Raw genomic sequence first — 55,814 nt, 5'->3', positions numbered from 1 at the left:
GGGACGGGGAAGATGCTCCTGGCCGACCGGGCGTTCGACGTGAACTCCTTCGACCTGGACGACGGCAACCTCACGGTCCGCTCGGGCAACCTGCTCGCCTTCGAGCCGAGCCTCTCCCTCAAGCAGTCGATCGTTCCCGGCTTCCTCACCCTGGTCGGCACCGGGAAGTTCGTCGCGGCCTCGAACGGGCCCGTGGTCTTCATGGAGCCACCGCTGCGGGTGGACCCGCAGGCGCTGGTGGGCTGGGCGGACTGCCCGTCGCCGTACCACCACTACGATCACGGCTATCTGCGCGGGGTACTCGGCGGGGTGCGGTCGCTGACAGGGCTCGGCGGGGCCTGCGGAGAGGAGCACCAGTACGAGTTCAGCGGGGCGGGGACGGTGCTGCTCCAGTCGACCGAGAAGCTGGTCGGCGACCGGGCGACGGGGGCGGCGCCCGGGGAGTCCGAGGCGTCGGGAGGGCGGTGAGGCCGGTTCTGGCCGCGTCCGGTCTCCGGCGACCGGGGCGGGCTCCGTTCAGTGAACGGTACCCTGCGGAGTGTGACGTCGAACGTCCGCTCGCATCCCGAGCCGTCCACCCACCCGCCACTCCCCTCGCTTGTTAGCTTTTCAACTTTTTAGGTAGAATCCCCTTATGGAGACCGAAACGGCGACGCCCTGGCTGAGCGAGACGGAACAGTGCGTCTGGCGCACCCACCTGGACATCAGTCGCCTGCTGACGCACGAGCTGGAGAAGGACCTCCAGCCGTTCGGCCTGACCATCAACGACTACGAGATCCTCGTCAACCTCTCCGAGGCCGAGGGCCAGCGGCTGCGGATGAGTGACCTCGCCGAGGCCACGCGGCAGTCCAAGAGCCGCCTCTCGCACCAGATCACCCGGATGGAGAAGGCCGGCCACGTCCGCCGCGTGCACTGCGAGTCCGACCGGCGCGGGCTGTTCGCGGTCCTCACCGAGCAGGGCGCCCGCACGATGGAGGAGGTCGCCCCGCACCACGTGGCCTCCGTGCGCCGCCACTTCATGGACCACCTCTCCCCCGGGGCGCTGGCCGAACTGAGCCGTGCGCTGGGCCCCGTCGCCGAGCACCTGCGCGGCCGGCCCGCCCAGGGCTGACCGCGGCCGTGCCCCAGCCCCGGTCGCGGCCGGAGCACGCGCCGAGGCGCACGAGCGGGCGGTGCAGCGCCTGGTGCAGGCCGGCGCGCAGCCGCTGACCCGGCTGCAGTACCTGCTGGCACTCCAGCGGGACCGGGCCCGCTCGGCCACCTCCTCGCCCGTCGGCGACCTGACCCGAGCACGGCGAAAGCTACGGGCTCGGCACCGCGTACATCTACCCGGTGCCGGCCTGGGACCGGGCCGACCAGGCGGCGAAGCGGCCTCGCGGTCAGGGCCTGGCCGGCGCCACCCCGGGCAGCCGCAGTTCGAAGAGGGCGCCGCCCTCGGGGGCCTCGCGGACGCGCAGGGTGCCGCCGTGCCGGGCGGCCACGTCGCGGGCGATGGCGAGGCCGAGTCCGGCGCCGCCGTCGTCGCGGCTGCGGGCGTCGTCGAGGCGGACGAACCGCTCGAAGATCCGCTCGCGTTCGGGCGCGGGCACCCCCGCCCCGTCGTCCGCGACCGAGACGACCGCCTCGGGCCCCTCGGCGCGCACCCGCACCTCGACCCGGGAGGCGGCGTGGCGCTGGGCGTTGTCGACCAGGTTGCCGACGACCCGGGCCAGCTGGCCGCGCGATCCGGCCACCTCCACGCCCGCCCGGCCGTGCACGGTGACCGGCAGCCGGTCACCGACCCGCTGCGAGACCTCCTCGCGGACCAGCGCCCCGAGGTCGAGCCGCCCGCCGGTGGGCCGCTCCCCCGCGTCCAGCCTGGCGAGCAGCAGCAGGTCGGCGGCGAGCGCCTGGAGCCGTACGGTGTCCTCCACCGCGCCTGCCACGTCGAGCAGTTCGGGGTGGGCGAGACCGACTTCCAGCTGGGTGCGGAGGGAGGCGATGGGGCTGCGCAGCTCGTGCGAGGCGTCGGCGACGAAGCTGCGCTGCCGCTCGACGGACGCCTCCAGCGCGGTGAGGGTGGCGTTGGTGGTGCGGGCCAGGCGGGCGACCTCGTCGTGGGTGGAGGGTTCCGGGACCCGGCGGCCCAGATCCTCCGAGGCGGTGATCGCGGCCATCTCGCGGCGGATGCCCTCCACCGGCTTGAGCGCCCGCCCGGTCACACCCCAGGTGACCCCGGCCACCACCACGAGCAGCAGCGGCAGGCCGATCAGCATGACCGTCTGCGCGGTGCTCACCGCGCCCTGTTCGGCGGCGAGCGGGGCACCGGCCCAGACGGTGAGGCGGTCGTCGTCGTTCTCCACCTCCACCGCCGAGAAGCGGTAGTCGGCGGTGTGGCCGTCGACGGTGGCGGTGCCCTCGCCGCGCTGGATCTCGTCGGAGATCTCCCCGGCCTCCAGGCGTTCCCCGTCGTCGTCTCCGTCACCTCCGTCGCCCGGGTCGCGCGGCGCCCCGGGGTCGGGGCGGACCGCGTCGGTGCCGGTCCCGCTGATCCGCTCCAGGTCGTCGCTGACGGCCAGCAGGCGGCCCTTCGAGTCGACCACCTGGACGGGCCGGTCCTCGTCGTCGGGCAGGTCCAGGTCCTCGTACGCGGTGCGCGCCGCCACCTTCGAGGCGACCTGGCGGGCGGTGGCGTCGGCCTGGGCGGCGGCCTCCTGGATGAGGTTGGAGCGCAGCGACAGCAGCACCGCGGTGCCGGCCGCGATCAGCGCGACGGCCACCACCAGGGTCGCGCCGATGGTCGCCCGGGCCCGTACCGAGCCGAAGAGCCGCTTCACCGCCCCGCCTCCAGGCGGTACCCCATGCCGCGCACCGTACGGATGGCCTGGGCGCCGAGCTTGCGGCGCAGGGCGCTGACGTAGACCTCGACGATGTTGGGGTCGCCGTCGTAGGCGAAGTCCCAGACGTGCTCCAGGATGTCCGCCTTGGAGACCACCTGGCCCGCGCGCAGCACCAGTTGCTCCAGCACCGCGAACTCCTTGGCGGTCAGCGCGACCTCCTCGCCCTCGCGCTGCACCCGGCGGGCCGCGGTGTCGACGCGCAGGCCGCCGACGGTGTGCACCGGGGAGGCCCCGGCCCCGGCGCCACGGCGCAGCAGGGCCCGCACCCGGGCGACCAGCACCACGTAGCTGAAGGGCTTGGTCAGGTAGTCGTCGGCGCCCGTGTCGAGCCCCTCGGCCTCGTCGTACTCCCCGTCCTTGGCGGTCAGCATCAGGATGGGCACGTCGTTCCCGGCGGCGCGCAGGGCGGCGCAGACCCGGTAGCCGTTCATGCCGGGCAGCATGATGTCCAGGACCAGCAGGTCGTACGGGCTCTCGCTGGCCCGGTGCAGTCCCTCCAGCCCGTCGTGGACGACGTCCACGGCGTATCCCTCGGCGGTCAGTCCCCTCGCCAGGGACAGGGCCAGCCGCTTCTCGTCCTCCACGATCAACAGGCGCATGCGCCAAGACTCGCAGAGCCGACCTGAAGCGGGCTTCAGCCTGTTTCAGCGGGGCTTCAGCCTCCGGGGGCCACAGTGGTGTCCGTACCGCAGACCACCGCCTCTCGGGAGGAACCCGCCATGAAGCGCAATGCCGTCATCGCCGCCCTGACCGCCGTCGCCGTGATCGGCGGCGGCGCCGCGTTCGCCGTCAGCTCCGGCGACGGCGCCCCCGCCGACGCCGCCCCGGCCGACCGCGTCAGCCTCGTCTCGGAACAGGGCCCGAACACCACCGCCGACCGCGACGACGACCGGGACGAGCGGGTTGCCGACGACCGGGACGGCAAGGGCGACGACGACCGCGACGGCGAGGGGTCCGCGGCCGGCCCGGGGAACGTGACGGTCGCGCGGGCCGTCGCGGCGGCGCTCGGGCACACCTCGGGGACGGTGCTCTCGGCCGGCCTGGACGACGACGGGGACCGCCACTGGGAGGTCGAGATCGCCACCGGCGGGTCCACCGTCCACGAGATCGACGTGGACTCCACCAGCGGCGAGGTCGTCAGGGCGGAGACCGACCACGACGAGGACGACGCGGCAGCGGACCTCGCGGCGCTCAAGGGCGCCAAGGTCTCCGCGCGGGACGCGGCGGCCACCGTCGACTCCACGGTGACCTCGGTCGAGTTCGACGACGGGCGCTGGGAGGTCGAGGCCGGCGAGGCGGACTGGACCGTTCCGCTGGACACCCCGCGCGCCTCCCGCGAGGGCTGAGCGGCCACCCGGGCGGCCCACCGGGCGCGCGACTCGGCGCGCCCGGCGGCACAGTGAGGAGCGCGGTCGTCCCTGGCGCGCCGAAGCCACGGCCGGCGTCCGCCCCCGACGGGTCCCGCCAGACCGGCCCCCGGGGAGGCACCAGGGGGACACCGGGAGGACGTTGTGCACAAGACGCCATGGGGAAAGTTCACCGAGAACCTGCTGCACCGGAGATCGGGCCACTCGCCCGACGCCGAGCGGTCCGGCGAGCCGATCGCGTTCGGCATGGAGGGGCCCTTGGTCCTCCGGTTCGTGGAAGAGGGGCTGGACCCCGCCGACGAGGCCCGGCTGGCCGAGGAGGTCGCGAAGACCCTCCCGCTGCGCATGTCCCTCCCCAACCGCGCCCTGGAGCGGCTGAACCTCCTCTCCGACCATCTCGGCGGCGAACGCGGGCTCCTGGAGTGGCTGGACCGGCACACGGGTCTGCCCCGGCTGACGGCCCGGCTCCTGGTGCTGGCGGACAGCCTGGAGCGGTACACCGACGACCCGGCCGTCGTCACGGCGGTCCGCGCGTTCCGGGTCGGGCACGGGCTCCCCGACGCGTTGCGCGGCGTACTGCCGCCCGCCACCGGCGCCGAGACCCTCAGCGACATCTCCTCCCGGCTCGACCGGCAGCTCTTCGACCACGACGCCGAGGGGGCACGGAGCCTGGGGCTCGCGACGAGCCGGTGGCTGCGCGACGCGGTCTCGGCCACCGCCTCGCCCTCCCCCGAACTGGCCGAGATGGGCGAGGTGATGGCGCGGCTGCACGAGGACATCGCGGCGGCCACCCTCTGACGGGGCGCGCTTCCCCTGTCCGGCCGCGCCCTGCTGGTCGACGGGGCCGGACGGTGGTGGGATGAGGTGCGGAGGGGGGCGCCCGGGGCCACCAGGTCACCGGGTGGCGACCTGGCACCCCGGAAAGGCCCCCATGAAGACGCAACCCCCGCCCCTGCCGCCGTCCCCCAGCTCGCCTCCCCCCGGCCCGGTGGGGCCCCGAGGCGCACGCGCGGGGCGCACCGCACCCCGCCTCCTGGCCGCCGCCGTGGCCACCGGAACGCTCCTGGCCACCGCCGCCTGCTCCGGGGGCCAGGGCACCCCGGCCGCCCGGGAGAGCGCGGCCCCGGTGCGCCAGGCCGAGAACTCCCCCTCCCCCTCCCCTTCGGCGACGCTGACGGAGAAGGGCGCCCGCGAGGCGCTCATCACCGAGGCGGACATCGAGGAGCAGTGGAAGAAGGCGAAGGACCCTCAGTCCTGGCGGGACTCCCTGCTCCTCGGCAAGGTGGACGCCGCCGAGTTCCTCACCGGCAAGAGCGACGCCAAGGAGTGCCAGGGCCTGGTGGACGCCCTGTACGACGACACGCTCCTCGGCAAGCCCTCGGGACCGTCCGCGCTCGCCGGGTTCCAGCAGGGCGAGCAGCGGCTGCTCTACCAGGTCGGCGCCTACGACAGCGAGGATCTGGAGAAGTCGATGAAGTGGCTCGGCACGCTCCACGAGTCCTGCGACACGTTCACCCTCACCGGTGAGGGCGGTGGCAAGCGCAGCGTCGAGGTGGTCAAGGCGTCAGTGCCCAAGGTGGGCGAGGCCCGGCAGGGGCTGTCGGTGCGGGTGAAGGGGGACAGTGACGGCCAGCCGGTCACGCTCAGCCTGGACGTCGCCGCCGTGCGGATGGGCACGGACGCCTTCACCGTCATGAACGGCGGCGTGGACGGGGCGGACCCCTCCACCACCAAGAACGCGGTGCAGCAGGGCGCCCACCGGCTCGAAGAGGTCCAGGCGGGACGGACCCCCGCCCCCACGCCGAGCACCATCGAGTAGACGGCGCGCCCCCGGCCGCCACGGCGCCGGGGGGTGCCGAACGGCCCGTGCCGCCCGGTGGGAATCCGGGCGGCACGGGCCGTTCGGCGCTGCGGTTCAGCCCTCGCGGTTCTCGCGCAGGAGCCGGCGGATCTCGGTGAGGGTGCGCTCGTCGAGACCACCCCGTCCGCCGGAGCCGGCCAGGGCGTCCAGCTGCTGGGCGGTACGGATGTCGTAGGCCCGTTCCTCGTCAGCGCCCGGCACCGAGCGGTACGCCTCCCTGTCGGAGAAGCCGACGACCACGTCCACCACCTTGGCGATGAGCCAGGTGACGACGAAGGAGTAGGCGGCGACCGCGAGGATGGCCACGACCTGGCGCCACAGCAGCGAACCGCCGCCTCCGTAGAAGACGCCCTCCTTGCCGGCGACGCCCTCGGTGGCGAAGAAGCCGACCATGAGCAGGCCGACCAGGCCGCCGGCGCCGTGCACGCCGACGACGTCGAGGGTGTCGTCGACGTTGATGCGGTACTTCAGGGTGACGGCGAAGGCGCAGACCAGGCCGGCGACCAGGCCGGTGATCAGTGCGCCGACGGGGTCGACCTCGCCGCAGGCGGGGGTGATGGCGACCATCCCGGCCACCGCGGCGGAGCCGACCCCCATCATGGTGACCTTGCGGGTGCGCCAGTACTCCACCAGCGGCCAGGTGACCATCGCGCCGGCGGCGCCGAGCTGGGTGTTGATGAACGCGGTCGCGGCGGTACCGGTGTCGCGGACGGCGGAACCGGCGTTGAAGGCCAGCCAGCCGAACCACAGCAGCGCGACACCGATCATGACCAGCGGGATGTTGTTGGGACGCGGCTCGTGGCGCCGGAAGTCCCGGGGGCCCCGGACGACGAGGGCGGCGGCCAGTCCGGCGATCCCGGAGTTCATCTCCACCGGCAGACCGCCGGCGAAGTCGAGCGCGCCCAGGTGGTGCGTGATCCACCCGCTGTCGGTGTCGAAGACCCAGTGGGCGAGCGGCACGTACACGAGCAGCAGCCACAGCGCCGAGAAGACCAGCCACCCCCGCATCGTCGCCCGGCCGGCGATCGACCCGCTGATCAGCGCCACCGTGACGATGGCGAAGCCCATCTGGAAGGTGGCGTAGATGTACGTCGGGATCGAGCCGGTCAGGGTGTCCGGCTCGATGTCCCACATGAGGGCGTGGTCGAGGTTGCCGATCAGGCCCACGCCCCCGACGTCCGGGCCGAAGGCGAGCGAGTACCCGATGAGGAACCAGAGGATGGTCACGAAGCACAGCGAGGCGAAGCTCATCTTGAGCATCACCAGGACGTGCTTGGTCCTGACCATGCCCCCGTAGAAGAAGGCGAGAGCCGGTGTCATCAGCAACACCATCGCCGCGGCGGCCAACATCCAGGCGGTGTCACCCGAGTCGTAGGCCGGGGGCATGGACGCGGGGGCGGTGATCATGAACGGGGTCTCCTGATCGACGGGACCTACTGCTTGCGCAGGTCGGGGGCGGGATGGCCGAGGAGCAGGCGGCGCACCGCGTCCCAGGCCGTGTGGACCGCCGCCGTGACGCTGGGCTGCTCGCTGCCGAGAATCCGGGTCCAGGCCCCGCACTCGTCGGGCAGGACGCTGGTGCCGTGCAGCACGTCGGCGTCCTTGAGGGACCGGTGCAGGGCGTCGGCGATCTCCTGGGCGGGCCGCCGGGTGCTGACCACGTAGACCGAGGCGACGTGGTCGTGCCCGGCGAACACCCCGGGCCCGGTCACCCCGCCGGTGTCCTCGGGACGCAGCCTCATGGTGTCCACGGCCAGGAGCGTGCCGTCCGGGCGGCGGATCTCCAGGTCGCTGGTGAACACCGTGTACTCGTGCCGCTCGCCCCGCGCCAGGCGCCCGCCGGTGACCGTCTCGGCGTAGACGACCGTGGCCGTCTCGTCGGCGGTCACCACCGAGCTCTGGTGGAAGCGGGACCCGGCGAAGGGGATGACGGCGTCGGGAACGTACTCGACGTAGGCGCCCTCACCCGCGGTCAGGTGGACCCGCTGCGTCGCGTAGTCGTGCTCCATCCGGTAGACCTTGGTGGCCGCCTGGGTGGTGAACAGCGCCTGGGTGCCCGGGCCGCACACCAGGTCCTGGCGGTAGCGGTCGGCCTGGGCGACCCCGCCCCCGGTGGCCATCACGTAGGTGAAGGCCATGCCGGGGACCTCGGGGTCGACGTAGAGCGGCCGCATGATCTGCAACGGGGTCTTCTGGTAGCGGCCGACCAGCTCCGTCCGGTCGCCCCGCAGGGCGAACTCCAGGTCGAGGATGCCGACCTTGGCGGGGGAGCCCGGCCCGAGGGTGTCGGGCCGGGAGGAGAGGGCCGAGACCTCCGAGGGGAGGCCGGTGATTTCGTAGTGCTCGGGGTCGAGCCGGTCGCGGACGGCGAGCACGTCAGACCAGTACCGTGCGCCGGGACTCGAGGTACGCGACGACCTCGTCCACGCCCTTGCCGGACAGGCAGTCGGTCAACTGCACCGGCCCCTCGCCGCGCACCCGGTGGGCGTCCGACTCCATGACGTTGATGTCGGTGCGCACGTACTGGGCGATGTCGATCTTGTTGATGACCAGCAGGTCGGAGTCGGTGATGCCCGGTCCGCGCTTGCGGGGCATCTTCTCGCCCTCGGCGGTGTCCAGGACGAAGATGAAGAGGTCGACCAGGGCCGGGCTGAAGGTGAGGGTGAGGTTGTCGCCGCCGCTCTCGTACAGGAGGATGTCGATGTCGGGGTGGCGCTCCAGCATCTCGGCACCGGCCGCCAGGTTCATCGTCGGGTCGTCGCGTACGGCGGTGTGCGGGCAGGCGCCGGTCTCGACGCCCACGATCCGGTCGGCGTCCAGGACGCCGTCGAGGGTGCGCCGGATGTGCTGGGCGTCCTCCTGGGTGTAGATGTCGTTGGTGATGACCCCGGGCCGATGCCCCTGGTCGATCAGGAGGGGGACGATCGCCTCGATGAGGGCGGTCTTCCCGGACCCGACGGGTCCGCCGATCCCGACCCGCAGGACGTTGTCTCGCATGGTGTTTCCTCTCAGGTACCGGGCGGGCCGGTCAGCTCGCGAAGAGCCGGGCCTCGGCCCGCTCGTGGCGGGCGGACATGACGTCCGCCGCGAAGGTGGTGGCCCCCAGGTCGCCGAGACCGCGGGCGAGTGCCCGTTCGGTGGTCTCCTCGATGACCGGGGCGGTCCGCCGCAGCAGGACCTGGGCCAGACGGTGGTCGGTCAGCCGCAGCCGCAGCGCGGCGCCGGCGAAGCTCGCGCAGAACGCGAACAGGTCGGCGGCGACCGCCTGCCGCACGGGGACCCCCGTGGCCGCGTAGACGACGCCGGCGGCGACCGCCTGGGTGCCCGGGGCCCGACGCGCCTCCACCTCGCGGTGGTAGTGGTCGATCCCCGGCTTCTGGAAGACCTCGGCGGCCAGGTCGAGCAGTTGCCGCCCGGTGCGGGTCGCCGCGGTGCGCATCTCGCGGTTGAGCTTGGTGGCGTTCAGCCGCCGGTCCACGGTGGTCACCGTCTCCCAGTCCCCCGCCGCCGCGGCCCGGTGGGCCAGGGCCAGCGCCGTGGCGTCACAGGGGCCGACGCCGTGGCGCAGCAGGTCGTTCAGGAGAACCGGGAGGGATTCACGGTCGACCGCGCCGGCCTGCGCGAATCCCTCCAGGCTGTGGGACAGGGTGTAGAAGCCGCTGGGGAACGCCGAGTCGGTCAGCTGGAGGCTGGTCAGCAGGTGGCCCAGAGCCGTCACCGGCGCCAGGGGGCCTCGCGCGGAGCCCGCTCCCTCAGCACTCTCGTCGCGGTACACGTGCTCAGGCCAGGAAGAAGAGCTGGTTGAGCGGCAGCTTCTGGGCAGGGTCGATGGTCACGACCTCCCCGTCCACCGTGACCTTGTACGTCTCGGGGTCCACCTCGATCTTCGGCAGGGCGTCGTTGCGGACCATCGAGTGCTTGCCGATGGTCCGGGTCTTGCTGACCGGCAGCACCCTGCGTTCCAGACCGAGCTTCTCGGGCACCCCGGCCGCGATCCCGGCCTGCGACATGAAGGTGACGTGGGTGGCCTGCATCGCCTTGCCGTACTGGCCGAACGAGGGCCGGTAGTAGACCGGCTGCGGGGTGGGCAGGGAGGCGTTGGGGTCGCCCATCTGCGTCCAGGAGATGATGCCGCCCTTGATGACCATCTTCGGCTTGGCGCCGAAGGAGTGGATGGGCCACAGGACGATGTCGGCGAGCTTCCCGGTCTCCAGCGAGCCGACGTGGTCGGAGATGCCGCAGGCGATGGCCGGGTTGATGGTGACCTTGGCCAGGTAGCGCAGGACGCGCTCGTTGTCGTTGCGCGCGGAGTCCTCGGGCAGCGCCCCGAACGCCTCCTTGCAGACGTGCGCGATCTGGAAGGAGCGGGTGACGGACTCGCCGATGCGGCCCATCGCCTGGGAGTCGGAGGAGACGATGCTGATGATGCCCCGGTCGTGCAGGACGGTCTCGGCGGCGATCGTCTCGGCCCGCACCCGGCTGTCGGCGAAGGCGACGTCCTCGGGGATGTCGTGGCTGAGGTGGTGGCAGACCATCACCATGTCGAGCAGCTCGTCCACGGAGTTCTTCGTGTACGGCAGCGTCGGGTTGGTGGAGGAGGGGAGCATGTTCGGCTCGCCGGTGACCCTCAGGATGTCGGGCGCGTGGCCACCGCCGGCCCCTTCGCTGTGGAAGGTGTGGATGGTCCGGCCGTTGATCGCCGAGCGGGTTTCCTCGAAGAAGCCGCCCTCGTTGAGGGTGTCCGTGTGGATGGCCACCTGGACGTCGTGCCGGTCGGCCACGGAGAGCGCGTTGTCGATGACCGCGGGCGTCGAGCCCCAGTCCTCGTGGACCTTGAGCGCGGCGGCGCCGGCCTCGATCTGCTCGTCGAGGGCCTCCGGGCGGCTGCCGTTGCCCTTGGCCATGACACCGAGGTTGACCGGCAGGTCCTCGGCGGACTGCAGGATGCGGGCCAGGTTGTAGGGGCCCGGGGTGCAGGTCGTGCCGTTGGTCCCGTCGGTGGGGCCGGTGCCGCCGCCGAAGAGGGTGGTGATGCCGTTGCTGAGGGCCTGCTCGCACTGCTGCGGCGAGATGAGGTGGACGTGGGAGTCCATCGCGCCGGCGGTGGCGATCAGGTGCTCACCGGCGATGACCTCGGTGCCGGTGCCGACGACCAGGCGCGGGTGCACGCCGTCCTGGGTCTGCGGGTTGCCGGCCTTGCCGATGCCCGCGATGAACCCGTCCTTGACGCCGATGTCGCACTTGATCACACCGAGCACCGGGTCCATGACCACGGCGTTGGTGATGACCAGGTCCAGGGCGCCCTGGGCGGCGGTGGCCTGCGGGTCGGAGGACATGCCGTCACGCATCGTCTTGCCGCCGCCGTACACCACCTCGTCCCCGTACGAGCCCTCGCGGACGTCCTTCTCGACCTCGACGACGAGGTTGGTGTCGGCGAGCCGGAACCGGTCGCCGACCGTGGGGCCGAAGAGGTCGGCGTACTGCTTGCGGGAGAGGGTCGGCATGTCAGTGGGTTCCCTTCTTGTTCTTCTTGGCCCCGGCCTTGTCCGAGTCCGCGCCCTTGCGGCCGGTGGCCCCGGCGTCGATCTTCCGGCCGTCGGCGCGAGCGCCGAGGAAGCCCAGCCGCTCGGCGCGGCTCACCGCCTCCAGACAGGCGGCCTGCGAGCGGACGCTGCCGTTGAGCAGGCCGCCGAAGCCGTGCAGTCGGCCGGTGCCGGCGTAGGTGCACAGCTCGACCTCGTGGGTGCCACCGGGCTCGAAGCGCACGGCGGTGCCGGCGGCGATGTTGAGGTGCATGCCGATCGTGGCGTCGCGGTCGAAGTCGAGCGCGGAGTTGGCCTCGAAGAAGTGGTAGTCCGAGCCCACCTGGACCGCGCGGTCGCCGGTGTTGCGGACGGTGATCTTCAGGGTGGGACGGCCGGCGTTGATCTCGATCGGTTCGTCGGCGTACTGGTAGCGCGGGGGAAGCGTCATCGCGGACTCCTGTGTGAGGGGACGAGGTCGGGAGCGGCTCCCAGGTGCTCGACGGGGGGTGTCCCCGCCGTCCTCGGTGCGTGGGACAGTGCTCGGTGGTGGTCGTCACCGCCGTCCGTGCCGTGGCCGTGGCTGTCGCCAGGACCGTGGGAGTGGCTGTGGCTGCGGCCGTGGTCGTGCCCATGGCCGTGTCCGTGGTCGTGGTCGTCCGGGCCGTGGCTGTGGGCGTGACCGTGGTCGTGGTCCGCGGCCAGGGCGCGGTCCACTCCGTCGTCGCCGGACCGCTCGTACCGGTCCCGTGCCTGGCGGACCCGTGCGGCGAGCACCCCGGCGGCGGCGGACGCGGAGAGCAGCGGCCCGCCGTACTCGGCGTACGCCACGCCCGTCGGCTCCGGGACCGCCCAGGCGGCCGGCAGGACGACGGCGCTCGGCGCGCCGAGGGCACGGCAGCGCCGGACGCCCTCGGCCAGGTCGGGGTCGCCTCCGAGCAGGGCGACCTCCACGGTGCGGTGTCGGCCGTACTGCCTCACCAGGCGGGCGGTGCGGAACAGGTCCGCGTCGCTGAACGGGTCACCCGAGGGGGCGGTGACCAGCAGGGCCCGGTCCTCGGGGACCCGGGTGGCCAGGGTGCGCAGCCAGCCGACGAGGTGCGCGGTGGTGCCGAAGGGCTCCGCCAGCACGGTGCCGGCCCGCTCCGACGGGTCGAGGGCGAGCAGGGTGCGGGCGGCGTCGGCGACGAGGGAGGGGTCCCGGCCGAGCGTCATCGGCACCACGCAGACCCGCTCTCCGGCGGCCCGCGCGGAGCGGACCTCGCGGACCAGTTCCCGCCCACCGGCCACGCGGACGACATCGGGCGCCAGCACGTCGGTCAGGGCCGCCGCGCCGTCGCTCTCGTGACCGCCGACGGCGATCACCCGGTCGGTCATCTCAGCCACCGATGGGGTCGTGGCAGGAGACGAGCTTGTTCCCGTCGTCGAAGGTGGCCTCCACCTGGAGCAGCGGAAGCATCTCGCGCACTCCCGGCATGGTGCCGTCCTCGCCGACCACGTGCCGGCCCAGCTCCATGCAGTCGGCGACGCTCTTGCCGTCGCGGGCCCCCTCCAGGATGGCCTCGCTGATCAGCGCCACGGACTCGCTGTAGTTGAGCTTCAGCCCGCGCTCGCGGCGCTTGTGGGCCAGGTCGGCCACGACGTAGATGAGGAGCTTGTCGATTTCCCGGGGCGCAAGGTTCATGGCTGCCTTCCTCGATGGACGTGTCGCACGGTGTGCGGGGGGGCTCAGGACTTGTCGTCGTCGATCAGGGTGATCCGCGGCAGCAGCGGAACCGCCGCCAGCAGCGCCCAGGTCGTGATGTTGAACGGCCAGGTGAAGGTGTGGCTGCCGAAGACCTTGAAGAGCACCGACAAGGAGGCCGTCAGGCCGGTGCTGGCGGCGGCGGCCACCACGGTGTAGAGGTGGTTCCACGGGCTGGACCGCAGCAGGACCACGCCGAAGGCGAGGCTGGTCAGGACGGCGTTGTAGCCGTAGATCCCCTCGCCGATCAGGGCCGCGGGGGCGCCGAGGGCCCACGCGGTGAGCAGGCCGACGATGCTGCCGATCGCGGCGAAGAGCCCGACCTTCCAGCCCGCGAGGAAGAGGCCGACCAGCATGATCAGGCCCACGTACCAGGTGCCGGCGAAGAAGATCTGGGAGACGTTGGTGAAGAAGCCCTGCCACAGGTCGGTCCAGCTGACGTCGGGGCTCTTGGGGACGGCCGGGGTGATCGCCGTCGGCGGGTTGCCGTGCCAGACCCGCTCGAAGGAGGGCGCGCCCAGGACCATGACGAGCGCCACGAAGCAGAAGGGCCCGGTGAACGCCTTCAGCCCGAAGGGGGCCAGCAGACGTCCCAGGGTGGCGGTGACCAGCGTGCACATGATGGCGGCGACGACGGCCAGGATGTAGCTGGACAGGTGGTTCCCCAGGTAGACCACCATCGCGATGGCCCCCAGGACACCGCAGTAGGACATCAGGCCCTGGGTGACGCTGTCGTGGTGGACGTTCAGGAACTGGGCGGTGAGCGTCGAGACCACCGCACCGATCGTCGCGAACAGGCCCATCTCCCAGCTCTCCACCCACAGGGCGGCCAGGATCAGCAGCGAGGTCCACACGCTGGGCTGGAAGTCCACCTGCCCCACGCCGCGCAGGGAGCCGAGCCCGAACCGTTTCAGGCCGCTGTCGGCAGGGGCCGGGGCGGCGTCGGTCGTCGCGGACGATGAGGCCACTGGTTCTCCTTCGATGAGCTGCGGATGCGCCGAACGGGGTGCGGTCGCTGGGACCCCGGCAGGGCGACGTAGCCGGGCGAAACACACCGACTAGCGTGACGATATGCACCTTTTGGGACGTACGCACCTCCATCCACACCCTGATCACTCACCCGGCTCACAGATTCCGGTGGTCGCCGTGGTCGCGCTCGGGGGAGCCGCCGGGGCCGTCCTGCGCTACGGCGCGGGCCGCATCTGGCGTAACGGCTCCGACGCCTCCCTGCTGTGGCACCAGGGCATGGCCGCCTTCCCGTGGACGACGCTGCTGATCAACGTCGTCGGCTGCTTCGCCATGGGCGTGCTGACCGTCGCGCTCAAGGAGCGGTTCACCGGCGCCCCCCGGCTCCTCGACCCGATGCTGGGCACCGGGGTGCTCGGCGGGTTCACCACCTTCTCCTCGTACACCGACGACACCCGGCGGCTCATCGAGAACGACCAGCCGCTGATGGCCGTCGGCTACCTGTTCCTGACGGTCGCGGCCTGCCTGGTGGGCATCGTCCTCGGGGTGGCGCTGACCCGCCTGGTGCTCACCGGCGGGGTCGCGAAGAGCCGGCGCGAGGGTGGTGCCTGATGGGTGAGTGGTTCCTCGTCCTGGCCGGCGGCGCCGTCGGCGCGCCCGCCCGCTACCTGATCGGCGTGGCGGCCCGCACCCGGCTGCCCTCCTCCTTCCACTGGGGCACCTTCCTGGCCAACATGGCCGCCGCCCTGCTCCTGGGCTTCTTCGTCCAGGCCGGGACCCAGGGTGCACTGGGCACGCCGGGGCAGGCACTGCTGTCCACCGGCTTCTGCGGCGCGCTCTCCACCTGGTCCACCTTCTCCAAGGAGGTGCTGTCCCTGGCGGACGCCCGGCGCGTCGCCGGGGCCGGCGGCTACCTGCTGGCCACGGTCGCCCTCGGCCTCGGCCTGTCGTTCGCGGGCGGGGCGCTCGCCCAGGCCATCTGGTGATCCGCTCCCCGGACGGGGCGCACCGGCCACGCCGGCTCCCCCGGCTGCCCCCTGTCGACCGGGGACGCGCCGTCCGGGTCCTGCTCGCCTTCGCGCTCGCCTTCGGGAGCGTCACCGCGGTGGGGGGCTTGGAGTACGGCGCCTTCGCCGCGATGGGCTGCTACCTCGACGCCTACGGCAACCGCGACCCCTACCCGCGCAGGGCCCTGCTGACCGGACTGCTCGCTCTGGGGTTCGTGCTGGCCTTCTTCGCCGGTTCGCTCGCCGCCGGGCACACCTGGGCGATGGTGGGGGTGCTCTCCCTGGTGGCGATGGCGGCCACCCTCTACGTCGACACCCTGGACCTGAGCGGGCCCGGGGGCTACTTCGTCATCCTCGTGGCCGCCCTCGGCGTCTTCCTGCCCCCGGTCGGCCCCGCCGAGATCGCCGTCCGCTCAGGTCTGGTCGCCCTCGGCGCCGGCTGCGCCTGGCTGCTGGGCGCGGTGGACAGGTTCACGGCCCCGCACCGGCCGGAACAGCGGGCGGCCTCCACCGCGCTGGAGGCCGTCGCGGCCTTCGCCCGGGCGGCGGCCGAGGCCGGGCCGGGCCGACCTGAGGGCCCGCTCGCCGATGCCCGCCAGGCCGCCTGCTCCTCACTCCACCGGGCCTGGTCGGCGCTGGACGGGACCCGGACCGGCTGGCGGCCCCGGGCCCCCGACGCCCGGCAGAAGGCACTGCACGCGCTGCTGGTCCGCCTCGAAGGCGTACTCGACGTGGTGGAGGACAGCCTCACCGAGGGCGGCGCCCCCGTCCCCGGACCGTGGCCGCGCTGGCTCTCGGACACCGCCGAGCGCGTACGCGCGGGCCGCCTCCCCGACCCGTGGCCCGTGCCGGAGGCGGACCCCGGTGGAGCCGCGCCGTACGAGGCCGCCGCGGTGTGGCCGGAGCCGTTGCCGCCGCGCAGGAGGCTGGTCGCGGAGTTGCGGCGGCTGTACGCGCCCTCGTCGCCGTTCCCGGCCGTCGCGCTGCGGGTGGGCCTCGCGGTGGCGGGCGGCACCACCATCGCGGCCCTGGTGGCGGTCCTGCATCCGGCCTGGGTGGCGGTGGGGGCGGCGGCAGCGCTCCAGGGCGGTCCTTCGCGCCGGCCGACCTGGCGTACCCGGTGGCGGCTGGCCGGCACCGTCGTGGGCGTGGGGCTCACCGCCGCCGTCTTCCACGCCTACGAGCCCGGGGTCTGGATGACCGTCGTCCTGGCCTCGGCCGGCCACGCCCTGTACCGGGGGCTGCCCCTCTCCTCGCTCTTCGCCCGGACGATGCTGAGCACCCCCGTCGCCCTGCTGATCGCCAACGCCGCCACGCTGGGCAGGCCGGGCCTCGGCGACCTCGCCACGTTCCGTCTGCTCGACGTGGCCCTCGGCCTCGCCCTCGGAATGCTCACCACCCTCCTGGTGCGGGGCGTCCCCGTCCGCCGGGTGCGGGCGGCGGTCCAGGGGGCGGTCGCGGCGTCGGCGCCTGCGCTGCGGGACCGGCTGCTCACCGGTTCGGCCGATCCCCGGTCCCTGGGGCGGGCGTGGGAGGCGGTGAGCGCGCTGTGGACGATGCACGCCGCGGTGCCCGCCGAGGAGATCCGGAGCACCCGGACCGCCGCCCAGTTCTTCCCGACCCTGCTGGCCCTGCGCCGCCTGCTCGCCTGGAGCCTGCTGGCCCCGCCCGGCCTCCCCGGGCCCGGGGAGGCCGCCCGCACCGGCGCCTATCTGGACGCCCTGTCCACCGCGGCCGGCGCCGGGCTGCCCGGCTCCCCCGAGATCCGTGCCGCGCTCCCCTCTCCACCGCTCCCCGGCCATCCGGAGCTGTCCCGGCGGCTCGGGGCCCTCCACCGCGCCCTGGCCTCGGCCCCGCCCGCCTCCACCGGTCGGCCCCGGCACCGCGGACGCCTCCGGGGCCGGGTGCTCAGGCGCCGGTGACCGTGCCCGGCGCGACCTCCGCCAGCAGGGCGTCCGCCGCGGCGTACGGCGACAGTTCCCCGGCGGCCACCCGTCCGGCCAGCGCCCCGATGCGGGCGTCCCCGGCGAGATCGGCGATCCGCGACCGCAGCGCGGTGACGGCGATCGTCTCGATCTCCCGGGCGGCCCGGGCGGCCCGGCGCTCACCGACCACCCCTCGCTCCCGCATCCACCCCCGGTGCTTCTCCAGGGCCTCGACCAGTTCCTCGACGCCCACTCCCCTGGCCGCCACGGTCTTGACGATCGGCGGCCGCCAGTCCCCGGCGGAGCGCGCCTCGCCGAGTCCCAGCATGTGGTGGAGTTCGCGCGCCGTGGCGTCGGCCCCGTCCCGGTCGGCCTTGTTGACCACGTACAGGTCGCCGATCTCCAGGATTCCGGCCTTGGCCGCCTGGATGCCGTCGCCCATGCCGGGCGCGAGCAGCACCACGCTGGTGTCGGCCTGGGCGGCGATCTCCACCTCGGACTGCCCGACGCCGACGGTCTCCACCAGGACCACGTCGAACCCGGCGGCGTCCAGGACGCGGATGGCCTGCGGCGCGGCCCAGGCGAGGCCCCCGAGGTGGCCGCGGGTGGCCATGGAGCGGATGTAGACGCCGGGGTCGGAGGCGTGGTCCGACATCCGGATGCGGTCACCGAGCAGCGCGCCCCCGGAGAACGGCGAGGACGGGTCGACGGCGAGCACCGCGACCCGCTTCCCGGCCGCCCGGTAGGCACTGACCAGCGCCGAGGTGGTGGTCGACTTGCCGACGCCGGGCGAGCCGGTGAGGCCGACCACGTAGGCGTCGCCGGTGAGCGGGGCGAGCGCGGCCATGACCTCCCGCAGCTGCGGCGAGGCCCCCTCGACCAGCGAGATCAGCCGGGCCACGGCCCGCGGCCTGCCCTGCCTGGCCTGGGCGACGAGGGCGGGGACGTCCTGCATGGCTGCTCCGTTCACCTGACGACGTACGACAAGGGTCAGATCCCATCAAAGACGCGGCCCGGCCCCTCGTACAGGGAGCCGGGCCGCGCCGGGGTTCAGCTCTTGGGGACGCGGACGATCAGGGCGTCGCCCTGGCCGCCGCCGCCGCAGAGGGCGGCCGCGCCGATGCCGCCGCCGCGCCGCTTCAGCTCCAGAGCGAGGTGGAGGACCAGGCGGGCGCCGGACATGCCGATGGGGTGGCCGAGCGCGATGGCGCCGCCGTTGACGTTGACCTTCTCGGAGGTGACGCCGAGGTCCTTCATGGACTGGACGGCGACCGCGGCGAACGCCTCGTTGATCTCGATGACGTCGAGGTCCGCGACGGCCAGGCCGTCCTTCTCCAGCGCGTGGGCGATGGCGTTGGAGGGCTGCGACTGCAGGGAGTTGTCGGGGCCGGAGACATTGCCGTGGGCGCCGATCTCGGCGATCCACTCCAGACCCAGCTCCTGCGCCTTGGCCTTGCTCATGACCACGACGGCGGCGGCGCCGTCGGAGATCTGCGAGGAGGAGCCGGCGGTGATGGTGCCGTCCTTGGCGAAGGCGGGGCGCAGCCTGCCGAGCGATTCGGCGGTGGTGTCGGCGCGGATGCCCTCGTCCTTGGCGAAGAGGACCGGGTCGCCCTTGCGCTGCGGGATCTCCACGGGGGTGATCTCGGCCTCGAAGACGCCGTTCTTCTGGGCGGCGGCGGCGCGCTGGTGGGAGAGGGCGGCGATCTCGTCCTGCTCGGGGCGGGCGATGCCCAGGCGGGTGTTGTGCTTCTCGGTGGACTCGCCCATCGCGATGTTCTCGAAGGAGTCGGTGAGCCCGTCGTGGGCCATCGCGTCGAGCATCTCGACGGCGCCGTACTTGTAGCCCTCGCGGGACTTGGGCAGCAGGTGCGGGGCGTTGGTCATGGACTCCTGGCCGCCCGCGACCACCACGTCGAACTCCCCGGCGCGGATCAGCTGGTCGGCCAGGGCGATGGCGTCCAGGCCCGAGAGGCACACCTTGTTGATGGTGAGGGCGGGCACGTTCATGGGGATGCCGGCCTTGACGGCGGCCTGGCGGGCGGGGATCTGGCCGGCGCCGGCCGTCAGCACCTGGCCCATGATCACGTACTGGACCTGGTCGCCGCCGATCCCGGCCCGGTCCAGGGCCGCCTTGATGGCGAACGACCCGAGGTCGGCGCCGGAGAAGGACTTGAGCGAGCCGAGGAGCCGCCCCATGGGCGTACGCGCGCCGGCGACGATCACGGAGGTGGTGCTCTGGGTTCCAGTCATGGCCGTGGGCCCCTTTGCATCAATGGTGCGGAGTGAACGAGGGTTTACGTCAATGTACTGAGCGGTACGCCCCGGGGTCACCGGGCTTACGGTGTGATCGCGCGCACGTTGCGTAACCGGGCCGGGCGCGCTGCACTGGCTCCATGCTGACGCGTATCGACCACATCGGAATCGCCTGCCACGACCTCGACACCACCGTCGAGTTCTACCGCTCCACCTACGGCTTCGAGGTGTTCCACACCGAGGTCAACGAGGAACAGGGCGTACGGGAGGCCATGCTGAAGATCAACGAGACCTCCGACGGCGGCGCCTCCTACCTCCAGCTGCTGGAGCCCACCCGCGAGGACTCGGCGGTGGGCAAGTGGCTGGCCAAGAACGGCGAGGGTGTGCACCACATCGCCTTCGGCACCGCCGACGTCGACCAGGACGCCGCGGACATCCGCTCCAAGGGCGTCCGGGTGCTCTACGACGAGCCCCGGAGGGGCTCCATGGGGTCCCGGATCACCTTCCTGCACCCCAAGGACTGCCACGGTGTGCTGACCGAACTCGTCACCTCCGCACCCGAGGAGTCGGCGGAGCACTGATCGGACACCTGATTGGCCGGTAGGGTTGGGGGGCGGCCGTCGCTTCCACGCGGACGGCCGCCGGGCCGGGGTCCGGGTTTCAGAGCGGCAGCGCCGGGCGGCAGTCCGGGCCCGCGAGCGGTCTGACACCATTTCCCCCGGGAGCCTCGTCCGTCCGCGGACGGGGTTGTTCGGAGTTTTCGCGACCAGGGGACGGATGGGACCGCGCAGTGCGGGGCTACGAAGGCCAGGAGCGCCACCGAGCTGACGACCACCTCTCTCGGTTCGAAGCCGAGATGGACCGGCTGAAGACCGACCGGGAGAAGGCCGTTCAGCACGCCGAGGACCTCGGCTACCAGGTCGAGGTTCTGCGTGCCAAGCTGCACGAGGCCCGACGGACGCTGGCGACGCGTCCCCACTCCTACGACACCGCGGACCTCGGCTACCAGGCCGAGCAGATGCTGCGGAACGCCCAGCTCCAGGCCGACCAGATGCGCAGCGACGCCGAGCGCGAGCTGCGCGAGGTCCGGGCCCAGACCCAGCGCATCCTCCAGGAGCACGCCGAGCAGCAGGCCCGCCTCCAGACGGAGCTGCACACCGAGGCGGTCAACCGGCGCCAGCAGCTCGACCAGGAACTGGCCGAGCGCCGCGCCACCGTCGAGTCCCACGTCAACGAGAACGTCGCCTGGGCCGAACAGCTCCGGGCCCGCTCCGAGTCGCAGGCCCAGCGGTTGCTCGACGAGTCCCGCGCGCAGTCCGAGCAGTCCCTGGCGGCGGCCCGCGCCGAGGCGCAGCGGCTCACCGAGGAGGCCCGCCGGCGGCTCGGCGAGGAGACCGAGAACGCCCGCGCGGAGGCGGAGGCGCTGCTGCGCCGGGCCCGCGCCGACGCGGAGCGGATGCTGCACGCCGCCTCCCAGCAGGCCCAGGAGGCCACCGACCACGCCGAGCAGCTGCGGACGTCGACCGCCTCGGAGGCCGACCAGGCGCACCGCAGGTCGGCGGAGCTGACCCGGGCCGCCGAACAGCGGATGTCGGAGGCGGACGCGGCGCTGCGCGAGGCGACCTCGCGCAGCGAGAAGCTGGTGACCGAGGCGGAGGCCACCGCCGCCAAGCGGACGGCGGCCGCCGAGGCCGCCGGCGAGCAGCGGACCAAGACGGCGCGGGAGCAGGTGGCCCGGCTGGTCGAGGAGGCCACCAAGGAGGCCGAGGCGGTCCGCGCCGAGGCCACGGAACTGCGTGAGCGGGCCGCCGCGGAGGCGGAGAAGACACGCGCCGAGGCGGCCGAGAAGGCCCGCGCGGCGGCGGCCGAGGACTCGGCGGCGGCACTGGCGAAGGCGGCCAGGACCGCCGAGGAGGTGCTCCAGAAGGCGTCGAAGGACGCGGAGGAGGCCCGGCGGTCGGCGTCCGAGGAGGCCGAGCGGCTGCGTTCGGAGGCGGAGGCCGAGGCCGACCGGCTGCGGGCCGAGGCGCACGACCTCGCGGAGGAGCTGAAGGGCGCCGCGAAGGACGACACCAAGGAGTACCGCGCCAAGACCGTCGAGCTCCAGGAGGAGGCCCGGCGGCTGCGTGGCGAGGCCGAGCAGCTGCGCGCCGAGGCGGTCGCCGAGGGCGAGCGCATCCGGTCCGAGGCGCGCCGCGAGGCCCTCCAGCAGATCGAGGAGTCGGCCAGCACCGCCGAGGAGCTGCTGACCAAGGCCCGCGAGGACGCCGCCGAGGCCCGCCAGGCCGGCGAGGCGGACGGCGAGCGGACCCGGGCGGAGTCGGCCGAGCGCGCGGCGGCGCTGCGCACACAGGCCGACGAGGCGCTGGAGCGGGCCCGCGCGGAGGCGGCCAAGCTGGGCGAGGAGGCCGAGGAGTCCGCCGCCCGGTCCCGCGAGGAGGCCGAGCGGGCCGCGCGGGAGCTGCGCGAAGAGACCGAGGAGGCGGTGCGGGCCCGCCGCGAGGAGGCCGACGCCGAGCTGGTGCGGCTCCGCGAGGAGGCCGAGCAGCGGGTGACCGCCGCCGAGGAGGCGCTGACCGAGGCGCGCGCCGAGGCCGGCCGGCTCCGCAAGGAGGCCGCCGAGGAGGCGGAGCGCACCCGTACGGAAGCGGCCGAGCGCGCGCGGGCCCTGAGCGACCAGGCCGTCGAGGAGGCCGAGGCGCTCACCGCGACCGCGGCCCAGGAGGCGGCGGCGTCCCGGGCCGAGGGCGAGGCGGTCGCGGTGCGGCTGCGCGCCGACGCCGCTACCGAGGCCGAGCGGCTGAAGACCGAGGCCCAGGAGACGGCGGACCGGCTGCGCGCGGAGGCCGCGAGCGCCGCGGAGCGTACGGAGGCGGAGGCCACCGAAGCGCTGGAGCGGGCCCAGGAGGAGGCGGACCGCCGGCGGCGTTCGGCCGAGGAGGCGCTGGAGTCGGCGCGTAGCGAGGCCGGGCAGGAACGCGAGCGGGCCCGCGAGCAGTCCGAGGAGTTGCTGGCCGCGGCGCGTACCCGCGTCGAGGAGGCCGAGGCGGAGGCGGCGCGGCTGGTCGAGGAGGCGGACACGCGCGCCACCGAGCTGGTGTCGGCCGCCGAGACGACCGCGCAGCAGGTCCGGGACTCCGTCGCGGGACTCCAGGAGCAGGCGAAGGAGGAGATCGCGGGACTCAGGTCCGCGGCGGAGCACGCCGCGGAGCGCACCCGCGGCGAGGCGCAGGAGGAGGCGGACCGGGTCCGCTCCGACGCGCACGCGGAGCGGGACCGCGCCGCCGAGGACGCGGCGCGGCTGCGCGCGGAGGCGGCCGAGGAGCTGGAGACGGCGCGTGCGCTGGCCGAGTCGGCGGTCGCGGAGGCGACGGCGGAGTCGGAGCGGCTGCGCGCGGACGCCGGGAGCTACGCCCAGCGGCTGCGGTCGGAGGCGTCGGACGCGCTGGCGTCGGCCGAGGCGGACGCGGCGAAGGCGCGGGCGGAGGCCCGGCAGGACGCCAATCGGATGCGGACCGAGGCGGCCGGGCAGGCCGACCGGCTGGTCTCGCAGGCGGCCGAGGAGGCCGAGTCGCTGGGGGCGCGCTCCACCGAGGAGGCGGAGCGGGTCCGGGCCGAGGCGCGGGCCGAGGCCGAGCGGACGGTGTCCGAGGCGGCCGAGGAGGCGGAGCGGCTGCGGGGCGAGGCGGCACGCGCCGTCGCGGCGGCCGAGGAGCGGGCCGCGCAGGCCCGCGAGAAGGCGGAGCGGGTCGAGTCGCGGGCGCTGGCCACGGCCGAGGAGCTGACCTCGCAGGCGCGCGCCGAGGCGGACCGGACGCTGGACGAGGCGCGAGCCGACGCCAACAAGCGCCGCTCGGAGGCGGCCGAACAGGTCGACCGCCTGTTGAGCGAGACGTCCGCCGAGGCGGAGAAGCTGACCGCCGAGGCGCAGCAGGCGGCGCTGAAGGCGACGACGGAGGCCGAGTCGCGGGCCGACTCCATGGTGGGCGCGGCCCGCGCGGAGGCGGAGCGGCTGGTCGCCGAGGCCACCGTGGAGGGCAACAGCCTGGTGGAGCGGGCCCGCACCGACGCCGACGAACTGCTGGTGGGCGCCCGCCGGGACGCGGCGGAGATCCGCGGGCGCACCGAGGAACTGCGCGAGCGGGTCACCGCGGAGATCGAGGAACTGCACGACCGGGCGCGGCGCGAGTCGTCGGAGGCGATGCGCAACGCCGGCGAGCGGTGCGACGCGCTGGTCAAGGCGGCCGAGGAGCAGGAGGCGAAGGCCCGGGCCGACGCCAAGGAGCTGCTGGCGGACGCCGGTTCGGAGGCCGGCAAGGTGCGGATCGCCGCGGTGCGCAAGGCCGAGGGGCTGCTCAAGGAGGCCGAGCAGAAGAAGGCCACCCTGGTCCGCGAGGCCGAGCAGGTGAAGCGGGAGGCCGAACAGGAGGCCGAGCGGATCGTCACCGAGGGCCAGCGCGAGCTGGAGGTGCTGATGCGCCGCCAGGCCGACATCAACCAGGAGATCTCCCGGGTCCAGGACGTGCTGGAGGCGCTGGAGGGCTTCGAGTCCCAGCCGGCCGGCAAGGCCGCTCCGGGCGGTTCCGGCACGGGCGTCAAGGCGGGGGCCTCGGCGGGGAGTTCCCGTTCGGGTGGCAAGCAGAACGAGAACTGAGGGGCCGCCGGGGACGGGTGGCCCGGTCACAGCACACACCGGGGGGCCACCCCCGGCCACGGGGGTGGAACAGTCGTACACGGGGGTGCGGGAGGTGCGGTAATGGGCCTGTTATGGGCCGTTCTGGCAAGAGCTGCCGCCGTTGACCACCCAAAAGGGGTGTCATTCTCCAGATCAAACGGGCATCTGCTCGATGACACGCCGCTTTGGCCCCTAGGATTCCCTCTATCACCTCACCGGTCCCATTCGACAGGAACCCCATGAGCGACACTTCCCCCTATGGCTTCGAGCTTGTGCGGCGTGGGTACGACCGCGCTCAGGTGGACGAACGCATCTCCAAGCTCGTCTCCGACCGTGACAGCGCCCTCACCCGCATCACCGCCCTGGAAAAGCGCATCGAGGAGCTGCACCTCGAAACGCAGAACGCGCAGGCCCAGGTCACCGACGCCGAGCCGTCGTACGCCGGTCTGGGCGCCCGGGTAGAGAAGATCCTCCGCCTCGCCGAGGAGGAGGCGAAGGACCTGCGCGAGGAGGCCCGCCGCGCCGCCGAGCAGCACCGCGAGCTGGCGGAGTCCGCCGCTCAGCAGGTGCGCAACGACGCCGAGTCGTTCGCCACCGAGCGGAAGGCGAAGGCGGACGACGAGGGCGTCCGGATCGTCGAGAAGGCCAAGGGCGAGGCGAACGCGCTGCGTGCCGAGGCGCAGAAGGACGCCCAGTCGAAGCGCGAGGAGGCGGACGCCCTCTTCGAGGAGACCCGCGCCAAGGCCGCCCAGGCCGCCGCGGACTTCGAGACCAACCTGGCCAAGCGCCGCGAGCAGTCCGAGCGTGACCTGGCCTCGCGTCAGGCGAAGGCGGAGAAGCGCCTGGCGGAGATCGAGCACCGGGCGGAGCAGCTGCGCCTGGAGGCCGAGAAGCTGCGGACCGACGCCGAGCGCCGCGCCCGCCAGACGGTGGAGACGGCGCAGCGCCAGGCGGAGGACATCGTCGCCGACGCCAACGCCAAGGCCGACCGCATCCGCAGCGAGTCCGAGCGCGAGCTGGCGGCGCTCACCAACCGCCGCGACTCGATCAACGCCCAGCTCACCAACGTCCGCGAGATGCTGGCCACCCTCACGGGTGCCGCCGTCGCGGCCGCGGGCGCCCCGGCCGCCGAGGACGACTCGGCGACGCGCGGTGTCCCGGCCCAGCAGTCCCGCTGACCCGAGCGCGCCACGGGTTCTGGCCCCCGTCCCGGTCCGTCCGGGGCGGGGGCTTCGCGCTGCCTCCGGTTGCGGCAACCGGGCCAAGCCCGGGAGCGGGGGGTGGGCCCCGCCCGTAGCCTCGACGCATGATCGAGCTGTCGGGGCTGACGAAGCGGTACGGCGAGAGGGTGGCCGTCAACAATCTGACGTTCACGGTGCGCCCGGGCGTCGTGACGGGGTTCCTCGGGCCCAACGGCGCGGGGAAGTCCACCACGATGCGGATGATCCTCGGGCTGGACAGGCCCTCTGCGGGCGACGTACGCATCGACGGACAGCACTACGCCGAGCTGCGTGACCCGCTGCGGCAGATCGGGGCACTCCTCGACGCCAAGGCAGTGCACGGCGGCCGCACCGCCTACCACCACCTGCTCTGCCTGGCGCAGTCCAACGGCCTTCCCGCCGCCCGGGTCACCGAGGTGCTCGACACGGTGGGGCTGACCCCGGTGACCCACAAGCGCGCCAAGGGGTTCTCGCTCGGCATGGGGCAGCGGCTGGGCATCGCGGGGGCACTCCTCGGCGACCCGCGCATCCTGATGTTCGACGAACCGGTCAACGGCCTCGACCCCGAGGGCATCCACTGGATCAGGAACCTCATGCGGTCCCTCGCCCACCAGGGCCGCACGGTCTTCGTCTCCTCGCACCTGATGAGCGAGATGGCGCTGACCGCCGAGCACCTGGTGGTGATCGGCCAGGGCAGGCTGATGGCCGACACCTCGATGGCCGACTTCATCCGGGAGAACTCCCGCGGATACGTGCGGATGCGCTCCCCCGAACGGGAGCGGCTGCTGGACGCCCTGCACGCGGCGGGGTTCACCGCGGCGGCGGGCCCGGACGGCGCGGTGGAGGTCGACGGGGTGCCGGCCGCCGAACTCGGCGAGCTGGCGGCCCGGGAGCGGCTGGTGCTGCACGAACTGAGCCCGCAGCAGGCGTCGCTGGAGGAGGCGTTCATGCAGCTGACCGCGGGGTCGGTCGAGTACCACGCCCACGACGGCGACCCGGGCGCGGTACGCGGCGGGGCGACGGGGGCGGGCGAGGGGCGGTGGGGCGCCGGCTGGGGCGGTCCCGAGCAGCGGCGGAGGAGCTGACATGGCCGTGACGCAGGTGGTCCACTCCGAGTGGACCAAGATCCGCTCGGTCCAGTCCACGGTGTGGACGCTCGGCCTCGCCGCCGTGGTGACGATCGGCCTCGGCGCGCTGATCAGCGCCCTGTCCAGGAGCGAGTACGGCAATCTCTCCCCGCGCGCCCAGCTGACCTTCGACCCGACCTTCATCAGCTTCGCCGGGCTGAGCCTCGGGCAGCTGGCGATGGTCGTCTTCGGGGTGCTGGTGGTGTCGAACGAGTACAGCACCGGCATGATCCGGACGTCGCTGGCGGCGGTGCCGCAGCGGGGCACCTTCTTCTTCGGCAAGGTCGCGGTGGCGACGGCGCTGGCGCTGCTGGTGAGCCTGGTGACGACGTTCGCCACGTTCTTCCTCGGGCAGGCCCTGCTCGGCAGCGTCTCCGCCTCCCTCGGGGACCCCGGCGTCCTCCGGGCGGTCGTCGGCGCCGCCCTCTACATGACCCTCATGGCGGTCTTCTCCATGGGCGTCGCCGCGATGCTCCGCTCCCCCATGCTCTCCCTCGGCATCCTCGTCCCCTTCTTCTTCCTCGTCTCCTCCGTCCTCGGCTCCGTCTCCGCCACCGAGAAGATCGGCCGCTACCTCCCCGACCAGGCCGGCTCCAAGATCATGCAGGTCGTCCCGCCCCTGAACGACGACACCCCCTACGGCCCCTGGGGCGGCCTCGGCATCATGGCCCTCTGGGCGGTCGCCGCGCTGGCCACCGGGTACGCCTTGCTACGGCACCGGGATGCCTAGACCACTGATGACGCCGACCAGCCCGGCCGGCGCCTGAGGCCATCACCGACGCGCACCACAACCAGCCCGGCCGGAGCTTGAGGCCGTCCTTGACCGCCAGGTCGGAACGGACCAGCACCACCCTGATCAGCCCGGCCGGCGCTTGAGGCCACCCCCGGCCCGCCCCGGGAGGGCAAGTTCCACTTGGCCGGAACCGGACGCCGGTGACTATCCTCCTTACGTTGACGGGGACCGACCCCGGCAAGGAACTCTGTCGACGGGTGCGGGGAGCACATGATCGAGGCCACCGGCCTGACCAAGCGCTACGGCGCGAAGACCGCCGTGCACGACCTCTCCTTCCAGGTGAGGCCCGGCACGGTGACCGGCTTCCTGGGCCCGAACGGCTCGGGCAAGTCCACCACGATGCGCATGATCGTCGGCCTGGACGAACCCACCAGCGGCCACGTCACCATCGGCGGCCACCCCTACCGCCGCGTGCCGAACGCCCCGCGCCAGGTCGGCGCCCTGCTCGACGCCAAGGCGGTGCACGGCGGCCGCTCGGCCCGCGACCACCTGCTCTGCCTGGCGCAGCTCTCCGGCATCCCGGCCCGCCGGGTGGACGAGGTGCTGGGCGTGGTGGGGCTCCAGGACGTGGCGCGGCGCCGCTCGAAGGGGTTCTCCCTGGGCATGGGCCAGCGGCTGGGCATCGCGGCGGCGCTCCTCGGCGATCCGCAGGTGCTCCTCTTCGACGAGCCGGTCAACGGCCTGGACCCGGAGGGCATCCTCTGGGTCCGCACCCTGATGAAGTCGCTGGCGGCCGAGGGCCGGACGGTCTTCGTCTCCTCGCACCTGATGAGCGAGATGGCGCTGACCGCCGAGCACCTGATCGTGATCGGCCGGGGCCGGCTGATGGCCGACATGAGCGTGCGCGACTTCATCGCCGCCAACGCCGCCGGGTTCGCCCGGGTCCGCGTACCCGACACCGGGCCGGGCGACCGCGAGAAGCTGTCGACGGCGCTGGCCGAGGAGGGCGGCCAGGTGCTGCCGGAGCCGGACGGCGCGCTGCGGGTGGCGGGGCTGCCGCTGCCCCGGATCAGCGACGTGGCGCACGCCGCCGGGGTGCGGCTCTGGGAACTCTCGCCGCACCAGGCGTCGTTGGAGGAGGCGTACATGCGGCTGACGCAGAGCGCCGTGGACTACCGCTCGACCGACGACCTGCGGGCCGGGCTGCACGAAGCCCCCGGGCAGGGCGCCGCCCCCCTCCCGGTGCCGCAGCCGGGCGCGGACCAGCCCGGCTGGTACGCGCCCCCGCCGCCCCGCCAGGAGCAGCCCGCCTCCCCCGACCTGAGCAAGAGCGACACCGAGGACGACCCGCGATGACGACGCCGACCCAGCGGCCGGAGCACCCGCCGCAGCCGGGCGCGCTGCCCGGCGCGATGTACACCTCGCCGATCCCGGTGCGCCCCACCCACCTGGGCCACGCACTGGCCTCGGAGTGGACGAAGATCCGCTCGGTCCGCTCCACGGTGTGGACGCTCGGCGTCTTCGTGGCGCTGGTGGTCGGCATCGGCCTGCTGGTGGCGTGGAAGACCTCGGGCGCGGACTACACGGACGTGCCGTACACGATCCCGGCCTTCTTCGGGCTGATGCTGGGGCAGATCTGCCTGATCACGCTGGGCGTGCTGGTGGTCACCTCGGAGTACGGCACGGGGATGATCCGCACCACCTTCACGGCGGCGCCGCAGCGGCACCGGGTGCTGGCGGCGAAGTTCCTGGTCTTCTTCACCCTGGCCTACGCGGTCTCGGCGGCGTCGATCACCGTGGTGGGGCTGGCCACCGCCGCGATGAACGGCACTGCCGACGGCCCCGGCCAGGACTGGGGCGCCTCGGTGCTGCTCGGCTCGTTGTACGTGTCGCTGCTCGGTGTGCTGGGGCTGGCCGTCGGTTCGATGCTGCGCCACTCGGCGGGCGCGATCACCGCCATGCTCGGCGTGGTGCTGCTCCCGGCGATCATGCCGGCCTTCCTGATGATCTCGCCGTCCCTGCGGGGCATCGGCGAGAAGATGCTGGAGTACAACGCCCCGAACTCGCTCTCCGCGCTCTTCGGCACCCCGATGTACACCAGCACCTCCGACGGCGTGCCGCAGCTGCTGGTGCTGCTGGGCATCACGCTGGTGGCGGCGGCGGGCGCCTTCGCCCTGCTGGAGAAGCGCGACGTGTGAACCGCGCAGGCCGCGCCGGTCAGTAGCGCGGGGCGTTCCGGGACCGCTGCACCCTCGTGGTGCGGCGGTCCTTCGCGTTCCAGCACGCCTTGTGCCAGTGGCGGCGCTCGTCGACGCCGGAGTGCTCGGGCCAGGCGACGACGTGCGGCAGGCCGGCGGGGATCTCCTGGTCGCAGCCGGGGCAGCGATAGCGCTTGCCCGCCGAGGCGGGGCCCGAGCCGGAGATGTGCCGGACCGACCACCGCTCGCCGCGCCAGCTCTCGGCGGACTGGAAGCCGTACCGCTCCCCCGGATCGTCGTCGCCGCCGCCCGGCCGGCCGGAGGCGCGGGCGGGCTTGGGGCGGTTCTTGCGCGGGGACACGGGGGGCACCTCACGATCTGCTGTACGGCGGTCAGGGCGTCCCGGACAGCCTACGCGCCGTCCATCCGGCGACAGGCGCCCGCCGAAACGCCGCACGCCCCCTTCAGTCCCCTTCCCGCCCCTTTCGCGCGCCGTGCGTGCCCCCGGGAAATCCCCATAATCCGCCAATCCTCTTGCGAGGCCGTGCCTTTGGCACGTGTCAGGCGTTGTTGCCAGGCAGGGGGAGTGCCGTGTCGGGCACCAAGGAAGCAGGATTCGTCATGCACGTGGGAAGTTTTGTACTCGGCGGCCAATTCCCGGGCCAGGGCCAGGGCGAGGCGCTGCACCGCGCGGTGCGCTCGGCCGAGGTGGCGGAGGAGGCCGGCCTCGACACCGTCTGGCTGGGCGAGCACCACTTCGTGCCGTACGGCACCTGCCCCTCGGCCGCGACCCTGGCGGCACTGCTCCTGGGCAGGACCCGGCGGCTGCGGGTCGGCACCGCGGTCAGCGTGCTGCCCACCGCCCACCCCGTCGCCCTCGGCGAGCAGGCGGCCCTGCTCCACCTCGCCGCCGACGGCCGGTTCACCCTCGGCGTCGGCCGCGGTGGGCCCTGGGTCGACCTGGAGGTCTTCGGCGCGGGCCTGCCGGCCTTCGAGGAGGGGTTCCCGGAGGCTCTGGACCTGCTGCTGCGCTGGCTGCGCGAGCCCCGGGTCGGGGCGTCGGCCGCAGGCGGGCGGTACGCCTTCCGGGAGGTGGCGGTGGTGCCGCGCCCGGCGGAGTCGCTGGACGGGCTGCCGGGCCCGGAGGTGGTGGTGGCCTGCACCTCTCCGTCGAGCGTGCGGCTGGCCGCCGAGCGGGGGCTGCCGATGCTGCTGGGCATGCACACCGGGGACACCGAGAAGGCCGAGATGGTGGCGCTGTGGCGGCGCCATGCCCGCGAGGCGGGGCGCGACGGCGACGAGATCACCCGGGCCGCGCACGTCACGGCGGGCGTCGCGCAGGTCGAGGACGGGCCGGGCCGGGCCGCCGAGACGCTGGTGAAGGCGATGCCGGGCTGGTTCGAGCTGGGCCTGGGCGCCCATGTCACCGTCGACGGGCGGTCGCGGGCGATGCGCGACCCGGTGGCGTACACCGAGTTCCTCTGCTCGATCCATCCGGTGGGGCCGCCGCGGCTCTGCGCGGACCGGCTGGCCGCGACCGCCGAGGCGACCGGGATCACCCGGTTCGCGCTGATGGTGGAGGGGTCGGGCGACCTCGCCGGGACCGAGGAGAACGTCCGGCGCCTGGGCCAGGAGGTCCTGCCGCTGCTGGGCTGAACGCGCCGTGCGGCGGCCCCTGGTGGGGGTCGCCGCACGGCGGGTGCGCGTCGCGTCCGGACCCGCGCGAGGGCGGCTCCGGACGGGAGGGCTCAGCAGTCCCTGAGCTCCGGGGACTGGTTGAGCAGCTGTCCCCGGATCGAGGTGAAGCGGGCGAGCCGCTCGTCCGAGTCGGAGGAGAGGGGGAAGACCGCCACACGGTGGCAGTTCTGGAATGCCAGGCGGACCCCGAAGTGACGCTGGAGCGCCCCCCGGATGGCGTCGCTGGCCAGGGCGCGCAGGAGCTGGCCGCGGGCCTGCTCGTCGGGCGGCGGCGTCTGGTTGTCGGCGAACTCTCCGCCGTCGACCTTCAACTGGGCGACGAGCTTGCTGATCATGTCCCATGCGTAGGGCAGGGAGGTCCGGACGCAGTCGACGAAGGCGGCTTCGTCGACCTCGCCTCGCTCGGCCTGTTCCAAGAGGGCCGGTGAGACGTCGAGCGACATGGGTTCTCCTCTCACACCCCCGTCTGACGGGGGCTGACGGACGGGGCTGGAGTTCGCGCACACGCAGCGTGCGCGCATGGCAACCTCCCGCTGCCACGGTATGCAAGGAGACCGGCCCGCACCAGGAGAATGCGCACACAACCGGCCAGCGATGAACGGGGCTTCCCGGGCGAATCGCGTCGGACCCCGCCCGTCGAGTAGCGTTGCCGACCATGCGTCTCGTCATCGCCCGCTGCTCCGTGGACTACGCGGGCAGGCTCACGGCCCACCTTCCCTCCGCCCCTCGCCTGATCCTCGTGAAGGCCGACGGCAGTGTCTCGATCCATGCGGACGACCGGGCGTACAAACCGCTCAACTGGATGTCGCCTCCGTGCACCCTCAAGGAGGGCGAGGACGACATCTGGACCGTGGTGAACAAGGGCGGGGAGAAACTCGTCATCACCATGGAGGAGGTCCTGCACGACTCCTCGCACGAACTCGGCGTGGACCCAGGCCTCATCAAGGACGGCGTGGAGGCCCATCTCCAGGAGCTCCTCGCGGACCGGATCGAGACGCTCGGCGAGGGATACACCCTGATCCGGCGCGAGTACCCGACCGCGATCGGCCCGGTCGACATCCTCTGCCGGGACGCCTCCGGCGCGACGGTCGCCGTCGAGATCAAGCGGCGCGGCGAGATCGACGGCGTGGAGCAGCTGACCCGCTATCTGGATCTCCTCAACCGCGACCCGCACCTCGCCCCGGTCCGCGGCGTCTTCGCCGCCCAGGAGATCAAGCCGCAGGCACGCGTCCTCGCCACCGACCGCGGCATCGGCTGCACGGTCCTGGACTACGACGCGCTGCGCGGCATCGAGGACGACAAGTTGCGGCTCTTCTGATCCGGACGGCCTTCGCCGCCGGGGCGCGACGTGGCGTCGTCGAGCCGCCTGACGTGCTCACTCGCTTCGCTCCCCGCGCGCGGCGGGCGTCTCGTCGACGACGCGCCCCTTTGGCTCAAACCGCGGGCATGGCCGCGTGCGTGCACCCGTACGGGATGCGACCGGGGCGGCCGTCGGACACCCGGCCCGAACACGGAACGTAGTCGAAACGCCCCCCGGTTTCCCGGCCGGGGGGCGTTCGCGCGTGTGGGAGGGCGGGGTTACGACACGGTCCGGCTCGCGGACGGCTCGGAGGCCACGCCGCCGGCCGAGTCTTCGGTGCCGGGCTCGGGGTCCTTCGGGCCGGGGTCCTCGCTGGACGGGGGCGGGTCGCTGGGCTCCGGGTCGGGGCTGGAGGGCGGCGTGCTGCTCGGCGGCCTCGACGAGGAGGGCGGCGTGGTCGGCGGTTTGGTGGTGGGCCGGTCCGGCGGGGAGGTGGTCGGGCCGCTGGGCGAGCTGCTCGGCTCGTCGGACTCGGACGGGGAGGGCGAGGCACTGTCGCTGGGCGTCGGTTCGTCGGGGGTGCCGCTGGCCCCGTCGCCGCCCGGGCCGGTGCTGGTCGGCCCGGAGTCGACGGGCTGCTCGGCCTCGGGGGCGTCGTCGCCCTCGTCCTCGGGGACCGTCTGCTCGGTGGTGACCCGGTCGACGGAGGCGGGTTCCTCGTCGTCGCCGCTGAGGGCGCCGAGGGTGACGGCGGTCCCGAGGACGGCGACGAGCAGGGCGCCCGCGCCGGCGGCGACCAGGTTGCGCCGGGCGCCGGTGAGGGCGGCCCGGCCGGGCCTGCCGTCCTTGGCGGCCAGGGCCGACGGTCCGCCCACGACGGTCGTACCGGCCGTGGGGGCGGCCGGCTGGACACGGGTCACCCCGGCCGGGGGCGTCTTCCTCGGCAGCCCGGCGGGCGGGGTCGTCGCCCCGTCGCGGCGCGGCGGGACCGGGGGCCCGTCCGGCGGCGGGGTGGCACGGGTCACCGGGGTGGTCTCCCCCGCGCGGTCGGCGACCAGGGCGAGGGCGCGGCGGCCGGCGACGGTGCCGCGCTTGTCGGAGAGGGCGCCACGCAGCGCGACCGCGGCCTCCAGCTCGGCACGGGCCCGGTCGAGCCGGTCCTGGCAGAGCGCGAGGATGCCCAACTCGTGGTGGAAGTACGCCTCCTCGGCGACCTCGCCGGAGAGGCGGGCGGCCTCCTGGCCGGAGCGCAGCACCCGCTCCCAGGCGCCCCAGGCGAGGCCTGCGGCGAGGGCCGGGGCGACGGTGCGGGCGAGCAGGACGGCGGTGGCCTGCCGTACCGGGTCCTGGCCGCCGACGAGGGCGGTGAGCGCGGCGAGGACGGCGTCGGACTCGGCGGCGGTCCGCTCGGGGGTGACCGAGGGGTGGCCGGTCCACCAGGTGTAGTGCTGGGCGGCGGTGTGGGCGCGCTCACCGTCGTCGGCGTACCCCTCGGCGGTGAGCTGCTCGGTGACGCCGGCGGCGAGCCGGTAGCGGTTGCCGACCGGGGTGACCAGGCCGCAGTCGAGGAGTTCGGTGAGGGCGGCATCGGCGTGGGTGTCGCCGACCAGGGCCGGCAGATGGGCCTGGTGCGGGACCTCGCCGCCGAGCGCGTAGGCGAAGCCGAGGGTGGCGCGGGCCGCCCCGCTGAGCCGGGAGGCGAGCAGGGCGGCGGGGGCGGCGCCCTCGGCGACGGTGGGCAGCGGTGCCTCGGTGGCGCCCGACTCCTCGCGGAGCAGGTCGCGTTGGTGGAGCAGCGCGCCGGCCTGGACGAACCGCAGCGGCAGCCCCTCGGACTCGAACCAGAGGTCGCCGGCCCAGGACACCTCGTCCTCGCTGAGAGCGCGGCCGGCGCCCTGCGCGAGCAGGGTCAGCCCGCCGGAGCGGCCGATGCCGCCGAGGGCGATCTCCTCGACGCGGGCCGCGCCGCCTGGCGCGGGCACGTCGGGGGTGCAGGCGAGCAGGACGGCGCACTCGGGGGTCGCGGCGAGGAAGGCGTCGAGGGCCGCGCCGCCGAGGTCGGCGTCGTCGACGAGCACCACGGCACCGATCTCGCCGGCGAGTTCGGCGAGCAGGGCGGGGCCGGGGCGGTGCGCGGGCAGCAGGTGGACGGCGGCGCACAGGGCGTGCAGCAGGTCGTCGGCGGTGCGGTGGTGGCCGTCGAGGCGGACGACGCCGTCGGGGGCGAGCCCTTCGCAGCGTGCGGCGACGGCGTCCAGCAGCACGGTGCGGCCGGAGCCGCGGACGCCGGTGAGGCGGACGGAGCGGCCCCGGGAGAGGAGCGAGACGAGGGTGTCGCGTTCGCCGTCGCGTTCCAGCAGCCGGTGGTGGGTGCGGGGGACGCCGGGCGGGGCGGGCGGCTTGCCCGCGGCGGCGAGCGCGGCGCGGTCGTCGGGGGTGCGGCGCACCGGGGGGCTCGGGTGGCGGCCGGGCGGACAGACCTCGATCTCGCTGCCGTCGACCGGGTTGACGGTGACGAGGTGGCCGCCGGCGACGAGTTCGACGGTACGCACCCGTGGCGGCACGGGCTGGCCGAGGTCGGGGCCCTGCGGCGGGCGGGGCCGGCGCCCGGCGGGGCCCGGCTGCGGGCCGCCGGGTATGCGGTGCTGGTCGCCGCCGCCCCGCTGGTGCGGGTCCCGGTGGTTCGGGTCCATGGCTGAAGCCCCCATAGCGTCGTGCCGTACCGCGTGCCCGGCCGCCGCCCCCGTCCGGTCCGGGGAGCGCGGTGTCGCGGCCCGGTCCGGAATACGTCGGTACGGCGCGCCGGGTCTCCGCTGCCGCCGGTCACGTGGGGCGCCGGGCATGAGGACAGCGGACGGGACCGCACCATAAGCCTTCGGCCAGTATCCAGGAACACGCGGGGTGGGCCGGGGCCCGGGAGGTCACGTTCTCATGAGGATTGTGCGCTGATCCCTCGGGAACGCCCGGATTGGCCCCCTCCGGCTCGCCCGCCCGCGCTCAGGCGCGGGGCAGGGAGTCGAGGCCGATGCCGCCCTCGATGGCGAGGATGCGGTGGAGGCGGGTGGCGACCAGGAGCCGCCGCATCTGCGGGGGTACGGAACGCAGGACGAGGCGCCGCCCGCAGCGGCCGGCGCGGCGGTGGGCACCCATGATGACGCCGAGCCCGGTGGCGTCCCAGGAGTCGAGGGCGGCGAGGTCGAGGACCAGGTCCCCGGTGCCCTCGTCCACGGCGGAGTGCAGGACCGTCCGGGCGTCCGCCGCGCTGCGGACGTCGAGGCGGCCCCCGACGACCAGCTCGGCATGGTCGCCCCTGATGTACATATACGCTCCCCGGGTCTGCTGGCGTGGGCTGCGGAGGTTGCGTCCGCGGGCGGCACGGTCAGGGCCGCCGGTGGTGCCCGGGGTGGCGGAGGGTCTCCCGGAGTCCGGGGAGCCTGGTGGGCCGCCGGAGCCGGGTGCCGCCCCGGGTGGGTGGTGTGGTGTCACTTCGTATGTCACCGCAACTGACTGGCTCATGCACACAGAAGTCGCCTCCTGTGAGCGAACCGACACCGAAATCACCCGTGAGGGTGAGGGGTGGTGCGCTGACGGGGCCGCTCCTGCGGACCTCGGGTGCGAGGGCGCCCCGGCGGTGCGGACGACGGGTGCGGGCACCGGCGAGCGGAGCGAAGGAGGCGGGCGCGCTCCCGCGCGGGTGCCGCCGGGCCCGCACCCCGAGGGGGCGGGCCCGGCGCGGTCAGTACGAGTAGAAGCCCTCGCCGCTCTTGCGGCCGAGGTCTCCGGCGTCGACCATGCGGCGCATCAGCTCCGGCGGCGCGAACTTCTCGTCCTGCGACTCGGTGTAGATGTTCTGCGCGGCGTGCAGCAGGATGTCGACGCCGGTCATGTCGGCGGTGGTGAGCGGGCCCATGGCGTGGCCGAAGCCCAGCTTGCAGGCGACGTCGATGTCCTCGGCGGTGGCGACGCCCGACTCGTACAGCTTGGCGGCCTCGACGACCAGCGCCGAGATCAGCCGGGTGGTGACGAAGCCGGCCACGTCGCGGTTGACGACGATGCAGGTCTTGCCGGTGGACTCGGCGAACTCCCGGGCCTTGGCGAGGGTTTCGTCGCTGGTCTTGTAGCCCCGGACCAGTTCGCAGAGCCGCATCATCGGGACCGGCGAGAAGAAGTGCGTCCCCACGACCCGCTCCGGCCGCTCGGTGACGGCGGCGATCTTGGTGATCGGGATGGCGGAGGTGTTCGAGGCGAGCACCGCGTCCTCGCGGACCAGCTTGTCGAGGGCGCGGAAGATCTCGTGCTTGACGTCGAGCTGTTCGAAGACGGCCTCGACCACGATGTCGGCGTCGGCGGCGCCGTCGAGGTCGGTGGTCGTGGTGATCCGGCCGAGCGCCGCCTCGGCGTCCTCGGCGGAGAGCTTGCCCTTGGCGACGAACCGGTCGAAGGAGGACTTGATGCCGTCCGTCCCCCGGGTCAGGGCGGCGTCGGTGACGTCGCGCAGGACGACGTCCCAGCCCGCCTGGGCGGAGACCTGAGCGATTCCCGAACCCATGAGTCCGGCCCCGATGACGGCGAGCTTGCGTGCCACGACATCCCCTAACGCACTGTTTGCCTCTGTCTCTTCGGCGGAGAGTAGCGGTCCTGAGGCCCGCGTGGGGCGGTTGGTAACGCGCATCACGTCTCAAGGGGCGGACATCACACGGGCGGACGCACGGCTTTCGGGTACCGCGCGCCGCGCGGCGTCGAGGCACCGTCATTACGCTGGCCCCATGGTCAATCTGACACGCATCTACACGCGCACCGGGGACAAGGGCACCACCGCCCTCGGCGACATGAGCCGCACCGCCAAGACCGATCCGCGCATCGCCGCCTACGCCGACGCCAACGAGGCCAACGCGGCCATCGGCGCGGCACTGGCCCTCGGCGATCTGCCCGAGCCCGTCGCCAAGGTCCTCCTGCGGGTCCAGAACGACCTGTTCGACGTGGGGGCCGACCTCTCCACGCCGGTCGTCGAGAACCCGGAGTACCCGCCGCTGCGCGTGGAGCAGTCCTACATCGACAAGCTGGAGGCCGACTGCGACACCTACCTCGAACAGGTCGAGAAGCTGAGGTCGTTCATCCTCCCCGGGGGCACGCCGGGCGCCGCCCTGCTCCACCAGGCCTGCACCGTGGTGCGGCGTGCGGAGCGCTCCACGTGGGCGGCGGCGGAGGTCTTCGGCGACACGATGAACCCGCTGGCCGCGACCTACCTCAACCGCCTCTCCGACCTCCTGTTCATCCTGGCCCGGGTGGCCAACAAGGAGGTCGGCGACGTGCTGTGGGTGCCGGGCGGGGAGCGCTGAGAGCGGGGCGGACCCTTACCGGACGGCCCGTTCCGCGGCGGGCCGCTCCGGCGCCGCGCCCCCCTCGGCGGCCCCGCCGACCCCGTCCTTCGGCTTCTTCGGCCACAGCGCGTACGAGAGCGCGATGAGCCCGTGGATGAGGACGGCGCGGCCCGCGACGCCCTGCCAGGAGGCGAGGGAGGCGGTGCGCTCCGGGTCGCCGACGTACCAGACGCCGATCTGGAGGAGCGCGGCCGCGACGCCCGCGCCGAGCACGGTACGCAGCCAGAGCTTGACCTCGTGGCGGGTGCGGGCGGCCCCGAAGCGGGGCGGCTTGACGGGCGGCGGGCCGCCGGCGAGGCGGTGGCGGGCGTGGCCGTCGAGCCAGCGGACGGTGTAGTGGCCGAAGGCGACGGTGTACCCGATGTAGAGCGCGGCCAGGCCGTGCTTCCAGTCGGGGGCGGCGCCGGCGCGCAGATCGAGGACCGTGACGAGGAGGAGGACGACCTCCAGCAGCGGCTCGCAGAGCAGCACGGCGGCGCCGGTCCGGGGCATCCTCGCCAGGTAGCGCAGCCCGAGCCCGGCCGCGAGCAGGGCCCAGAAGCCCACCTCGCAGATGACGATGAGCGTGACGATCACGGCGTGCTCCTCCTCGGGCTCCGGCGGCGGGGCCGCACGGCAGGGCGGCCCGTTCCGTCTTCCATCGTCGCGCGGGGGGCGTGCGCGCGGCGTCGTCGCGGCAGACGATCCGGGCGTGCGCCTTTCGATGTAGCGGCGGGCCCGGTGAAGGGTCCCGCGGGTCCGCGCGGGCGGCCGGGGCGGCGTGTTGGATGGGGGCATGGTCCGACCGCCGCCCCGCCCGCACCGCCACGACGTGCTGATCGCGCTCTCCGGGCTGCTCGGCGGGCTGCTCCTGTGGGCGCTCGGACTGCACACCCGGATGGCGGCGCCCTCCGTCCCGGCGGACAACGACGCGGGCTGGGTCCTGCTGCCGCTGGCGGCGACGGCCGGCGCGGAGCTGCTGCGCCGGACCTGGACGGGGTGGGCGCTGACGGTCGGCACGGTCGCCCTGGTCGCCGACCAGTTCACGGCCGGATCGCTGGCCACCGTGATCATGTACACGGACCTGGTGTACGCGGCGGTGCTCTACGGCCCGCCCGTCCGGGCCCGGCGCCTTCCGGCCGCGACCGGCCTGGTCACGGTGGCCGTGACGCTGGCCCTGCTGGCCTGGTTCCGGCAGCCCCAGGCGCTCCTGGTCGGCCTGGTGGTCGGCGTGATCTCCTTCGGCCCGGCGACCACCGGGGCGATGCTGCGCAACCACCGGGAGGCGACCGCCGCCGCCCGGCTGCGGGCCGAGCAGACGGCGCTCCTCGCCGAGATGGACCGGGTGCAGGCGGTCAACGACGAACGGGCGCGGATGGCCAGGGAGTTGCACGACCTGGTGGCAGGCCACCTCTCCGCCATCGCGATCCACTCCACGGCGGCGCTCTCCCTGGACGACGAGGCCACCAGCCTGCGGGCGCTCGGGGTGATCCGGCAGAACAGCGTGGAGGGCCTGGCCGAGATGCGCCGGCTGATCGAGGTGCTGCGCGCCGAGGACGCGGGCACCCTGTCGGTGGCGCCGACCCCGGAGGGGCTGGGCGCCCTGGTGGAACAGGCCCGGGCCAACGGCCTGGACGTACGCCGTTTCGCCCCTCCCCCGGCAGAGCCGCCGCTGCCGGCGCCGGTCGGGCTCGCCGCGTACCGGATCGCGCAGGAGTCACTGACCAACGCGCTCAAGCACGGCGCCCCCGGCCCCGTCGACGTCGTGCTCTGCCGGACGGACGCGGCGCTGACGGTGCGGGTCCTCTCGCCGCTGGGGGCGAAGGCCGGGCCCCGGGTGCCCGGGTCGGGGGCCGGGCTGGTGGGGATGCGGGAGCGGGCGGAGCTGCTCGGCGGGAGCTTCTCGGCGGGGCCGGTGGGCGAGGCCCGGCCGGGCGGCGGCCGCCGGTGGGAGGTCCGGGCGGTGCTGCCGCTCGGCGAGGCGGGGAGCGGGTCCGAAGGGACGGGTCCCGTCCCGGGACACGGTGGCCAGAGCGGCACGAGGGAGAGGTGAGGCGCGGTGGTGATCCGCGTGGTGGTGGCGGAGGACCAGTCCTCGGTGCGGGCGGGGCTGGTGCTGATCCTGGGCAGCGCGCCGGACATCGAGGTGGTCGGGGAGGCAGCCGACGGCGAGGCGGCGGTGCGGCTCGCCGAGGAGCTGCGCCCGGACGTGGTCCTGATGGACGTGCAGATGCCCCTACTGGACGGGATGTCGGCGACGCGCCGGGTGGTGGCGGGCGGCTGGGCCGACGTGCTGGTGCTGACCACCTTCGACCTGGACGAGTACGTCTTCGGGGCGCTGCGGGCCGGCGCCTCCGGCTTCCTGCTGAAGAACACCGACGCCCCGGGGCTGCTGGCGGCGGTGCGGACGGTCGCCGGGGGTGAGGGGATGATCGCCCCGGCGGTGACGCGACGGCTGATCGCGGCCTTCGCCACCGGCCGCGCCCCGCGCCCGGCCGGGGCCGAGCCGCCGGAGCTGGCCGCGCTGACGCGGCGCGAGCGGGAGGTGCTCGGCTGTCTGGGCGAGGGGCTGTCCAACGCGCAGATCGCGGCCCGGCTGGAGATGGCGGAGGCGACGGCGAAGACCCATGTGAGCCGGGTCCTGGGCAAGCTGGAACTGCGCAGCCGCGCCCAGGCGGCCCTGCTGGTACGGGAGTTGGGGCTGTAGCCCGTGGGCGAGTCCGGCACACACCCGACACCGCGCCCACGCGAAGGGGCCACAACTCCCGCGTGATCCACACCCCTTGACCTCTGGTCCAGACCTTTCTACTCTCGCCCCACTGCGATGGGCACAGGTCGTCGGTGCTCACGGGCGTCGCAGGGTTCCGCCCCCATACGTCCGGACCTCTTGAGGAGTACGCCTTGAGTACGGTTTCCCCCAGCACCGACGGCGTCCGCAGCCGTCCCAGACCCCTGGACCGCCTCCGCCGGCGCGCGCTCGCCGCGCTCGTCGGCCTCGCGGTCCCCTTCGCCGGAATGGTCGGCCTCGCCGCCCCCACCCAGGCCGCCGAGTCCGCGGCCGACCCCAGCGCCTCGTACACCAGGACGCAGGACTGGGGCAGCGGCTTCGAGGGGAAGTGGACGGTGAAGAACACCGGCACCGCCCCGCTCAGCGGCTGGACCCTGGAGTGGGACTTCCCCGCCGGCACCAAGGTGACCTCGGCCTGGGACGCCGACGTCGCCAACAGCGGCGACCACTGGACGGCCGAGAACAAGAGCTGGGCCGGCAGCCTCGCCCCCGGCGCCTCGGTCACCTTCGGCTTCAACGGCACCGGCCCCGGCGCCCCCTCGGCCTGCAAGCTCAACGGCGCCTCCTGCGACGGCGGCGGCGTCCCCGGCGACACCCCGCCCACGGCCCCCGGCACCCCCACCGTCGGCGACCTCACCGAGAACTCGGTGAAGCTCTCCTGGACGGCCGCCACCGACGACCAGGGCGTGAAGGACTACGACGTCCTGCGCGACGGCGCCAAGGTCGCCACCGTCACCACCACCGCCTACACCGACCAGGGCCTCGCCGCCGGCACCGACTACTCCTACGCCGTCCAGGCCCGCGACACCGCCGGCCAGACCGGCCCGGTCAGCGCCTCCGCCAAGGTCACCACCCCCGGCGACGGCCCGGGCCCCGGCCCCGGGGAGAAGGTCAACCTCGGCTACTTCACCGAGTGGGGCGTCTACGGCCGCAACTACCACGTCAAGAACCTGGTGACCTCCGGCTCCGCCGAGAAGATCACCCACATCAACTACTCCTTCGGCAACGTCCAGGGCGGCAGGTGCACCCCCGGTGACAGCTTCGCCGCCTACGACAAGGCGTACACCGCCGCCGAGTCCGTCGACGGCGTCGCCGACACCTGGGACCAGCCGCTGCGCGGCAACTTCAACCAGCTCCGCAAACTCAAGGCCGCGTACCCGCACATCAAGATCCTCTGGTCCTTCGGCGGCTGGACCTGGTCCGGCGGCTTCACCGACGCGGTGAAGGACCCGGCCGCCTTCGCCAAGTCCTGCCACGACCTCGTCGAGGACCCGCGCTGGGCCGACGTCTTCGACGGCATCGACCTCGACTGGGAGTACCCGAACGCCTGCGGCCTCAGCTGCGACAGCTCCGGCCCGGCCGCGCTCACCGACATGGTCCGGGCGATGCGCGCCCAGTTCGGCACCGACCTGGTCACCGCGGCCATCACCGCCGACGCCGGCTCCGGCGGCAAGCTCGACGCCGCCGACTACGCGGGCGCCGCCCAGTACTTCGACTGGTACAACGTGATGACGTACGACTTCTTCGGTGCCTGGGACAAGACCGGACCGACCGCTCCCCACTCGCCGCTGACCTCCTACAGCGGCATCCCGAAGGCCGACTTCACCTCGGCCGCCGCCATCGCCAAGCTCAAGGCCAAGGGCGTCCCGGCGGGCAAGCTGCTGCTCGGCATCGGCTTCTACGGCCGCGGCTGGACCGGCGTCACCCAGGACGCCCCGGGCGGCACCGCCACCGGCCCGGCCACCGGCACCCACGAGGCGGGCATCGAGGACTACAAGGTCCTCAAGGACACCTGCCCCGCCACCGGCACCGCCGGCGGCACCGCCTACGCCAGGTGCGGCGGCGACTGGTGGAGCTACGACACCCCGGCCACCGTGAAGGCCAAGATGGCCTGGGCCGAGGACCAGGGCCTCGGCGGCGCCTTCTTCTGGGAGTTCAGCGGTGACACCGCCGACGGTGAACTGGTCTCCGCGATCAGCTCCGGCCTGCGCTGACCCGGGCCGACACCCCGCCCGGTCCACCGGGCACCACTCCCCCGCGCCGGGAGGACGGGAACGCCCCCCGCCCTCCCGGCACTTCCCGTGCCGACGGCCGTTCCCCGGGCACGAAAAAAGCCCCTCCCCGCAAGGGAAGGGCCGCCATGTCACACCCACCAGGCCGCGGCGCGGGGCCGCACGCTCAGGCCACGTTGACCCGCTGCCCCGGAGGCGCCGCCTCCAGCCAGGCCAGGAAGCCGGTGAGGGCGTCCTCGCTCATCGCCAGCTCCAGGCGTACACCGCGATGACGGCAGCCGAGCACGAGCGCGTCGGAGAGGAGCGCCAGCTCCTCCTCGCCCTCGGGCGAACGCCGGTCGACCACCTCGATCGCCGAACGCTCCAGCATCCGTTTGGGACGCGGGGAGTAGGAGAAGACCCGGTACCACTCAAGGCGGTCCCCGTTGTAGCGGGCCACCCCGTACTGCCAGCCCTTGCCGCTCGTGTCGCCCTTCTCGGGGGCGTCCCAGCGCAGCGAACAGTCGAACGTGCCGCCCGACCGCTGGATCAGGCGGCGGCGCAGTCCGAAGACCAACAGCCCCAGGGCGACGAGCACGACCACCAGTCCGCAGACAAGCAGAGCGAGGAGCATCGGCACCGACCTCCTCGTCTTCCGTAACGGAACTCGTTTCGCACCTGCATCGCCTCAGCCGCGGCACGGTCCCGGAGTCTTCCGGACCGTGCCGCGGCTGAGGCGCGTCGTCGTCTTCAGCGCCCGGTCAGCGCGACGCCACCGCCCGCAGACGGACGTCGGCGCGGCGATGGGCGGCCTCGTCGGCCTCCGCCTTCGCACGCTCCAGCGCCCGCTCCGCACGCTCGACGTCGATCTCACCGGCCAGCTCGGCGATCTCCGCCAGCACCGACAGCTTGTCGTCGGCGAAGGACAGGAAACCGCCGTGCACCGCGGCCGCGACGGTCTTGCCGTCGGCGGTGCGGATGGTCACGGGGCCCGATTCCAGCACACCCAGCAGCGGCTGGTGACCGGGCATGATGCCGACGTCGCCGGTGGTCAGACGTGCCACGACCAGGGTGGCCTCGCCGGACCAGACGCTGCGGTCCGCGGCGACCAGCTCGACATGCAGCTCAGCAGCCAAGAGGGGCTCCTCGGGTCACCACCCGGCGGGTCGGCCGGGTGTTGGGACGAATTCTAGTGGGCTCCGGAGGGAGGGCGTCGGCCGCCCCGCGAGGGGCGGGCCGCAGCCCTCCGTCCGGTCGAGTCGAGGGACCGGTCACCCGGCCCGCCGGCTTCAGGAGACGCCCAGCTCCTTGGCGTTGGCCTTCAGGTCCTCGATGCCACCGCAGAGGAAGAACGCCTGCTCGGGGAAGTGGTCGTACTCGCCGTCGCAGATCGCGTTGAACGCGGCGATCGACTCGTCGAGCGGCACGTCCGAACCGTCCACGCCGGTGAACTGCTTGGCGACGTGGGTGTTCTGCGAGAGGAAGCGCTCGACACGTCGGGCACGCGTGACGACCAGCTTGTCCTCCTCGCCCAGCTCGTCCATACCGAGGATGGCGATGATGTCCTGGAGGTCCTTGTACTTCTGGAGGATCCCCTTGACGCGCATCGCGGCCTCGTAGTGGTCCTTCGCGATGTACCGCGGGTCCAGGATGCGGGAGGTCGACTCCAGCGGGTCCACCGCCGGGTAGATGCCCTTCTCCGAGATCGGGCGCGACAGCACGGTGGTCGCGTCCAGGTGGGCGAAGGTGGTGGCCGGGGCCGGGTCGGTCAGGTCGTCCGCGGGGACGTAGATCGCCTGCATCGAGGTGATCGAGTGACCGCGCGTCGAGGTGATGCGCTCCTGGAGGAGGCCCATCTCGTCGGCCAGGTTCGGCTGGTAGCCCACCGCGGACGGCATGCGGCCGAGCAGCGTGGAGACCTCGGAACCGGCCTGCGTGAAGCGGAAGATGTTGTCGATGAAGAACAGCACGTCCTGCTTCTGGACGTCGCGGAAGTACTCGGCCATGGTGAGGCCGGCCAGCGCGACGCGCAGACGGGTGCCCGGGGGCTCGTCCATCTGGCCGAAGACCAGCGCGGTCTTGTCGATGACGCCGGACTCCGCCATCTCCTCGATGAGGTCGTTGCCCTCGCGGGTACGCTCACCGACGCCCGCGAACACCGACACACCGTCGTGGTTGTTGGCGACGCGGTAGATCATTTCCTGGATCAGCACGGTCTTGCCGACACCGGCACCACCGAACAGACCGATCTTGCCGCCCTTGACGTACGGGGTCAGCAGGTCGATGACCTTGATGCCGGTCTCGAACATCTCGGTCTTCGACTCGAGCTGGTCGAAGTTGGGCGCCTTGCGGTGGATCGCCCAGCGCTCGCCGATGTTGGCGTTCTCCTCGGGCTTGTTCAGCACCTCGCCGAGGGTGTTGAACACCTTGCCCTTGGTGAAGTCGCCGACCGGGACGGTGATGCCCTCGCCCGTGTCGGTCACCGGGGCCTGGCGGACCAGGCCGTCGGTGGGCTGCATCGAGATCGCGCGGACCAGGCCGTCACCCAGGTGCTGGGCGACCTCGAGGGTCAGCGTCTTGAGCGCGCCCTCCTGAGCCGGGTCGGCGACCTGGACGGTCAGCGCGTTGTAGATCTCCGGCATCGCGTCGACGGGGAACTCCACGTCGACGACCGGGCCGATGACCCGGGCGACGCGGCCCGTGGCAACGGCCGTCTCAACAGTGGTGGTCATTACTTGTCACTCCCCGCGTTCGCGTCGGCCAGCGCACTGGAGCCACCGACGATCTCGCTGATTTCCTGGGTGATTTCGGCCTGGCGGGCCGCGTTGGCAAGGCGGGAGAGCGTGTTGATCAGCTCTCCGGCGTTGTCGGTCGCCGACTTCATCGCGCGGCGCGTGGCGGCGTGCTTGGAGGCAGCCGACTGGAGCAGCGCGTTGTAGATACGGCTCTCGACGTAGCGGGGCAGCAGGGCGTCGAGGACGTCCTCCGCCGACGGCTCGAACTCGAAGAGCGGCTTGGCGTCGCCCTTCGTCTCCGACTCCGCGGCGACCTCGTCGAGGGCGAGCGGGAGCAGGCGGTCGTCGATCGGCGTCTGCGTCATCATCGAGATGAACTCGGTGAAGACGATGTGGAGTTCGTCCACACCACCCTCGGCCGTCTCCTTCTCGATGGCTGCGATCAGAGGCGCGGCGACCGCCTTCGCGTCGGCGTAGGTGGGCTCGTCCGTGAAGCCCGTCCACGAGTCCGCGACGGTCCGCTCGCGGAAGGCGTAGTGGGCCGTGCCCCGGCGGCCGACGACGTACGTGTCGACCTCTTTGCCCTCCTTCTCCAGCCGGTCCGTGAGCAGCTCCGCCGCCTTGATGGCGCTGGAGTTGAACGCGCCGGCCAGACCGCGGTCGCTGGTGAGCAGCAGCACCGCGGCACGGGTCGGCTTCTCCACCTCACTGGTCAGCGGGTGGTCGGCGCTCGCCCCGGCCGACACGGCGGTCACCGCGCGGGTGAGTTCCGTCGCGTACGGCATGGAGGCGGTCACCTTGCGCTGTGCCTTGATGATGCGCGAGGCGGCGATCATCTCCATCGCCCTGGTGATCTTCTTCGTCGCGGTGACGGACCGGATGCGACGCTTGTAGACCCGGAGCTGCGCTCCCATGAGTCAGGTCCCTTCCGTCGTCACTTGGCCGCGGTCGTCGGAGCGTCCTCGCCAAGAAGCGTGCCGTCCGAGGTCTCGAACTGCTTCTTGAACGCGGCGATGGCGTCACCGACCGCCACGAGGGTGTCGTTCGACATCTTGCCGCCCTCCTTGATGGAGGTCATGAGGCCCTGCTCCTGGCGGTGCAGGTAGTCGAGGAGCTCGCGCTCGAAGCGGCGGACGTCCTTGACCGGCACCTCGTCCATCTTGCCGGTGGTACCGGCCCAGACGGAGACGACCTGGTCCTCGGTGGCCATCGGCTGGTACTGGTCCTGCTTGAGCAGTTCCACCAGGCGCTGACCGCGGGCGAGCTGCTGCTTGGACGCGGCGTCCAGGTCCGAGCCGAAGGTCGCGAACGCCTCCATCTCGCGGTACTGGGCGAGGTCCAGACGCAGTCGGCCGGAGACCTGCTTCATCGCCTTGTGCTGGGCGGAACCACCCACACGGGAGACGGAGATACCGACGTTCAGGGCCGGACGCTGACCGGCGTTGAACAGGTCGGACTCCAGGAAGCACTGGCCGTCGGTGATGGAGATGACGTTGGTCGGGATGAACGCCGAGACGTCGTTCGCCTTGGTCTCGACGATCGGCAGACCGGTCATCGAGCCCGCGCCCATGTCGTCGGAGAGCTTGGCGCAGCGCTCCAGCAGACGGGAGTGGACGTAGAAGACGTCACCGGGGTACGCCTCGCGGCCCGGCGGGCGGCGCAGCAGCAGGGAGACGGCGCGGTAGGCGTCGGCCTGCTTCGAGAGGTCGTCGAAGATGATGAGGACGTGCTTGCCCTCGTACATCCACTGCTGGCCGATGGCCGAACCGGTGTACGGCGCCAGGTACTTGAAGCCGGCCGGGTCGGACGCCGGGGCGGCGACGATGGTCGTGTACTCCAGCGCGCCGGCCTCTTCGAGGGCGCCACGCACGGAGGCGATGGTCGAGCCCTTCTGGCCGATGGCGACGTAGATGCAGCGGACCTGCTTGTTCACGTCGCCCGAGCGCCAGTTGTCGCGCTGGTTGATGATCGTGTCGACGGCCAGCGCGGTCTTGCCGGTCTGCCGGTCACCGATGATCAGCTGACGCTGGCCACGGCCGATCGGCGTCATGGCGTCGACGGCCTTGTAGCCGGTCTCCATCGGCTCGTGCACCGACTTGCGCTGCATCACCGTGGGGGCCTGCAGCTCAAGGGCGCGGCGACCGGTGGACTCGATCTCGCCGAGGCCGTCGATCGGCTGCCCGAGCGGGTCGACCACGCGGCCGAGGTAACCCTCGCCCACGGGCACGGAGAGGACCTCACCGGTACGCGTGACCGGCTGCCCCTCCTCGACACCACTGAACTCGCCGAGGACGATGGCACCGATCTCGCGCTCCTCGAGGTTGAGGGCGAGACCGAGGGTGCCGTCCTCGAACTTGAGCAGCTCGTTGGCCATGGCCGAGGGAAGACCCTCCACCTTGGCGATACCGTCGCCGGCGACGGTGACCGTACCGACCTCCTCGCGCGAGGCCGCGTCCGGCTTGTACGCCTGGACAAAGTTCTCCAGCGCGTCCCGGATCTCCTCCGGCCGGATCGTGAGCTCCGCCATCTGGGTTCCCTGCTCTCCTTGTTGGGCCCGAAGTTCTTAGGGGGATCTGGGGGCTCCCCCAGAAACTCTGCATCTCTGCACGGCCCAACTCGGGCCGTTGATCTTGCTTCTGTTCTTGACCGGGTACGTCCGGCGTCAGCCGGCCATCCGCCGGCTCGCCTCGTCGAGGCGGTCCGCGATCGAGCCATTGATGACCTCGTCGCCGACGTGGACCTTGATGCCGCCGATGACGGCCGGGTCCACTTCGAGGTTGAGGTGCATCGGACGGCCGTAGAGCTTCGCCAGGGACGCACCCAGGCGCTGCTTCTGCGGCTCGCTCAGCGGTACCGCCGAGGTCACCGTGGCGACCATCCGCCCGCGGCGCGCGGCAGCCAGCCGGGACAGGGACTCGAGTCCCTCTTCCAGGCTACGGCCACGCGGCCGGGTGACGAGCCGGGTGATCAGCCGGAGGGTGACCTTGTCGGCACGGGTGCCGACAAGGGAGTCCAGCAGCCCGGCCTTGGCGGCCTCGGTGGCGGCGGTGTCGGTGAGGGCGGCACGCAGCGCGCTGTCGGAGGAGACGATCCGGGAGAACCGGAACACCTCGTCCTCGACGCTGTCGAGAGCGCCGCGGCGCTGGGCCTCGGTGAGGTCCGCGTCGGCGGCCAGCTCCTCCAGGGCGTCCACCAGGTCGCGCGAACGCGACCAGCGGGTACGCACCATGCCGGCCACCAGGTCGGCGGTGGTGCCGCTGACCTGGCCGCCGAGGAGGCGCTCGACGAGCTGGGCCTTGGCCTCGCCCTCCTGCGCCGGGTCGGTGAGGACCCGACGCAGCGAGACCTCGCGGTGGAGCAGCGCGGTGACGTCGGCCAGCTCGGCGGCGAGCGAGCCGGCGTCGACGGACGTGTTGTCCGTCAGCGCGTCGAGACGCTCACGTGCGGCAGCCAGTGCCTCTCGGCTCGCTCCGTTCATCGCGTGGCCTCGGCCTTCGTCGCGGCGTCGTCCAGTCCGTCGAGGAACCGGTCGATGGTGCGGCTCTGGCGGGCGTGCTCCTCCAGCGACTCACCGACGATCTTGCCGGCGAGCTCGGTGGCGAGCTGGCCCACGTCCTGCCGCAGCGACTGCGCGGCAGCCTTGCGGTCGGCCTCGATCTGGGCGTGGCCGGCGGCGATGATCTCCTCGCGCTGGCGCTGGCCTTCCGCGCGCATCTCCGCGATGAGCGTGGCGCCCTGCTCCTGTGCGTCGGAACGCAGCCGCGCCGCCTCGTGACGGGCCTCGGCGAGCTGGGCCTTGTACTGCTCCAGCACGCTCTGGGCCTCGACCTGAGCCGCCTCGGCCTCCTCGATGCCACCGACGATCTTGTCGTGACGCTCGTCCAGGACCTTGTTGATGCTCGGGAGGAGCTTCTTGGCGAAGACGAAGAAGATGATGGCGAAGCAGAGCAGGCCGATGACGACCTCGGGCCAGACCGGGAGCAGAGGGTTCTGCGGTTCCTCGGCAGCCAGGTACATCATGTGTGGACCTTTCTGTCTTGATCGGGCTTAGGACCGAACCGCCACTTAGCTGAGGATGAACGGAACGACGAAGCCGATGAGGGCGAGCGCCTCGACGACGGCGAAGCCGAGCAGCATGTTCTGGCGGATCAGGCCGGCGGCCTCGGGCTGACGGGCCATGGCCTGGACACCGTTACCGAAGATGATGCCGACGCCGACGCCGGGGCCGATCGCGGCCAGGCCGTAGCCGATGGTGCCGATGTTGCCGGTGACGGCCGCGAGGGTCTCAAAAGCAGCAGACATGTCCGTGGTTCCTTCTCTTAATGGGCCGGTGGGAGGTCTTTTCCACCGGACGTCTTAGGGGTGGTGGAGGTGGCTTCGGTCTCTCAGTGCGCTTCTTCGAGCGCCTGGGACAGGTAGGTCGCGGTCAGCACGGTGAACACGTAGGCCTGGAGCGCCTGGATGAACATCTCGAAGACGGTCAGCACCAGGGTCAGCGCGAAGGACGCGGTGGCGTAGACCGTGCCGAGCAGGGTACCGAGCATGTACCACGTGGCGATCGTGAAGATCAGGATCAGGATGTGACCCGCGAACATGTTCGCGAAGAGCCGGACCGCCAGGGTGAAGGGACGAACGAAGATGTTCGACACGAACTCGATCGGCGTCAGGATGACGTAGATCGGCTTGGGCAGGCCGCTGGGCACGCAGAGGTTGCGGATGCCGCCGACGAAGCCGTTCGTCTTGAAGGTCACCGTCATATAGACGACCCACACCATGAGGGCGAGGCCGATCGGGAAGGCGATGACGGAGTTGACCGGGAACTGCGCCAGCGGGATCAGCGCCCACAGGTTCAGAATCCAGACGAAGAAGAAGAGGGAGACCAGGAAGGGGACGAAGGGCTCGCCCTTCTTGCCGATCGTCTCCCGGGCGATGCCGCTCCGGACGAAGTCGTAGAGGATCTCCGCGACCATCTGGAACTTGCCCGGCACCAGCTTCGGCTTCGCGAACGCCGCCCAGAAGAAGGCGAGGATGACCACCGTGCCGATCAGGGCCAGCAGCATCGGCTTGTTGAAGTCGACCGGGCCGACGCTGAACATCGGGTCGAACAAGAACGACCACACGCTCGGAGCCGGGAAACCGCAATCCTTGAAGAGGTGGCAGTCGGTCTCGAAGGCGAGCAACTGGTCACTACTCACCGCGAGCTCCTTCGATATGACGCATAGGTACGGCTTCCTCGATGTGTCGGCGTGGGACAGGACCACATGGCGGCACTGGACTGGGTGTCGCGGGAGGACGGAGCGTCCGGCATGACGGCACTGGGCCCCGAAATGACGTGGGCTGGATCAGGTGTCGTCCCGCTCAACACCCGCTGCTCCGCACGAATCGCTCTCGGCGACGGACGATAGCAGCCTTCGGGTGCGGACTTTATCCGGCCCCTACTTACGAGGGCCGGCTCCGACGCCCCCATCAGCGACGCTCCGGCCCGGCCGGGGCGTCCTCTGACTCGGTTTCGACGTACAGGGTCTTGACGCGGGTGTGCACCCACGCCTGTCCGGCGATCCACACGAGCACGCAGGCGAGCATCGTGAGGCCGAACACCCGTCCGTCCATGAACGTCGCGTCGCGGAAGACCGCGAGCAGGATCGCCATCACCAGGATCTGGGTCGTGTAGACCAGCAGTCCGGCAGCCATGAACAGCTCCGACCACCGTCGTCCGATCACACTCATCGCCTTCAGCCCCGCCCCGAAGAAGGCGAGGGTGAGGACGGTGCCGACAGCGCCGCCGATGGCACCCTGCGCTCCCACCGTGATGCCGCCGATGAGGGTGCCGAGCAGTCCGGCACCGAATGACGGGATCGCGGCGCCGCGCAGAATTCGGGCGTCGTTCGACAGCATGAGTGGATCTCCAGCAGGTGACAGAGAGAGACGGACCTGAGGGCGTACCGAGCGTAGACGGGAGCGCTGAGCACTCCGGACCCGACCCGTCACTTGCGGGCCGCTCACCCTCAAGGTCGAGCTCTCGTGAACGGTATCACAAGCATTTTGATGAGGTCTTTACCCGGCAGGTGTGCCACCTGTCACACGTGAGGGCTAAGCCGCGCGTATGTGCGCGCCACGTGGCGCCTTGCCTGGTAATGCGCATTTTGCCTGGTTGAGGGTCCCTGGCCGGGCCCTCGTCCCTTCAACGGCGCAGGCCGCCCCGGCGTCACGACCGGGTGCTGGTGGCCTTCTCCCGCTCGGGACCGCCCCGTCCGCCGAAGCGCGAGCGCCCGCCGACGGCCGTCGCCCCGTTCGCCCCCGCGACGCCCACGGTGACCCGCGACTGCGGCTCGGCCCCCTCCGCGCCGCGGTCGCCCTCGGTGACGACGCCCTCCTCGCGCGTCCCGGCCGGGACGCGGCGCCGGTAGCGCGGCGGCACGAAGGACTCCGCCCAGCGCGGGGCGCGCGGCGTGAAGCGCGGCAGGAGCAGCAGGACCAGGCCCACGGCGCTCAGCGCGGCGACGCCCAGCGCCACCCACATCGACGCCTCGTTGACCGAGTAGGCGAGCGCCCCGAAGGCGATCAGCGCGGACCAGAAGTACATGATCAGCACGGCACGGCTGTGCGAGTGGCCGATCTCCAGCAGCCGGTGGTGCAGGTGCCCCCGGTCGGCGGCGAACGGCGACTGGCCCCGCCAGGTGCGCCGCACGACGGCCAGCACCAGGTCGGCCGCGGGCACCGCGATGATGGTCAGCGGCAGCAGCAGCGGCATGTAGACCGGCACCGTCTGGTGCACCGCGGCCTTCTCCGAACCCGCGAACAGGCCCATGGCGTCCGGGTCGACCTGGCCGGTGATGGAGATGGCGCCGGCCGCCAGGACCAGGCCGATCAGCATCGAGCCCGAGTCGCCCATGAAGATCCGCGCGGGGTGCATGTTGTGCGGGAGGAAGCCCACGCACATGCCCATCAGCAGGGCCGCGAAGAGCGCGGCGGGGGCCGCGGCCTCCAGTCCGTAGCCGTACCAGATGCGGTACGCGTGCATGAAGAACGCGGCGGCCGCGATGCAGACCATGCCGGCGGCGAGGCCGTCGAGGCCGTCCACGAAGTTGACGGCGTTGATGGTGATGAGCACCAGGGCGATGGTCAGCAGATTGCCCTGCCAGCTGGTGAGCAGCACCTGTCCGACACCGGGCACCGGCAGCCACAGCATGGTCAGGCCCTGCATCACCATCACCCCGGCGGCGATGAGCTGGCCGCCCAGCTTGACCAGGGCGTCGATCTCGAACTTGTCGTCGAGGACACCGATCAGCCAGATCAGGGCGGCGCCGGAGAGCAGCGCGCGCGGCTCGTTGGAGTCGAAGACCTCGCCCAGGTTGGTCAGATGGTCCGCGACCAGCAGCCCGGCGCACAGTCCGAAGAACATCGCGATCCCACCGAGCCGCGGAGTGGGCTCCCGGTGGACGTCACGGGCCCTGATCTCCGGCATGGCACCGGCCACGATCGCGAACTTCCGTACCGGCCCTGTCAACAGATACGTCACCGCAGCCGTGATGCAGAGCGTCAGCAGGTATTCACGCACGGGCTTCCCCACAAGTATCGCTGGCCATCCAGGCCCACACCCTAGCTTCGGGTGCATGCCCGCCGAGACTTTCGGGTAGCGACGAAGTCCGCCCGCTGCCGGTTCCCGGTCGTTCCGTCTCCGCGGTTTCCCGCGCTTCCCGCCGGTGCGCCCGCTGGTGCGGTACGCCCGGCTCCCCTGGCCGCCTGCCCCGATTCCGGGAGAGGCCACCCGTACGAGGGCCCGTCCGGCCCTGGCGGCGCCCTGCGGCGCCGTCCCGGCCGCTCTCGCGCCCGCTCAGCCCGTCGGCCGGCCCACCCCGGTCAGCGCCGTCAGCACCGGCTCCAGGGCCACCTGGATCTCCTCGCCCACCGCCTGGAAGAACGGCATGGGCGCCCCGTACGGATCGAGCACCTCGTCGGCCTCCACCGAGGGCGCCAGCAGCCAGCCGCGCAGGGCGGCGGCCGCCTGGACCAGGGCCCGCGCGCGGCCGACCACACCGCCCTCGCGCGGGTCGGGCAGGGTCGCCGGGTCTATCGCGCGCACCAGCCGGGTGAACTCCTTCAGCGTGAAGGTGCGCAGCCCCGCCGAGTGCCCCATCGAGATGACCTGGGCCCGGTGGTCCCGGGTCGCGGTCAGCACCAGATCGGCCCGGATGACGTGCTCGTCCAGCAGTTCCCGGCCCCGGAACCCGGCCGCGTCCGCGCCGAGCGAGGTGAGCACCGCCTCGGCGTTGGCCTCCATCGGGGCACCCTCGTGCCCCCAGGTGCCCGCGCTCTCCACGATGACTCCGCCGACACCGCTCTCGGGACTCTCGGCGAGCCCCATGAGCCCCAACCGGTCGGCCAGGGCATGCCGCGTCAGCCGCTCGGTGATCGGTGAGCGGCACACGTTGCCGGTGCTGACGTGGAGGATGCGGAAGGTCCCGCCGAGCGGTTGCCCCGCTATGCCACGCCCCTCAGGGACGATCAAGAGGCCACCTCTAGATCGGGGACCACCTTGCGCAGCTCGTCCGCGTCGATCGCGCCGGCCCGCAGCAGCACCGGAACGGAGCCGGTCACGTCCACGATCGACGACGGGACGATGCCCGGCGTCGGACCGCCGTCGAGGTAGACCGAGACCGCGTCGCCCAGCATGTTGCGGGCGGCCTCGCAGGTCTCCGGCGACGGGTGGCCGGTCAGGTTGGCGCTGGAGACGGCCATCGGGCCGAACTCGGTCAGCAGCTCGATGGCGACCGGGTGCAGCGGCATCCGCACCGCCACCGTGCCCCGGGTGTCGCCGAGGTTCCACTGGAGCGAGGGCTGGTGGCGCGCCACCAGCGTCAGGGCGCCCGGCCAGAAGGCGTCGACCAGGTCCCACGCCGTCTCCGAGAAGTCCGTGACCAGGCCGTGCAGCGTGTTCGGCGAACCGATCAGCACCGGCGACGGCATGTTCCGGCCGCGCCCCTTGGCGGTCAGCAGGTCACCGACGGCCTCCGCGCTGAACGCGTCCGCCCCGACGCCGTACACCGTGTCCGTCGGCAGGACGACGAGCTCCCCGCGACGCACCGCCGAAGCGGCCTCCCGCAGCCCGGTGACCCGGTCGGTGGCGTCGTTGGTGTCGTATCGGCGTGCCATGGCTAACGCTCCCTCTTGATTGTCGTTCGTTCGCCTCCGGGGCGCCTGAGGCGTTGTCGAGCCGGCCGACGTGCTCGTCCGCTGCGCTCCCTGCGCGCGAGGGGCGTCTCGACAACGACGCGCCCCTTCGGCTCACTCCCTCCCGGGGCTTCGTCCCGGGTGGTCGCGGTGGGCGTCAGTCGCGTGATCCGGGCGTCCGCAGGCGTCCGTGCCGTGGTGTCGCCGCCGGTCACGGCATCGCCTTGCGGGCCGTGGCGAAGCGGGGGCGGTTGTTGAGGTCGGGGTGGTCGGCGGCGTCGGCCCAGCCCTTCTCCTCGGTGAAGATCCACGGGACCTGGCCGCCCTGGGTGTCGGCGTGCTCGACGACGACGATGCCGCCGGGGCGCAGCAGGCGGTGGGCCGTGCGCTCGATGCCGCGGATGGTGTCGAGGCCGTCCTCGCCGGAGAACAGCGCCATCTGCGGGTCGTGGTCGCGGGCCTCGGGGGCGACGTACTCCCACTCGGTGAGCGGGATGTACGGCGGGTTGGAGATCACCAGGTCGACCTGGCCGTCCAGCTCGGGCAGGGCGCTGAACGCGTCGCCCTGGTGGAGCCGGACGCGGGAGCCCTCGACGTTCTTCCGGGTCCACACCAGGGCGTCCTCGGAGAGCTCCACGGCGTGCACGGTGGAGCGTGGGACCTCCTGGGCCAGGGCGAGCGCGATGGCGCCCGAGCCGCTGCACAGGTCGACCACGAGCGGCTCGACCACGTCCATCGCGCGGACCGCGTCTATGGCCCAGCCCACCACCGACTCGGTCTCCGGGCGGGGCACGAACACCCCGGGGCCCACCTGGAGTTCCAGGTACCGGAAGTAGGCGAGCCCGGTGATGTGCTGGAGCGGTTCGCGGGCCTCGCGGCGGGCGATCGCCTCCCAGTAGCGGGCGTCGAAGTCGGAGTCCTTGACGGTGTGCAGGGCACCCCGCTTGACCTGGTGGACATAGGCGGCCAGTTCCTCGGCGTCGTTGCGCGGGGACGGCACGCCGGCGTCGGCCAGCCGCTGGGTGGCCTGGGCCACCTCGGCGAGCAGCAGGTTCACGGGTTCCTCCAGCCGGTCCGTGCGGGGTGAAGAGGGAAGGTCAGGCGGCGGCGAGCTTGGCCGCGGAGTCCGCGTCCACGCAAGCCTGGATGACGGCGTCGAGATCGCCGTCGAGGACCTGGTCGAGGTTGTACGCCTTGAAGCCGACCCGGTGGTCCGAGATGCGGTTCTCCGGGTAGTTGTACGTCCGGATCTTCTCGGAGCGGTCGACGGTGCGGACCTGGCTGCGGCGGG

General features: G+C 72.8%; 55 protein-coding genes (2 of these 55 only partly in view). 21 read left to right on the top strand and 34 right to left on the bottom strand.

Annotated features, from left to right (window positions below; all coding sequences use genetic code 11):
• Positions 1–468: the 3' portion of an AIM24 family protein gene (locus ACSLIC_RS19460; protein ID WP_436738990.1), read on the top strand. 255 nt of this gene lie to the left of the window's left edge; only the last 468 of its 723 coding nucleotides appear in the window; its start codon lies beyond the left edge, outside the window; it ends in the stop codon at positions 466–468.
• Between the two features lie 166 nt (positions 469–634).
• Positions 635–1,111 carry a MarR family winged helix-turn-helix transcriptional regulator gene (locus ACSLIC_RS19455; RefSeq protein ID WP_436738989.1) on the top strand — a complete coding sequence of 159 codons (477 nt, stop codon included), beginning with the start codon at positions 635–637 and terminating at the stop codon, positions 1,109–1,111.
• Between the two features lie 268 nt (positions 1,112–1,379).
• Here ACSLIC_RS19455 and ACSLIC_RS19450 read toward each other — a convergent pair whose 3' ends face one another.
• Both ACSLIC_RS19450 and ACSLIC_RS19445 read right to left on the bottom strand, forming a co-directional pair.
• Positions 1,380–2,816 (bottom strand): ATP-binding protein, encoded by a 1,437-nt coding sequence (locus tag ACSLIC_RS19450; RefSeq protein WP_436738988.1) that lies wholly within the window; start codon positions 2,814–2,816, stop codon positions 1,380–1,382.
• Positions 2,813–3,478: a response regulator transcription factor gene (locus ACSLIC_RS19445; RefSeq protein WP_436738987.1), complete on the bottom strand. Its 666-nt coding sequence runs from the start codon at positions 3,476–3,478 to the stop codon at positions 2,813–2,815. The genes ACSLIC_RS19450 and ACSLIC_RS19445 overlap by 4 nt, the downstream gene beginning before the upstream one ends.
• A 120-nt stretch (positions 3,479–3,598) precedes the next feature.
• Here ACSLIC_RS19445 and ACSLIC_RS19440 point away from each other — a divergent pair, with 120 nt between their 5' ends.
• The 3 genes from ACSLIC_RS19440 (at position 3,599) to ACSLIC_RS19430 (ending at position 6,065) form a co-directional block, all read left to right on the top strand.
• Positions 3,599–4,225: a PepSY domain-containing protein gene (locus tag ACSLIC_RS19440; RefSeq protein ID WP_436738986.1), complete on the top strand. Its 627-nt coding sequence runs from the start codon at positions 3,599–3,601 to the stop codon at positions 4,223–4,225.
• Between the two features lie 165 nt (positions 4,226–4,390).
• Positions 4,391–5,044, top strand: coding sequence for a hypothetical protein (locus ACSLIC_RS19435; protein WP_436738985.1), 654 nt, complete (start codon positions 4,391–4,393; stop codon positions 5,042–5,044).
• Between the two features lie 247 nt (positions 5,045–5,291).
• Complete coding sequence (locus tag ACSLIC_RS19430) at positions 5,292–6,065, top strand: hypothetical protein (RefSeq protein WP_436738984.1); 774 nt, start codon at positions 5,292–5,294, stop codon at positions 6,063–6,065.
• Between the two features lie 96 nt (positions 6,066–6,161).
• Here ACSLIC_RS19430 and ACSLIC_RS19425 read toward each other — a convergent pair whose 3' ends face one another.
• From ACSLIC_RS19425 to ACSLIC_RS19385, 9 genes are all read right to left on the bottom strand, one after another.
• A complete protein-coding gene (locus ACSLIC_RS19425) occupies positions 6,162–7,514 on the bottom strand; it encodes an ammonium transporter (RefSeq protein ID WP_436738983.1) in 1,353 nt (450 codons plus the stop codon).
• Between the two features lie 26 nt (positions 7,515–7,540).
• Positions 7,541–8,482 carry an urease accessory protein UreD gene (locus tag ACSLIC_RS19420; protein WP_436738982.1) on the bottom strand — a complete coding sequence of 314 codons (942 nt, stop codon included), beginning with the start codon at positions 8,480–8,482 and terminating at the stop codon, positions 7,541–7,543.
• Position 8,483: 1 nt separating this feature from the next.
• Positions 8,484–9,104, bottom strand: coding sequence for an urease accessory protein UreG (ureG, locus tag ACSLIC_RS19415; RefSeq protein ID WP_436738981.1), 621 nt, complete (start codon positions 9,102–9,104; stop codon positions 8,484–8,486).
• A gap of 31 nt (positions 9,105–9,135) precedes the next feature.
• The gene (locus ACSLIC_RS19410) at positions 9,136–9,825 is read right to left on the bottom strand and encodes an urease accessory protein UreF (RefSeq protein WP_436738980.1); all 690 of its coding nucleotides are present in this window, start codon (positions 9,823–9,825) and stop codon (positions 9,136–9,138) included.
• 61 nt (positions 9,826–9,886) lie between these two features.
• Complete coding sequence (ureC, locus tag ACSLIC_RS19405) at positions 9,887–11,611, bottom strand: urease subunit alpha (RefSeq protein WP_436738979.1); 1,725 nt, start codon at positions 11,609–11,611, stop codon at positions 9,887–9,889.
• Between the two features lies 1 nt (position 11,612).
• On the bottom strand, positions 11,613–12,080 hold the full coding sequence (locus ACSLIC_RS19400) for an urease subunit beta (protein ID WP_436738978.1): 468 nt from the start codon (positions 12,078–12,080) through the stop codon (positions 11,613–11,615).
• Positions 12,077–13,006 carry a sirohydrochlorin chelatase gene (locus tag ACSLIC_RS19395; protein ID WP_436740419.1) on the bottom strand — a complete coding sequence of 310 codons (930 nt, stop codon included), beginning with the start codon at positions 13,004–13,006 and terminating at the stop codon, positions 12,077–12,079. The genes ACSLIC_RS19400 and ACSLIC_RS19395 overlap by 4 nt, the downstream gene beginning before the upstream one ends.
• 1 nt (position 13,007) lies before the next feature.
• Positions 13,008–13,313, bottom strand: coding sequence for an urease subunit gamma (locus ACSLIC_RS19390; RefSeq protein WP_436738977.1), 306 nt, complete (start codon positions 13,311–13,313; stop codon positions 13,008–13,010).
• 44 nt (positions 13,314–13,357) lie between these two features.
• Positions 13,358–14,341 carry an urea transporter gene (locus ACSLIC_RS19385; RefSeq protein WP_436738976.1) on the bottom strand — a complete coding sequence of 328 codons (984 nt, stop codon included), beginning with the start codon at positions 14,339–14,341 and terminating at the stop codon, positions 13,358–13,360.
• Positions 14,342–14,444: 103 nt separating this feature from the next.
• On the opposite strand from ACSLIC_RS19385, the gene ACSLIC_RS19380 reads away from it, so the two are divergent.
• From ACSLIC_RS19380 to ACSLIC_RS19370, 3 genes are read left to right on the top strand one after another with little or no spacing between them, the layout of a single operon-like run.
• Positions 14,445–14,951, top strand: coding sequence for a fluoride efflux transporter FluC (locus ACSLIC_RS19380; RefSeq protein ID WP_436738975.1), 507 nt, complete (start codon positions 14,445–14,447; stop codon positions 14,949–14,951).
• On the top strand, positions 14,951–15,325 hold the full coding sequence (locus ACSLIC_RS19375) for a fluoride efflux transporter FluC (protein WP_436738974.1): 375 nt from the start codon (positions 14,951–14,953) through the stop codon (positions 15,323–15,325). The genes ACSLIC_RS19380 and ACSLIC_RS19375 overlap by 1 nt, the downstream gene beginning before the upstream one ends.
• Positions 15,322–17,268 (top strand): FUSC family protein, encoded by a 1,947-nt coding sequence (locus ACSLIC_RS19370; protein WP_436738973.1) that lies wholly within the window; start codon positions 15,322–15,324, stop codon positions 17,266–17,268. Before ACSLIC_RS19375 ends, ACSLIC_RS19370 begins: the two co-directional genes overlap by 4 nt.
• Here ACSLIC_RS19370 and meaB read toward each other — a convergent pair.
• Together meaB and ACSLIC_RS19360 are read right to left on the bottom strand one after the other, a co-directional pair.
• Positions 17,255–18,226: a methylmalonyl Co-A mutase-associated GTPase MeaB gene (meaB, locus tag ACSLIC_RS19365; RefSeq protein ID WP_436738972.1), complete on the bottom strand. Its 972-nt coding sequence runs from the start codon at positions 18,224–18,226 to the stop codon at positions 17,255–17,257. The genes ACSLIC_RS19370 and meaB overlap by 14 nt on opposite strands.
• Before the next feature lie 95 nt (positions 18,227–18,321).
• Positions 18,322–19,524, bottom strand: coding sequence for an acetyl-CoA C-acetyltransferase (locus tag ACSLIC_RS19360; RefSeq protein ID WP_436738971.1), 1,203 nt, complete (start codon positions 19,522–19,524; stop codon positions 18,322–18,324).
• A 143-nt stretch (positions 19,525–19,667) separates the two neighbouring features.
• On the opposite strand from ACSLIC_RS19360, the gene mce reads away from it, so the two are divergent.
• From mce to ACSLIC_RS19325, 7 genes are all read left to right on the top strand, one after another.
• A complete protein-coding gene (gene mce / locus ACSLIC_RS19355; protein ID WP_436738970.1) occupies positions 19,668–20,108 on the top strand; it encodes a methylmalonyl-CoA epimerase in 441 nt (146 codons plus the stop codon).
• Between the two features lie 209 nt (positions 20,109–20,317).
• The gene (gene scy / locus ACSLIC_RS19350; RefSeq protein ID WP_436738969.1) at positions 20,318–24,181 is read left to right on the top strand and encodes a polarized growth protein Scy; all 3,864 of its coding nucleotides are present in this window, start codon (positions 20,318–20,320) and stop codon (positions 24,179–24,181) included.
• A gap of 260 nt (positions 24,182–24,441) precedes the next feature.
• Entirely contained in the window at positions 24,442–25,380 is a 939-nt protein-coding gene (locus tag ACSLIC_RS19345) for a cellulose-binding protein (protein WP_436738968.1), read from the top strand.
• Between the two features lie 128 nt (positions 25,381–25,508).
• The gene (locus tag ACSLIC_RS19340; RefSeq protein ID WP_436738967.1) at positions 25,509–26,507 is read left to right on the top strand and encodes an ABC transporter ATP-binding protein; all 999 of its coding nucleotides are present in this window, start codon (positions 25,509–25,511) and stop codon (positions 26,505–26,507) included.
• Between the two features lies 1 nt (position 26,508).
• Positions 26,509–27,279 carry an ABC transporter permease gene (locus ACSLIC_RS19335; RefSeq protein WP_436738966.1) on the top strand — a complete coding sequence of 257 codons (771 nt, stop codon included), beginning with the start codon at positions 26,509–26,511 and terminating at the stop codon, positions 27,277–27,279.
• Between the two features lie 273 nt (positions 27,280–27,552).
• Positions 27,553–28,638 (top strand): ABC transporter ATP-binding protein, encoded by a 1,086-nt coding sequence (locus ACSLIC_RS19330; protein WP_436738965.1) that lies wholly within the window; start codon positions 27,553–27,555, stop codon positions 28,636–28,638.
• Complete coding sequence (locus ACSLIC_RS19325) at positions 28,635–29,480, top strand: ABC transporter permease (RefSeq protein WP_436738964.1); 846 nt, start codon at positions 28,635–28,637, stop codon at positions 29,478–29,480. The genes ACSLIC_RS19330 and ACSLIC_RS19325 overlap by 4 nt, the downstream gene beginning before the upstream one ends.
• Before the next feature lie 19 nt (positions 29,481–29,499).
• Here ACSLIC_RS19325 and ACSLIC_RS19320 read toward each other — a convergent pair whose 3' ends face one another.
• A complete protein-coding gene (locus ACSLIC_RS19320) occupies positions 29,500–29,841 on the bottom strand; it encodes an ATP/GTP-binding protein (protein WP_436738963.1) in 342 nt (113 codons plus the stop codon).
• A gap of 260 nt (positions 29,842–30,101) precedes the next feature.
• Between ACSLIC_RS19320 and ACSLIC_RS19315 the strand changes: the two genes are divergently transcribed.
• Entirely contained in the window at positions 30,102–31,136 is a 1,035-nt protein-coding gene (locus tag ACSLIC_RS19315) for an LLM class flavin-dependent oxidoreductase (RefSeq protein WP_436738962.1), read from the top strand.
• Positions 31,137–31,228: 92 nt separating this feature from the next.
• Here ACSLIC_RS19315 and ACSLIC_RS19310 read toward each other — a convergent pair whose 3' ends face one another.
• Positions 31,229–31,621 (bottom strand): SCO5389 family protein, encoded by a 393-nt coding sequence (locus tag ACSLIC_RS19310; RefSeq protein ID WP_436738961.1) that lies wholly within the window; start codon positions 31,619–31,621, stop codon positions 31,229–31,231.
• 212 nt (positions 31,622–31,833) lie between these two features.
• On the opposite strand from ACSLIC_RS19310, the gene nucS reads away from it, so the two are divergent.
• Positions 31,834–32,496 carry an endonuclease NucS gene (nucS, locus tag ACSLIC_RS19305; RefSeq protein WP_436738960.1) on the top strand — a complete coding sequence of 221 codons (663 nt, stop codon included), beginning with the start codon at positions 31,834–31,836 and terminating at the stop codon, positions 32,494–32,496.
• 260 nt (positions 32,497–32,756) lie between these two features.
• On the opposite strand, the gene ACSLIC_RS19300 is transcribed toward nucS, so the two are convergent.
• The 3 genes from ACSLIC_RS19300 to ACSLIC_RS19290 all read right to left on the bottom strand — a co-directional run bounded on the left by ACSLIC_RS19300 (position 32,757) and on the right by ACSLIC_RS19290 (position 37,063).
• A complete protein-coding gene (locus ACSLIC_RS19300; protein WP_436738959.1) occupies positions 32,757–35,171 on the bottom strand; it encodes an ATP-binding protein in 2,415 nt (804 codons plus the stop codon).
• A gap of 304 nt (positions 35,172–35,475) precedes the next feature.
• A complete protein-coding gene (locus tag ACSLIC_RS19295) occupies positions 35,476–35,799 on the bottom strand; it encodes an STAS domain-containing protein (RefSeq protein ID WP_436738958.1) in 324 nt (107 codons plus the stop codon).
• 415 nt (positions 35,800–36,214) lie between these two features.
• Complete coding sequence (locus tag ACSLIC_RS19290; protein WP_436738957.1) at positions 36,215–37,063, bottom strand: 3-hydroxyacyl-CoA dehydrogenase family protein; 849 nt, start codon at positions 37,061–37,063, stop codon at positions 36,215–36,217.
• 181 nt (positions 37,064–37,244) lie between these two features.
• Here ACSLIC_RS19290 and ACSLIC_RS19285 point away from each other — a divergent pair, with 181 nt between their 5' ends.
• Entirely contained in the window at positions 37,245–37,817 is a 573-nt protein-coding gene (locus tag ACSLIC_RS19285) for a cob(I)yrinic acid a,c-diamide adenosyltransferase (RefSeq protein WP_436738956.1), read from the top strand.
• A gap of 15 nt (positions 37,818–37,832) precedes the next feature.
• Here ACSLIC_RS19285 and ACSLIC_RS19280 read toward each other — a convergent pair whose 3' ends face one another.
• The gene (locus ACSLIC_RS19280; protein ID WP_436738955.1) at positions 37,833–38,435 is read right to left on the bottom strand and encodes a hypothetical protein; all 603 of its coding nucleotides are present in this window, start codon (positions 38,433–38,435) and stop codon (positions 37,833–37,835) included.
• A 199-nt stretch (positions 38,436–38,634) separates the two neighbouring features.
• Between ACSLIC_RS19280 and ACSLIC_RS19275 the strand changes: the two genes are divergently transcribed.
• The 3 genes from ACSLIC_RS19275 to ACSLIC_RS19265 all read left to right on the top strand — a co-directional run bounded on the left by ACSLIC_RS19275 (position 38,635) and on the right by ACSLIC_RS19265 (position 42,620).
• Positions 38,635–39,891, top strand: coding sequence for a sensor histidine kinase (locus ACSLIC_RS19275; RefSeq protein ID WP_436738954.1), 1,257 nt, complete (start codon positions 38,635–38,637; stop codon positions 39,889–39,891).
• A 6-nt stretch (positions 39,892–39,897) separates the two neighbouring features.
• On the top strand, positions 39,898–40,545 hold the full coding sequence (locus ACSLIC_RS19270) for a response regulator (RefSeq protein ID WP_436738953.1): 648 nt from the start codon (positions 39,898–39,900) through the stop codon (positions 40,543–40,545).
• A gap of 194 nt (positions 40,546–40,739) precedes the next feature.
• Entirely contained in the window at positions 40,740–42,620 is a 1,881-nt protein-coding gene (locus tag ACSLIC_RS19265; protein ID WP_436738952.1) for a glycosyl hydrolase family 18 protein, read from the top strand.
• Between the two features lie 184 nt (positions 42,621–42,804).
• Here ACSLIC_RS19265 and ACSLIC_RS19260 read toward each other — a convergent pair whose 3' ends face one another.
• The 15 genes from ACSLIC_RS19260 to prfA all read right to left on the bottom strand — a co-directional run.
• Entirely contained in the window at positions 42,805–43,251 is a 447-nt protein-coding gene (locus ACSLIC_RS19260; protein ID WP_436738951.1) for a DUF2550 domain-containing protein, read from the bottom strand.
• A gap of 127 nt (positions 43,252–43,378) precedes the next feature.
• Positions 43,379–43,753 (bottom strand): F0F1 ATP synthase subunit epsilon, encoded by a 375-nt coding sequence (locus ACSLIC_RS19255; protein WP_436738950.1) that lies wholly within the window; start codon positions 43,751–43,753, stop codon positions 43,379–43,381.
• 153 nt (positions 43,754–43,906) lie between these two features.
• Complete coding sequence (gene atpD, locus ACSLIC_RS19250; RefSeq protein ID WP_436738949.1) at positions 43,907–45,349, bottom strand: F0F1 ATP synthase subunit beta; 1,443 nt, start codon at positions 45,347–45,349, stop codon at positions 43,907–43,909.
• On the bottom strand, positions 45,349–46,266 hold the full coding sequence (locus tag ACSLIC_RS19245) for a F0F1 ATP synthase subunit gamma (protein ID WP_436738948.1): 918 nt from the start codon (positions 46,264–46,266) through the stop codon (positions 45,349–45,351). Before ACSLIC_RS19245 ends, atpD begins: the two co-directional genes overlap by 1 nt.
• Before the next feature lie 20 nt (positions 46,267–46,286).
• On the bottom strand, positions 46,287–47,879 hold the full coding sequence (gene atpA / locus ACSLIC_RS19240; RefSeq protein WP_436738947.1) for a F0F1 ATP synthase subunit alpha: 1,593 nt from the start codon (positions 47,877–47,879) through the stop codon (positions 46,287–46,289).
• A gap of 135 nt (positions 47,880–48,014) precedes the next feature.
• Positions 48,015–48,830, bottom strand: a complete 816-nt coding sequence (locus ACSLIC_RS19235; RefSeq protein ID WP_436738946.1) for a F0F1 ATP synthase subunit delta — start codon at positions 48,828–48,830, stop codon at positions 48,015–48,017.
• A complete protein-coding gene (locus ACSLIC_RS19230; RefSeq protein ID WP_436738945.1) occupies positions 48,827–49,372 on the bottom strand; it encodes a F0F1 ATP synthase subunit B in 546 nt (181 codons plus the stop codon). Before ACSLIC_RS19230 ends, ACSLIC_RS19235 begins: the two co-directional genes overlap by 4 nt.
• Before the next feature lie 45 nt (positions 49,373–49,417).
• A complete protein-coding gene (gene atpE / locus ACSLIC_RS19225) occupies positions 49,418–49,654 on the bottom strand; it encodes an ATP synthase F0 subunit C (RefSeq protein ID WP_003950878.1) in 237 nt (78 codons plus the stop codon).
• 83 nt (positions 49,655–49,737) lie between these two features.
• Positions 49,738–50,565, bottom strand: a complete 828-nt coding sequence (gene atpB, locus ACSLIC_RS19220) for a F0F1 ATP synthase subunit A (RefSeq protein ID WP_436740418.1) — start codon at positions 50,563–50,565, stop codon at positions 49,738–49,740.
• A gap of 253 nt (positions 50,566–50,818) precedes the next feature.
• The gene (locus ACSLIC_RS19215; protein WP_436738944.1) at positions 50,819–51,247 is read right to left on the bottom strand and encodes a hypothetical protein; all 429 of its coding nucleotides are present in this window, start codon (positions 51,245–51,247) and stop codon (positions 50,819–50,821) included.
• Between the two features lie 310 nt (positions 51,248–51,557).
• Complete coding sequence (locus tag ACSLIC_RS19210; protein ID WP_436738943.1) at positions 51,558–52,910, bottom strand: MraY family glycosyltransferase; 1,353 nt, start codon at positions 52,908–52,910, stop codon at positions 51,558–51,560.
• A gap of 276 nt (positions 52,911–53,186) precedes the next feature.
• Positions 53,187–53,861 carry a protein-tyrosine-phosphatase gene (locus ACSLIC_RS19205; RefSeq protein ID WP_436738942.1) on the bottom strand — a complete coding sequence of 225 codons (675 nt, stop codon included), beginning with the start codon at positions 53,859–53,861 and terminating at the stop codon, positions 53,187–53,189.
• On the bottom strand, positions 53,858–54,505 hold the full coding sequence (locus tag ACSLIC_RS19200) for an L-threonylcarbamoyladenylate synthase (protein WP_436738941.1): 648 nt from the start codon (positions 54,503–54,505) through the stop codon (positions 53,858–53,860). Before ACSLIC_RS19200 ends, ACSLIC_RS19205 begins: the two co-directional genes overlap by 4 nt.
• A 229-nt stretch (positions 54,506–54,734) precedes the next feature.
• On the bottom strand, positions 54,735–55,580 hold the full coding sequence (prmC, locus tag ACSLIC_RS19195; protein ID WP_436738940.1) for a peptide chain release factor N(5)-glutamine methyltransferase: 846 nt from the start codon (positions 55,578–55,580) through the stop codon (positions 54,735–54,737).
• Between the two features lie 40 nt (positions 55,581–55,620).
• On the bottom strand, positions 55,621–55,814 hold the 3' portion of the coding sequence (gene prfA / locus ACSLIC_RS19190) for a peptide chain release factor 1 (protein WP_436738939.1). It continues 883 nt past the right edge of the window; 194 of the gene's 1,077 nt are visible here — the last part of the coding sequence; its start codon lies beyond the right edge, outside the window; its stop codon occupies positions 55,621–55,623.

The sequence above is a fragment of the Streptomyces sp. BBFR102 genome (genome assembly GCF_051397025.1).
Taxonomy (GTDB): domain Bacteria; phylum Actinomycetota; class Actinomycetes; order Streptomycetales; family Streptomycetaceae; genus Streptomyces.
This window is presented reverse-complemented; position numbering and strand designations above follow the sequence as displayed.

Excerpts from the sequence above, each read along its gene's own strand:
- ACSLIC_RS19275 (WP_436738954.1), top strand. The coding sequence starts at position 38,635 with ATGGTCCGACCGCCGCCCCGCCCGCACCGCCACGACGTGCTGATCGCG.
- ACSLIC_RS19425 (WP_436738983.1), bottom strand. The coding sequence starts at position 7,514 with ATGATCACCGCCCCCGCGTCCATGCCCCCGGCCTACGACTCGGGTGAC.
- ACSLIC_RS19230 (WP_436738945.1), bottom strand. The coding sequence starts at position 49,372 with ATGATGTACCTGGCTGCCGAGGAACCGCAGAACCCTCTGCTCCCGGTC.
- ACSLIC_RS19335 (WP_436738966.1), top strand. The coding sequence starts at position 26,509 with ATGGCCGTGACGCAGGTGGTCCACTCCGAGTGGACCAAGATCCGCTCG.
- ACSLIC_RS19400 (WP_436738978.1), bottom strand. The coding sequence starts at position 12,080 with ATGACGCTTCCCCCGCGCTACCAGTACGCCGACGAACCGATCGAGATC.
- ACSLIC_RS19360 (WP_436738971.1), bottom strand. The coding sequence starts at position 19,524 with ATGACTGGAACCCAGAGCACCACCTCCGTGATCGTCGCCGGCGCGCGT.
- ACSLIC_RS19200 (WP_436738941.1), bottom strand. The coding sequence starts at position 54,505 with ATGGCACGCCGATACGACACCAACGACGCCACCGACCGGGTCACCGGG.
- ACSLIC_RS19235 (WP_436738946.1), bottom strand. The coding sequence starts at position 48,830 with ATGAACGGAGCGAGCCGAGAGGCACTGGCTGCCGCACGTGAGCGTCTC.
- meaB (WP_436738972.1), bottom strand. The coding sequence starts at position 18,226 with ATGCAGGACGTCCCCGCCCTCGTCGCCCAGGCCAGGCAGGGCAGGCCG.
- ACSLIC_RS19260 (WP_436738951.1), bottom strand. The coding sequence starts at position 43,251 with ATGCTCCTCGCTCTGCTTGTCTGCGGACTGGTGGTCGTGCTCGTCGCC.
- ureC (WP_436738979.1), bottom strand. The coding sequence starts at position 11,611 with ATGCCGACCCTCTCCCGCAAGCAGTACGCCGACCTCTTCGGCCCCACG.
- ACSLIC_RS19300 (WP_436738959.1), bottom strand. The coding sequence starts at position 35,171 with ATGGACCCGAACCACCGGGACCCGCACCAGCGGGGCGGCGGCGACCAG.
- ACSLIC_RS19245 (WP_436738948.1), bottom strand. The coding sequence starts at position 46,266 with ATGGGAGCGCAGCTCCGGGTCTACAAGCGTCGCATCCGGTCCGTCACC.
- mce (WP_436738970.1), top strand. The coding sequence starts at position 19,668 with ATGCTGACGCGTATCGACCACATCGGAATCGCCTGCCACGACCTCGAC.
- ACSLIC_RS19215 (WP_436738944.1), bottom strand. The coding sequence starts at position 51,247 with ATGCTGTCGAACGACGCCCGAATTCTGCGCGGCGCCGCGATCCCGTCA.
- ACSLIC_RS19315 (WP_436738962.1), top strand. The coding sequence starts at position 30,102 with ATGCACGTGGGAAGTTTTGTACTCGGCGGCCAATTCCCGGGCCAGGGC.
- ACSLIC_RS19380 (WP_436738975.1), top strand. The coding sequence starts at position 14,445 with ATGCACCTTTTGGGACGTACGCACCTCCATCCACACCCTGATCACTCA.
- ACSLIC_RS19325 (WP_436738964.1), top strand. The coding sequence starts at position 28,635 with ATGACGACGCCGACCCAGCGGCCGGAGCACCCGCCGCAGCCGGGCGCG.
- ACSLIC_RS19390 (WP_436738977.1), bottom strand. The coding sequence starts at position 13,313 with ATGAACCTTGCGCCCCGGGAAATCGACAAGCTCCTCATCTACGTCGTG.
- ACSLIC_RS19375 (WP_436738974.1), top strand. The coding sequence starts at position 14,951 with ATGGGTGAGTGGTTCCTCGTCCTGGCCGGCGGCGCCGTCGGCGCGCCC.
- ACSLIC_RS19440 (WP_436738986.1), top strand. The coding sequence starts at position 3,599 with ATGAAGCGCAATGCCGTCATCGCCGCCCTGACCGCCGTCGCCGTGATC.
- ACSLIC_RS19455 (WP_436738989.1), top strand. The coding sequence starts at position 635 with ATGGAGACCGAAACGGCGACGCCCTGGCTGAGCGAGACGGAACAGTGC.
- ACSLIC_RS19310 (WP_436738961.1), bottom strand. The coding sequence starts at position 31,621 with ATGTCGCTCGACGTCTCACCGGCCCTCTTGGAACAGGCCGAGCGAGGC.
- atpA (WP_436738947.1), bottom strand. The coding sequence starts at position 47,879 with ATGGCGGAGCTCACGATCCGGCCGGAGGAGATCCGGGACGCGCTGGAG.
- ureG (WP_436738981.1), bottom strand. The coding sequence starts at position 9,104 with ATGCGAGACAACGTCCTGCGGGTCGGGATCGGCGGACCCGTCGGGTCC.
- ACSLIC_RS19345 (WP_436738968.1), top strand. The coding sequence starts at position 24,442 with ATGAGCGACACTTCCCCCTATGGCTTCGAGCTTGTGCGGCGTGGGTAC.
- ACSLIC_RS19340 (WP_436738967.1), top strand. The coding sequence starts at position 25,509 with ATGATCGAGCTGTCGGGGCTGACGAAGCGGTACGGCGAGAGGGTGGCC.
- ACSLIC_RS19445 (WP_436738987.1), bottom strand. The coding sequence starts at position 3,478 with ATGCGCCTGTTGATCGTGGAGGACGAGAAGCGGCTGGCCCTGTCCCTG.
- ACSLIC_RS19285 (WP_436738956.1), top strand. The coding sequence starts at position 37,245 with ATGGTCAATCTGACACGCATCTACACGCGCACCGGGGACAAGGGCACC.
- ACSLIC_RS19295 (WP_436738958.1), bottom strand. The coding sequence starts at position 35,799 with ATGTACATCAGGGGCGACCATGCCGAGCTGGTCGTCGGGGGCCGCCTC.
- atpD (WP_436738949.1), bottom strand. The coding sequence starts at position 45,349 with ATGACCACCACTGTTGAGACGGCCGTTGCCACGGGCCGCGTCGCCCGG.
- atpE (WP_003950878.1), bottom strand. The coding sequence starts at position 49,654 with ATGTCTGCTGCTTTTGAGACCCTCGCGGCCGTCACCGGCAACATCGGC.
- ACSLIC_RS19395 (WP_436740419.1), bottom strand. The coding sequence starts at position 13,006 with ATGACCGACCGGGTGATCGCCGTCGGCGGTCACGAGAGCGACGGCGCG.
- nucS (WP_436738960.1), top strand. The coding sequence starts at position 31,834 with ATGCGTCTCGTCATCGCCCGCTGCTCCGTGGACTACGCGGGCAGGCTC.
- ACSLIC_RS19330 (WP_436738965.1), top strand. The coding sequence starts at position 27,553 with ATGATCGAGGCCACCGGCCTGACCAAGCGCTACGGCGCGAAGACCGCC.